The following is a 57,671-nucleotide window of genomic DNA, read 5'->3' as shown; positions in this document are numbered from 1 at the left end:
GAAGGCAGAGTACAAATGTGTCTTCATGAAGTTTGGCAGGCTGAATTTGCTGTTGGGTGTCCGGACAAACATTGGCCGACCCTCGGGCATTTTGGTGATGTTTTCACCTGAGAGGTACGCATAACTCAGCAGGTCACCAGCGTTGGCATCGGCACGAGTCGTGCTATTAAACAGCGCCCCGTACAAGTCGTTTGGCTTGAGGTCAACGCCGATCTCCTTAGCAAATTCACCGAACAAGCCAACCCAGGCATTAATGTCTGATGAACAGTTGTTGGTGTGCACCATGGCAACTGGTGCGCCATCTGGTGTGGTGACCATGTCAATATCGCGGTGAACGTTAGCCATCGGCTGGTCCAAGACCACCATGGAGAAGGCTGACGTTCCAGCAGAGATGTTCCCGGTTCGTTTACGAACAGCATTCGTAGAAACCATCCCGGTCCCGGCATCACCCTCAGGTGGTGCCATCAGAGAACCGGATTGCAAATCACCGGATGGATCCAATAACTTGGCCCCATCAGCAGTCAACGTCCCAGCCGTTTCGCCAGCCAACTTAATTTCTGGCAAAATGGCTTTCAGGTTCCACAGATATTGGCGAACGCCGCGTTGCTGATTGAACTGGTCAATCATCTTGGTGTCGTAATCCTGCGTCGCATCATCGATTGGGAAGACGCCTGATGCATCACCGATACCCAAGACTTTTTCGCCCGATAGCTTCCAATGGACGTACCCGGCCAAGGTGGTGATATAGTCGATATCCTTCACGTGGTCTTCCTGATTGAGAATGGCCTGGTAAAGGTGCGCCACGCTCCACCGTTGCGGAATGTTGAAATCGAACAGTTTGGTCAGTTCATCGGCCGCCTGCTCAGTAATGTTGTTGCGCCATGTTCGGAATGGTACCAACAGGTTGCCTTCCTTATCAAATGGCATGTAGCCGTGCATCATGGCACTGACGCCGATTGATCCGATCTTGGTCAGTTTAACGCCGTAAGTGTCCTGCACATCCCTTGCCATTTGTGCGTAACTGGTATGGATACCTTCCCAGATGTGATCCACTGAGTAGGTCCAAATGTTGTTGACTAATTCGTTTTCCCAGGTATAGTCGCCGGAAGCCACGGTGTTGAAATCGTCTGTGACCAGCACAGCCTTTACCCGGGTGGATCCAAGTTCAATCCCCAACGAAATTTGTCCGTTTAAAATTTTTTCTTTAATCTGGCTCGTTTCCATGTCTGATTCCTCCAGATAACAGCTCGTGGGTTAAATTTATTAATACATTAATCGCTTACAACTTGAATTTTATTATATTTATACTAATAAATCAACACATTTCGTATTTATACGGACACTCAGTTGTACCCAATTGATTTGAAACCTTGGTGTACTGGTGTTTCAGCCTCGCTGAATCGCAAATTAAATTTTGCTAAACAAAAAGCCTCGCGACAGCAACTGTCCCAAGGCTCAAGAGTATCTCATTATTAATTGATTTTTTTAACGGAATTGCGCACGATCATCTCGGGATCATAAACGATGGACTTGGCTGGTTTCTTACTGATTAAATTGATCAGCAGTTGCGCAGCATCATGACCCATCCGTTCCTTTTCGTGGCTCATTGTGGTGATGGCTGGGTCAATGTAGCGGACCACATTATAGTCATCGAAACCGGTAATCGAAATATCATCCGGAATGCTAAGATTCAGCGATTTAACCATATCAATGACGCGGATAGCTAATTGGTCGTTGTAGCAGACGATGGCGGTCGGTCGAGAATTGGATTTCACAGCGTGTTCGATCTTAGCGAGGATCTGTTTGATTGGGTCCATTGACTGATACATGATGATGTTGGACTTAAGTGCAATCGCAGCGTGTTCTTGGTACGCCTTGATAAATCCATTCATCCGGTTGACTCCCTGTACGTCGTCTACTTGGAACACCCCGAGAATCCGTTCGTGGCCCTGGTCAATCAGGTAATTGGTCAGTTTAGCCATGGCCCCTTCATCGTTGGTCGTGACAGAGGGCGCACTCAGTTCCGGCAGATCGTAAGTGGCATTGATAAACACCACAGGCAGTCCCAGCTCGGCTATTTTATCGTAGAGGTCCCGATTAGACGTTGGAATCGTACTTTGCGTCGGTTCAATGATCAGGCCAGCCACGTTGCTCTGGAGCATCGTGGTCAGTGACCGCCGTTCGAGCTTTGGGTCGTTGTGAGTGTTGGCTAATAAAATTGAAAACCCGTTATCGGAAATAATCTGATCCGCTCCGCTAATAATACTTGGAAAAATATAGTTAGCAATGTGGGTCGCAATCACGCCAATCATCCGGTTTGAGTTGTTTTTATTAGCTTGGGCTGTTTGCCAGTCGTTGACGTACATCCCGCCCCCTTGTATCCGGTAAACGAAATCCTCATTTTCCAGATCGCCAATGGCACGGCGGACAGTATAGCGACTGACGTTATACTCATTCATCAATTCTGTTTCAGTCGGCAGTTTATCTCCGATAGCGTAGGTACCTGCAAGGATTTTTTCCTTAACACCGTCCTCCACGATTTCATATTTTGCTTGCATTCTCTTAACTCCAGTTGCGTCCGGCGGTCCCCTAAGTCTGTTGCCGAATGCGATTTTATAGTTGTAGGTCGATTAACGTATGGTTTCAAGTATAGCAAATTTATTTGGTCTAAGCCCAATAAATTTAAAATTTGTGAATTTATTTTTCAAAGCTGATTGGCAAAAAAGAGCGCCTCTTTCTGGATGCACCAAGAAAAAGACACTCTTAGATTGATCAACTTGATTCACTGACGTTTATTTTTCACTAAATAGTTGTAATTAAAACTAGTTTTTTGCTGGCTTACGGTGCAGAATCAAATCATCGACAACGGTGACTGCACCTAAAATGACCATTGCGATATTCAGCCAGAAATAGATGTTAGTCGCGTGTTCGCTGACCATACTGCCAGCACCGACGATCAGAACAGCTAAGCCTAACCAAAACTGGATGTCTTTGTAGAAGTCACGATTAAATTTAAGTTGTTTGTTCATGGTTGGATTCCCTTCATCTTAAACAGTGTCACTCACTGTTAATTGTTTGTCTCATTGTGACGCATTTTTTATACGGATGCAAGCGGTTACCAACCTGATACCAGGCCAATTATAATGAAAAATCGCCGTGTATCAACCTTTATCGGTGAAAAAGTTATTCGATAAATTATTTTTAACCCTTGTCAAATGAACCAAAATCGGCAATAATGACAATTCAGACCCACATTTCTAAATTGCGACAATCTTAAAAATCTGCTTGCTTTCTTCGTGTGACTAGCATAAAGTTAGGAATGGTAGCGCTATCATTTATCAAAAAGGGAGGCCTCACAATGCCCGAAAAACTCTGGTGTGCCACAATTGAACGAACGGATGGGCAAATCATCGCTTACCGCCTCTCAGGCGATTTACAACACGCTTTGAACCTTGATGTTGCAGGTCAGCGGCATTTATTGCACGGTCTCATTGTGATCCCGCTCGCACCATACATATTTGCCAAACCTAAAGGCACCAAAGACGATACCTTACCACCCTATGGCGTCGGTTACGTGACCAAAATCTATCAGCAAGACGAAGATGAGGCCATCGTCTTAACGCCCACCCGCAGTCAGTTTATTGACCACGGCTACTGGCCAAACGACACGCGAGAAAATGTGCGGACCTACTTGCAACATGATTACTCGTGGCTCAATAAGCAACAGATTGATGCCGACATTGGCTATTGGCAGCAGATAGAAACACACAAACCCTGTCGTGCAAATAAATTCTGGCACGTGGTGTCCGAATACCGGATTCAGCGCCATTTGCGGCGGATCAAAGCTTATCATCGCGCACATTCTTAATTTTAAGTGTTGAAAAGCGCGCACCACAAAGCGTTTTAAGGCCTTAGTAAAAACGTTTTTCAGCCTTGGGAAGTTCATTGTCGCTCGGTTCGCGTGCGTGAATTTTACTCCTTGATTAATCGTAGGAACCAAGGCTGGATTACAAGCTCCTGCATCCAATAATAATATCAAGAATGTCATTTTAGTGCATATTTGTTATCCAGACTTAACCGTTCAAAAAGGCTGCTTCATGGCCATATTAACGCCCCTAGCTAAATATCCTGAATTGGATTGTTAGCTAGGGGCGTTTATATTTTGGGAACAGAGTCGCCATTTGTGCTGTTCGTTGTTTGATTGAGCAAAACGACAATCCAACTGCTGAACCATTTCAGATACAGACTCATAAAGCCAACCATAATCAACGCTAAGCTTTCATCAGATAAATCGCCAACAAGCAAGCATCCTAACTGTGACGTTAAAACGCAGCTGGTAAATCCAGCAGATTAAAAGCATCCGCGGTAATTCGTTGTTAATCAATAATAGTGCTGCCAAGTGTGCGTGCTGGTCGGAGAACGAACAGCGACAAACAATCGTCGCTTACCCTGAAATCGTTATTTTTTAATTGCAGCAGCAACTTCCCTGATATCATCAGGCGTCGTCCGACAGCAACCGCCGATCATTGAAGCCCCAGCAGCCTGCCACTTAGGAACAAGTTCACTGAATGACTTCGCATGCGGATTTGTTTGCCAAGTTTTCGATTTTGGATCGTAGGTATCACCATTGTTTGGATAAACGACGATTGGCTTGTCGGTTACACTGTTGATGACCTTGACCAATCCCTCGATGTTATCCATTGAGGTACAGTTCACACCAACGGCCACGATATTTGCGTACTGGTTAAAGTAGTCGACCGCTTCCGTCAGTGGTGTGCCGTCGCACAGTTCAGCTTTGTCGCTGACACTAAATGAGAGCCAGGCAGGAATACCGGCAAACTCGCTGCTTAAAAGATTGGCCAGCGCTTTTGTCTCTTCAAATTTTGGTTGCGTTTCAAAGGCAAACAGATCAATGCCGGCTTCTTCCAAGAGTTGCATCCGAGCACGGTGGAAAGATTTATACTCATCAGCACTCAGATCATAGTCGCCTGTGTACTCACTCCCATCGGCCAAATAAGCGCCATAGGGCCCGATACTGCCGGCAATGAGCAGTGGCGTTGCCTGACGGACAGAGTCTTCCAGTGTCTCGGCATAGGCATCACGAGCCTTTTGCGCCAGTTTAACGGAATCAAAAATCATCTTACCGCTTTGTTCGGCCGTCAGCCCAGCCTTTAGAAACGCTGGCACATTGGCCTGGTAACTGTCAGTGATGGCAATGTTCGCCCCGGCTTCAAAGTAACTGCGGTGAACGTCGACGATTGATTCTGGGCTGTGCACTAGTGCCATTGCCGACCACAAGTCATTATCCGTATCCACACCACGTTTTTCAAGTTCGGTCGCCATGGCGCCATCGAGCACCAGACTGGCCTGTTTTTCGAGCCAATTTTTTAGTAAGTCGTTATTCATAATAAAAATACCCCTCATTATATGTAACACTTGCAATTCATTGTTTTTTAATGATATTCTAATTCAAGTTGTTCTTCAATTGAACGGAGGAAAAAGATTTTGGAAAAAAGCGACACCAAGCTGGAACGGAAAATGACGTCCCGGCATTTATTTATGATCTCACTGGGTGGGGTGATCGGTACCGGGCTGTTTTTGAGCTCCGGTTACACGATTCATCAAGCTGGCCCCGTTGGCACTATTTTAGCATACGGAATCGGTGCTGTCGTTGTTTATCTTGTGATGTTGTGTTTAGGTGAACTGTCGGTGGCGATGCCAGAAACCGGCTCATTCCACGTTTATGCTGACCGCTACATCGGTCACGGAACCGGGTTTACGGTGGCTATTTTGTACTGGCTGACCTGGACGGTTGCCTTGGGCTCGGAGTTTACGGCCGCTGGCTTGATTATGACAAAGTGGTTTCCCCATTCACCGACGTGGATCTGGAGTGCACTGTTTATGATCGTCATCTTTGTCTCCAACGCAGCCTCAGTAAAATTTTTTGCTAATACGGAATTTTGGTTTTCCAGTATAAAAGTCATCGCGATTATCGTATTCATTATCCTGGGTGCCTGCGCGATGTTTGGCGTCATCCATATGAAGGGTTATCAGCACGCACCGATGTTCAATAACCTGTTCAAGGACGGGCTATTTCCCAACGGCTTCAAAGCGGTGTTTACCACCATGCTGACCGTCAATTTTGCCTTCTCTGGCACCGAACTCATTGGGGTCACGGCGGGCGAAACCAAAAATCCTGAAACGACATTACCGCGTGCCATCCACACTACCTTGGCGCGGCTGATCATTTTCTTTATCGGCAGCATCACGGTCATGGCATCGCTGATTCCTTGGCAAAAAGCGGGTGTCAGTGAAAGTCCGTTCGTGCTGGTATTCAACAGTATCGGCCTGCCATTTGCGGGTGACCTGATGAACTTTGTGGTCCTGACCGCGATTTTGTCGGCAGCAAACTCTGGTTTGTACGCGTCGACACGAATGCTGTGGTCGTTGGCCAATGAGGGCACCATCCCGTTAAAGGTCGCCAAAACAAATCGCCATGGCATCCCAATGCTAGCCCTGTGTCTCAGCATGGTCGGCGGCATTTTAGCTCTGGCTTCAAGCGTGGTCGCCGCCTCCACGGTGTACCTCGTGCTCGTTTCTATTTCCGGATTAGCCGTGGTCATTGTCTGGATGGCCATTGCCCTGTCGGAGATCAATTTCCGTAAGCAGTGGCTAAAGGACGGTCATACCGTTTCCGAGTTGAAGTTTAAAACGCCTTGGTATCCGGTTATTCCCTGGGCTGCCTTTATTATGAGCTTACTGTCATGCGTCCTGATTGTGTTTGATCCGACTCAACGGCCAGCCCTGTTCTATATGATTCCGTTTATTGCCCTGTGCTACGCCGTTTTCTATGGGAAGCGGGCGTGGGACAAGCGGCGCGGACGAATTGAGAACAAAAATGAAGATTAACGCCACTCAATATAAATCAAATATTTAATTCAATTGTCACATCAATAAGTGTTGATTCTAACGATCCATCATAGAATTAACACTGTTTTTGCGATCATTTTGTCCAGTCAACAACTGTTGAATGTAGCACTTCTTCATTGATTCAACAACTGATTGATACGAAATTGCGCTAAATACAAGACAAAAAACTTCCAAAAAATAATTTATCGAATAACTATTCAATTCTCTTTCTTTTTCACAATCTGTTGTGAAAACGCAATCACTAAGTATTTGGCAATGTATCCGCTTGCAAAACAATATTTTTGCAATAATAGTTCAGTGATAGCGATACCATTTTTATCTCATAAATAAAACGCTCCCTTGATTTATACGTATGAATATTGTAGAGTACTGTATACGCTGTTAATGATTTAAAACCTAAATCGTAGCAATTCATTTTTTTAATCATCGTTGGTAGCGCTCACAATATAATGAAAACGTTTTTTAGGAGGCTTTATTTTGACTCAGGGAAAGAGAATTCCGAGTTGGTTCGTGTACTTTTTTGGATCATTCGGTGGTATTTTATTTGGGTACGATATTGGCGTCATGACTGGTGCGTTGCCATTTTTGGAAACGGATTGGCATCTGACTAACGCAACGGTTACCGGACTGATCACTTCTGCAGTCATGTTTGGTGCCATCTTCGGTGGCGCGCTTGCAGGTCAGTTATCAGACCGATTAGGCCGTCGGAAGTTAATACTCTACTCAGCAATCATCTTCGCTGCCGGTTCACTATTATCCGCTGCAGCACCGAATGACGGCTCAATTTTCTTGATTATTGTCCGCATTTTTCTTGGTTTAGGCGTTGGTGCTGCCTCTGCGCTAGTCCCCGCCTACATGTCAGAAATGGCACCGGCTCATCTGCGGGGGCGTTTATCCGGCTTGAACCAGACAATGATCGTTTCAGGGATGCTGCTGTCTTACATCATGGATTACGTCCTAAAAGGCTTGCCAAACCAAATGGCATGGCGCGTCATGTTAGGGTTAGCCGCCGTGCCCGCAGTCATCCTCTTCTTAGGGGTTTTACGGCTGCCTGAATCTCCCCGGTTTTTGATTAAAACCGGCCATCCTGACCAAGCGAGACAAGTCCTTTCAAGTCTTCGAAGCGGGCAGAATGTTGATGCTGAAATGGATACCATTCAATCCACTGCCAAACAAGAAGCATCCGCTACAAAGTCGACTTCAATGAGTACATTGATCAGTAAAAAGTACCGCTACCTCGTCATTGCGGGTGTCGGCATTGCCGCCTTTCAGCAATTTCAAGGTGCAAACGCTATCTTCTACTACATCCCACTGATCGTTGAAAAAGCAACCGGCACTTCAGCTAGTTCAGCATTGATGTGGCCAATCATTCAGGGAGTCATTTTATTCATTGGCTCCCTCGTCTTCTTGGTCATCGCTGATAAGATCAACCGGCGCACACTGCTGATCATCGGTGGGATTACAATGGGCTTCTCATTCATCTTACCAGCCATTGTCAACTGGTTGCTGCCGAACACAAACCCAATGCTAATTGTCGTCTTCCTCTGCATCTACGTTGCTGGCTACTCTTGCACATGGGCACCACTCACCTGGGTCATTACCGGTGAAATGTTCCCGTTGGCCATTCGTGGTCGTGCATCCGGCGTGGCCTCTTCATTCAACTGGATCGGTTCATGGGCAGTCGGTTTGCTCTTCCCGATCATGACCGCTTCCATGTCACAACAAGCCGTCTTCGCCATTTTCGGAGTTATCTGCCTGTTAGGCGTTCTGTTTGTTCGTTTCCGGGTACCCGAAACACGTGGGCATACTTTGGAAGAAATCGAAGCACAAGGAACGAATCATGAATCTCAATCAGCTTTGGAAAGTGTTAATGACGAATCAAAGTAAATCTGAATTCTAAAAAAGGACGTGTTGACAGTTCAAAGCTGCCGACACACCCTTTTTTAATTTGCAGAATAATCCCGACCATTAAATCCGGTCCGATCTTCAACGGTTATTTTCCGTAAAATCTGGCATGGGTTCCCGGCAGCAATCACACCGCTTGGAATATCATGAGTGACAACACTCCCCGCACCAATGATTGTGTTGCGGCCAATCGTCACACCTGGCAGGACTGTCACATTGGCAGCAAGCCATACATCATCACCAACGCTGATGGGTTTGGCAATACAACCACCCGTCCGACGCTCAATTGGGTCAAAAAGATGGTTACTGGTGTAAAGGCCTACTTTTGGACCGAATAGTACGTGATTGCCAATGCTGATGGGTGCACCATCGAGCATCACACAATCGTAGTTCGCGTAAAAATGGTCTCCGATGCTGATATTGCGACCAAATTCGCAACGGAAATTTGGCGCCACTATTGGATCAGCACCCGCAGACCCGACAAATTTTGAAAACAAAGTTGCCCGTTCTTGCGTGGTCGCAGCATTGTTAAGTTGTTGTGTTGTTTGCGTTGCCGTTTCTCTTAAGTCAACAAGTGTTGTATCCAAATCATCATACGGTTGACCGGTTGCCATGTAATCAAATTTTTCGTTTAAGTTCATCAGGCAAATACCCCCAAAATTTAAAGTCGAGTGGCGAATCCTTTGTGTCATAGTTCTAAAGAAACGTTATCTACTCGTCACAGCCATGCCTTAAACCAGCGCGCTTTCCTCAGTCGGCCCCCAGAAGCCATTGTCAATGAAGCCTTCTGGTAGTAGTTCAGGCTGATTAAACGTTGATTTAAGCGCATATGTGTTCCCTGTCTGAACACTTTTGTACATTCCATGAATCAGTTCAAAAACATGGTAGGCCATTTCCATGCTTGCCCGCTGTGGCCGGTTTTTGATAATCGACCAAGCCATCTCGGCAGCGCCAACACCGCGTGAATTTTGCTGAAATCCGTGCGTAAATGGAAATTGTGTTGCTTCTGACATTGGCTTTTCCAAGTAGACTGGTGACCCGAATTCGTTGGGATCACCCAGAGTTAGAATCCCGTCACTACCATAAATTTCCAGATGTTTACGCTCGTTAATGATGGATTCGGAATTAAAATGAACCGTGCACAACACTCCGTTGGCGTACTCGATAATGGCGGTCAAAATGTTGTCATCTTCTACCTGAACTGTTTTCCCAAACCACGGCTTATCGACCCGAGGGCTTACGCGGTCGGCGCGATAACGTTTACCAAAAGCGCTGACCCGCGTGGCTGGGCCTAACAGGCTCGCTAATGCTTGAAGATAATAACAACCAGTATCAAATGGCATGGTGCCGCCTTTTTGGTTTAAGTGTGGGAAAATATCGCCAAAAATATTAAAATTACGCTCAAGGGAGACCACTACTGACTGGGGCGTACCAATTAAATGATTTTTGAGGATGTACCCAGCCGTCTGAATACTGCCGCCTAAAAAAGTATCAGGGGCAACCCCTAACCGAACATGGTGTTCAGTAGCGAGATTACACAGCGCCTGACCGTCTGCCAAATCAACGGCAATCATTTTTTCAGAAAAAACATGTTTGCCATGTTCGAGCGCTGCCTTGATGACTTCATAGTGCGACTTAGGATTTGTCAGATTAATGATCATTTGAATCGTTGAATCAGCCAAAATATCATCAAACGACATTGGTTTAATGTGATACTTTTCTGCTTTTTCTGTCATTTTATTTTGATTATGGTCGTTACATGCGACCACTTTAACGGCCTTGAATTTTTGAGTTAAATTGGTCAGGTAGATATCGCTGATAGAACCGCAGCCGATAACAGCCGCCTGAATAGGGGTAATCGTCATGATGTTTTCTCCTTTGATATAGGTTAGAAATATGACTCATTGCTATTAGCTTACTGCAAACCAAGGATAACAACTAGATATTTTATTGAATAGGATGCAACGAATCCCTATTCTTTGACATACGCATGATGAATCGGCTTTTTAAATAGATCCGCATATGATCTCATTGCGCCATAATCACGGAGAACACGGTATTTTTTACCGGCAATAGTGCGATAGGTAAGGCGCCAACCACGATCCGTTTGGTACCCATACCGTGCTAGTGCATTAAACGTATACGCTTTTGTCCCGCGAATTCTGGCGACAGCTAATTTCCGATAGCCCGACCAACTACTCTTAAACATCGTAGTGTGATGGCCCTTAAAAGTTTGCGTAACAGAATATTTGTTAATGTAAGTCTTCGTGTACTGGCCATCTACATAAGCATACCAAGTTCCTCGATAGCGCTTCGGTGTGTAGTTATGAATTTGTCCAACGTTATAATAGGACGCCTCGACAGTTTGCGGTGCAAAAAGTAATCCCACCCCAATTACGGTGCTTGTTATAAGTGCAATCTTTACTTGATATGTTTTCATTCAAAACAACCCCATTATAAAATAATTGGCCAGCATTCTAGGCAAAATACTGGTCCTATCCAATTGTACACTGAATGTTGTCACCATAGGAGGCTAATTCGAACCCCAAAAATAGTGAACGGACTTAACGCATGTTTTGAACGATATTTTCTTGGAAATTTAACCCGTTTTCCCATATAATAAACAGTGTAAGAAAAAACTGAAGCACCAAACCCAATCGTTTTGGACTTGTTTTTCCCACAGAAGATGTGAATTGTAGTTTATTACTCATAAATGAAGATGTCTCCGGTTCTAGTGAAAGTCAAGGTGTTGCCCATCGTTTACGGGCAATGCTGGTGCTTCGAACCTGGAGGCTTTTTAGTATGCAAAAAACGGCAGCGGTTTCGACCAAAACCAAATTATCGATTATCGGCACAGCGGGACTCGCGTTTTGTGGGGTTTTAGTAGAAACGTCGCTCAACGTGACGTTTCCAACGTTAATGAAACAGTTTCACCAGTCGCTCAACAACGTTCAGTGGGTGACAACCGCCTATCTGCTGGCTGTGGCCGCAACGATGACGGTGACGGCCTTTGCGCAACGCCGCTTTAAAGCACGTAACCTTTTGCTGACGGCAGGGATTTTATTTGTAATCGGCGTCTGCATCTGCGGCTCGGCATCATCACTAACCGCGCTTTTGATTGGACGCATCATCCAAGGCTTCAGTACAGGGCTTGCCATGCCAATGTTGTTTGCCATCATCATGCAACAGGTACCGCTTAATCTGCAAGGCCGCTACATGGGGACTGGCGGAATGGCGATCGCTCTGGCGCCCTCGTTGGGACCGACCTATGGTGGCATTGTGACACAGGCTTTGGGGTGGCAGCTGATTTTCTGGATCATATTACCACTTGGTATCCTCAGTTGCCTCTTAGCTGTGGTGACAGTCGAACAGGCACATCCAACCCAGCAAGTTGGTTTCCCATTGGGTCAATTTTTACTGGTCCTATTCGGATTAATTGGCTTAACCCTTGGCGTAAACAACGCCGGCAGCGTCGGGTTAACATCGCCAGCATGTTATGGGTATCTAGTATTAGGCATCGTTTGCTTAGCAGTGTTTGCTTGGTTGGCTAGCCGTGCACCGCATCCGCTGATTGACGTGCACATTTTCAAATCCGGACTATTCACCAGAGCGTTACTGATTTATTTTGCGATTCAGTTCGTGCAAATTGGGTTTACATTTATTATCCCTAATTTTGCCCAGTTGGCGCTTCATCAAAACACAACGGTGGCGGGACTGCTATTACTGACGGGAAGCCTGCTGTCAGCGGTTGTGCAGCCGTTTACTGGTAAGTTATTGGATAACACGTCAGCCAAACTGCCCTTCAGCATCGGCAGCGTTTTTCTCCTACTTGGGACGGGGCTCATGTTTGGGTTCGCCACCCACTTGACCGTTTGGATGCTGGTGGTGTTCTACGCCATTTACATGTTCGGCTTTAGTTTCATCTTCAACACCTCGATGACCTTTGGCTTACAACAATTGGCTGGCCCGAAAATTGCGGACGGCAACGCAACGTTTAACACGTTACAGCAATACGCCGGATCATTAGGGACCGCAATTGCGTCGACCATTTTAGCTATGACAACCACCAACCACCCGCATTTGGGTACAGTGGCACAAACGACCATGGGGAGCCGAGAGGTCTTTGGCTTCTTTCTGGTTGTCTGTGTTTTGGTAACGGGCATCGTGGTGTCATTGCCGAAACTAAAAAACCAATCCTCTCGACAATAGCTTGATCAAAAGAAATCATCCGTCAGTAAATAACATCAAAATTGGACCGCCTCTGAGTCTGATTAATTTAGTCAAAACATGTAACAGACGGCTACTGTGTACCGTTTCAGGCACTCCGGGCAAAAATCAATTCAGTCTATTAGTCTGGGGGTCTGGTTTTTGGGGGGCAATACCCTTAATCCCACGCTCCTGCCTACGATTAGTCAAACATTTGAATGTCAAAAATCTGTTTAGGCACCCGAGTAGGTACACGCGAAACAAGCACCACAAACTAAAGACTGGAGCAGAAACGGACTCTGCCACAAAATCCCAACATGGATTTTAGGTAATAGTCCATTTCTGCTCCAATTTTTTAATCAGTTTGTTGTACGCACTTAATACTTTTGGAATAACTCGTTGTCCCGTTTAAGAATCTGACGTCGAAAGAAATACTGGCATGCATCAGCAACTGCCTTAACTTCTTGGGTATGTTCGCCCAAAATTCGGATTGCCAGTCCAGGTATCGCTAATTGTGAAACACCTACTGCCGTCTCTGGAAAGCGTTCGCTGAGCAGCTGCGCCAAAGTTTCTTCCGTTTCGGTCTTAATACGTGGGTCAATCAGGTACACGCCAGCATAGTGAGTGTGCGTTTCGAGCATGCCCATCGACTGAACTGCTAATTCGGCTGGATTCAACACCAGGTTGTCAATGACGCGAATGTGTCCGTTTATTGAAATCTGTGTTTTAAGTGTCACCGAGTTGTATTGAAATCCTTTGCCATCTCTGGACCACCCGGGAGTTACCATATCAGTAATAAACAGCGAACTGCTCGGCGTCAGATCGATTGTTTGTTCCTGAAAATAAGTTGCATTTTCAAACGCAATCACTGGATCAGCCGTGAATTCTAAAATTCCATTTTCACCCACAGTTAGCTTGTTTACCTGCCGGACGCAATCATCAGGTGTCTTATAAATCTTTGTGGCTGACTGTGCGGTCAAGTAAAGGTCCGCATTCGCACCGACAGTAACTTCCAAGTGGTATCGATCACCATCAAGGTATCCACCGCCAGGGTTAAGAAGGCAGTACATCACTTGCCCAGTACTGTCCAAATATTGCGGTCGCATCAACTTAAAAGCGCCTTGAAAAAAAACATTGTCAGGCACTGTTTGGTGGTCGCGACGCACAACTGACAACTTTAACGTTCCAGTTGTTTTAGGTGTCGATTTTATCATTGGCAATTACACCTCGAGAAAAGCGGCCTTTTTGATCCAATCTAAAACGACATCCAAGCCTTCACCCGTTTTGAGGTTAGTAAAAGCCGTTGGCTTGACACTCCCACGGAACTTCTTTGTGTCAGATAACATCACGTCAAGGTTGGCACCAACATACGGTGCGAGGTCGGTTTTATTAATGATGAAGAAATCACTCTTGATCATACCTTGACCACCCTTGCGCGGAATTTTTTCACCTTGAGCAACATCGATGATGTAAATCGACAAATCAACCAATTCGGGGCTAAAAGTGGCAGCTAAATTATCACCACCGCTTTCAACAAAAACGAGTTGCAGGTCGGGAAACTTCTCTTTGTAGTCATCGATTGCAGCTGCGTTCATGGAAATATCCTCTCGAATAGCAGTATGTGGACAGCCACCGGTTTCGATGCCGATAATACGATCATCAGGCAATACACCAGTGCTCTTGAGGTAGCGTTCATCTTCCTTTGTGTAGATATCATTCGTCACGACGGCCATGCTGACTTCATCAGCCATTTGTTCAGCAATGCGTTGCAGCAGCGTTTTACCAGAACCAACCGGGCCGCCAATACCAATTTTAATTGTATCTGTCATAGAATTGCTTCCCTTCAATTAAGACATAAAACTACGTGAATATAAGAAATGGTGCTTCATCTGAGCAATTTCTAAACCGGGCGAAGTACGGCCAAAATCGGTCGCATTCAAACTCAGTGTTGTGGCCATTGCGTCGCTAATTGTCCCGTGCAGACTCAAAATTAACTTTTGCCCGCTGGTCTGTCCGATAGGAATTCCACGAACGGCATTTTGAACAAGATTATATAGTGACATGTAGTAGTAGTTTCGCAGCATGTCCGCCACCGAAAAATCGAGAGCTTTGCAGGTCAGGCCAAACACAATGGCCGGATGCGGCAGTATCGTTTTATCCTGGACAAGGGATCGATACGTCTGTAAACCCGCGTCAGGCACTAACTGGCAGACAAGTTTCAAGAACTGCTTGCCCATTTGACTGTTCCCGTAACGAATCTCTTCCGGAACAATTTGCGCGTATAGGGCATCCGACCAGCTGATCAATGTAGATTCAAACTTCTCTTCTGGCGCCTCGTAAATCAAACGGCTGGCCAACCCTTCGCAATAAACAAGCTGCTGATTCAGGTAGACCTTGAGCCATTTGCCAAAGTCTGCTGCCGTTTTAATTTTGTCATTATTCACATCATATTCGAATCCAAACGACTGACTAAAAGCCCCGGTTGGAAACTGTGTGTCACAAAGCTGGTGTAAGAACAGTTGCCGATCAATAGTCATGATGATGACCAACGTGCAGGAATGGTTTGCTCAACTTAAGTGCCGTGTGTTTGTATAGCAAGTGCCGGTTTTGCAACAATTGTTCGACCAAGTAGTCATACTGAACGATCATTTCAGTATCCGTAAATTGCGCCGGCAAGTGCCGATTTCCTAGTTCGTGAGCAATAATACCCATGTTTTTAATGGTACCCGGTTCAATAATCAGCACATCTTCGGGTAAAACATCAACCACAATGGTGCGCTGGTCGTCTTGATACAACACATCGCCGACATGAAGGTGCTGTCCCTCCGGTAAGTGCACAGCCACTTCTGTTGCATCCTTCGTTTGCAAATGGTGCAGACGTTTGGCCAGATCTTCATTGGCAACCATGACCGTTTCAACTTTGCCATCATCCGCGGCAGGCAAATCAATATGATCAATTATTTTTTCAACTAACATCGTAACGCTCCTTTAAAAGAGAAAGTATTTTTGGGCTAGTGGCAGTTCCTCGGCAGCTTCACAAGTAACCGGCGTGCCGTCAACAGTTACCACATACGTCTGTGGGTCCACTTCAATATGTGGTGTCAAATCATTAAATTGCATATCCTTTTTAGTTAATTTTCGAATGTTTTTGACTGGTAGCAGGTCCTTTTTCAACCCATACCTGGCTTGAATCCCGTTATCAAGGGCACTTTGAGAAACAAATGACACTGAAGTCCGTTGCAGAGCGCTACCAATCGAGCCGAACATATGGCGGTACCGAACAGGTTCAGGTAACGGAATTGACGCGTTGGCATCACCCATGAGACTCAGTCCAATAATGCCGCCTTTCACGACCTTGTCAGGTTTCACTCCGAAGAAGGCCGGGTCCCATAAAACGAGATCCGCAATTTTACCCACTTCGACGGAACCAACATAATCGCTGATACCATGCGTCCTAGCCGGATTAATCGTGTATTTGGACACATACCGTTTGACTCGGAAATTATCGTTATCGTGGCCCTCGTCTTCTGGAAGAGCGCCCTTTTGCAATTTCATTTTGCTAGCAGTTTGCCAAGTCCGCATAATGACCTCACCGACGCGACCCATCGCTTGAGAATCCGAACTCATCATACTGATAATGCCCATATCCTGCAGAACGTCTTCCGCCGCAATCGTTTCTTCACGAATCCGAGAATCAGCAAAGGCAACATCTTCCGGCACTGCTGGATTCAGATGGTGGGTCGCCATCAGCATATCCAAATGTTCGTCCAGTGTATCCGCGGTAAACGGCATGGTCGGACTTGTTGATGAAGGCAAAATGTTTGGCTCGCCTGCAACTCGAATGATATCGGGTGCATGACCGCCACCAGCACCTTCAGTATGGTAGGTATGAATGGTCCGGCCACCGATTGCATCGATGGTATGCTCAACGAAACCACCCTCATTAAGGGTATCGGTATGCAAGGCCACTTGGACATCGTACTCATCGGCAACCTTTAACGCGTTATCGATAGCAGTATAGGTGGCACCCCAGTCTTCGTGGACTTTTAAGCCAATTGCCCCGGCCTCAATTTGTTCGGCCATAGTCGCAAGGTTTGCGCCCTGCCCCTTGCCAAGAAAGCCAAGATTCATTGGCAATCCTTCAGCGGCCTGCAACATCCGCTCAATATTCCACGCGCCTGGTGTATCAGTCGTTGCGTTAGTCCCTTCTGCGGGTCCAGTTCCACCACCAAGCATGGTGGTCACGCCGCTCTCGGCTGCGGTTCTAATCTGTGCCGGTGTAATAAAGTGCACATGACTGTCAATACCCCCAGCAGTAACGATTTTCCCTTCCGCCGAAATGATTTCAGTGGAGATACCGATTGGAAAAGTGACTCCCGCCATCACAAGGTCATTACCAGCCTTGCCGATGGCGAAAATTTTACCATCCCGTACACCGATATCCCCGTACACCGATATCGGCCTTATAAATACCGGTACTATCAAGAATCAAGGCATTGGTTAGCACCAGATCCGGGACGCCTTCGTCTCGAGTCAGCAAGGGATTCATTCCCATGCCTTCACGAATGACCTTGCCACCGCCAAATACGGCTTCGTCACCGTAACTGGTGTAGTCTTTTTCCACTTCAATAATGAGCGATGTATCAGCAAGACGCACGCGGTCACCAGTGGTTGGCCCGTACAGGCTCGCGTATTTGTTATGCGAAATTTTCATATCTAAGCCTCACTTATCCAGCTTTCCGTTAGTTTTCCCATTCATGCCGTACACTTCACGCTTGCCGCTAATAGCAACGAGTTCGACTGTCTTTTCGTCTTGCGGCTCGAACCGGACGGCCATGCCAGCCGGGACGTTTAGGTGATACCCAAACGCCTTTTGCCGATCAAACTTGAGTGCTGCGTTCACCTCGTAAAAATGGTAGTGGGAACCGATTTGGACGGGACGATCGCCCGTATTAACTACGGCCAGTTGAATCGTTTTTCTGCCCTTATTCAGTTCGATATCCCCTGATGCGGGCAATACTTCACCAATCTTCATATATTGTTCCTCCTAGTGGATTGGGTTGTGAATCGTCACCAATTTTGTGCCATCCACAAATGTCCCTTCGACTTGGATCACAGGTATCATGTCTGCGACACCGTCCATCACGTCGTTTACCGTTAAAATTTCCGTACCAAACTGCATCACCTCAGCAACGGATTTGCCATCCCGGATCTTTTCAAGAACTTCATACGTAATGTACGCAATTGATTCTGGGTAATTCAGTTTTAATCCTCGATCTCGTCTGCGGTGCGCGAGGTCACTTGCTACGACCACCGTTAATTTTTCGATTTCTTTAGTGGTAAGATTCATTGGCAAATTTGTCACCTTCTCTAATTCATTTTTAATAATGTGATATTTAAGTTATATAACATCACATGGTCAATTTCAAGTTGTGTTTCGTTAATATTTTGACATGAGTAAGGATTATTTAACCGTTTTATAGGAAATATCCGAAGCTTAATGTGAGGTAAGTTTAATAATTTTCGGAATTTACTGGAAAAATATCGGCAGCTATGTTATAAAAGGTGACAAGTATTATTAAAATCAGATTAAAATATCATACTTTGGAAGTGGTGTATGTGAGGAAAAGGTACAAAATTTTATTAAATTCGCTCGTTGTTTTATCTTTAGGGCTGCTATCGGGTTGCAGCAATGCCGTTTCGGAAGTGTTACACCCGCAGAGTACCGCCACGGCTAGCAGTGGCAAGACAATCAAAGTTGGTATCTTGCATTCGTTAAGCGGTACCATGGCTAACAGTGAAATTCCGGTCGAAAAAGCTGAACTTCTGGCTATCAAGCAGATCAACAAAAAGGGTGGTGTATTGGGCAAAAAAATCGTTCCGGTCATTGAGGATGGTGCTTCTGACAACGCCACGTTTGCTGAAAAAGCTGACCAACTCGTGAATGAATATCACGTGGCTACCGTCTTCGGGTGTTGGACATCCGCAAGTCGTAAAGCAGTATTACCCATTTTTGAAAACTCAAATAACTTGCTGTGGTATCCGCTGCAATATGAAGGTATGGAATCGTCGCCAAACATTATGTACATGGGCGCGGCGCCTAACCAACAAATTGTCCCAGCCGTCAATTATATGCATAAGAAGTTTGGCAACAAGGTGTTCTTGGTCGGCTCCGATTACGTCTTTCCCAGAACGGCCAACGCAATCATCGACCGACAGGCCAAACATTTGGGTATGACAGTGGTTGGTGAAAAATATGTCTCGATGGGCAGTACCGATTTTTCCACCATCGTCACCGAAATCAAAAAAGCCAAACCAGATTTCATAGTGAACACACTGAACGGCGGGTCAAACGATGCGTTCTTCAAACAATTGGAAGAAGCCGGTATTTCATCTAAAGATATCCCCGTAATCTCAGCCTCAGTTGCGGAACAGGAAGTCAAGGGTATCGGGAGTGCATACACAACAGGTGAATACACGTCATGGAACTATTATGGCACCCAGAAAAACAAGCAGAACAAAGCCTTTATCAAGGCCTTTAAGGCAGCCTATGGTCAGAGCAGCGTCACAGATGATCCAATCGAAGCTGGCTATGATGCCGTTCATCTCTGGGCAAAAGCTGTTGAGAAAGCCGGCACAACTGATGTTGACAAAGTCAAAAAGGCTGCAGCCGGTCTGTCATACAATGCGCCCGAAGGTAAGGTCACTATTGATGGTAAGAATCAGCATCTGTATAAAACTGTCCGGATTGGGAAAATTGCCAGTGATGGCAGTATCAACACAGTTTGGAAATCGAAGAAACAAGTCAAACCAGATCCATATCTGAAAGGATACGCTTGGGCCAAGGGTCTTGCTAAATAAGGAGGAAACCATATGGGAACAATCATTATGCAACTATTTAACGGTGTGAGTGTGGCATCTATTTTAATGCTGGCTGCAATTGGATTAACCATCACGTTTGGCTTGATGGGCATCATCAATATGGCCCACGGCGAATTTATCATGATTGGCGCGTACACCACCTATGTCATTCAAAATTTATTTCAAACTTACTTGCCTCATTTTTTTAGCAGTTATGTATTTGTTGCATTGATTGCATCATTTGTTGTCGCCGCGTTGTTGGGTTACCTCATGGAACGCACGATTATTCGTTTCCTTTACGACCGGCCGGAAGACAGTCTTTTAGTGACGTGGGGTATCAGTCTTGTATTACAACAGCTGGCACAAAACATCTTCGGTGCCCCGGACGTGAGCGTCACCACGCCAAAATACTTGCAGGGCAGTATCCAAGTAACGAAAACCGTTTCCTTTGCAACTGACCGCGTTGTTATTCTAATCATTGCACTCGCAGCCATTTCTGCCGTAGCTTACATGCTATTCAAAACGCGGTTTGGGCGCAATATTACGGCGACAATGCAAAACCGGAAAATGGCGGCTTCAATGGGTATTAATACGAAAAGAATCGATTCAATGACTTTCGCACTCGGTACTGGTTTGGCTGGCTTAGCCGGCTGCACGATTACTTGGATCGGGTCAATTGATCCAAGCATTGGTCAAGATTATATTGTTAATGCCTTTATCACAGTGGTCGTTGGTGGTGCTGGGACCTTACTCGGGACACTATTTGGCTCCGCCTTTATGGGCGTTGGCGATACGTCGCTCGAATTTTTAACGAACCCAACAATTGGGCAAGCGCTTATCCTCATCTTGGTTATCGTAGTTTTGCAGTTCAAACCAAAGGGAATGTTTAGTTCAAAATCACGTAAGTTGAATGACTAATTCAAAATTGTTCAGCAGTATGAAACGAGGCTTTCTATGATTGATAAAAAATTTTCAAAACGAGGCGCCATCATTTTATTCGCGTTTCTGGCCATTTTCCCGTTCGCATTCTCGTTATTTCAAGTCGGTTTGTTTACAAAATTTATGTCCTTTGCGTTAGTCGCTATCGCGTTGGACCTGTTGTGGGGCTACACCGGGATCCTCAGTCTTGGCTAGGGTGTCTACTTTGGGTTAGGGGCATACTGTATGGCGATGTATCTTAAATTACATGCCAGTGGTGCATCACTTCCAGATTTTATGACGGCAGCTGGGAGCAATCTAAAATCACTCCCCCTGATTTGGCTACCATTCAAAAATCCCATTATTGCACTGCTGCTTGTTGTTCTGGTGCCAGTAGTCGTGTCCATCGTGATTGGTGCCCTGACGTTCATCAATCGTATCCGCGGCGTCTATTTCTCAATTCTGTCTGAAGCACTGGCAGTAATTTTTTCCGTCATCCTAGTTGGCAGCCAGTCATACACCGGTGGGTCAAACGGTCTGACTGGGTTTAAGAATTTCATGGGCGTTGACCTGTATCAACCAGCCGGTAAACTCACACTGTTCTACGTTGCACTTATCGTGTTAACTCTCGCCTATGTCATTTCTTACCAAATGATTAACCATAAAATAGGACGGATCTTAGTTGCAATTCGGGATAGCGAAAATCGGTTGCGGTTCACGGGATATAATACGTCAATCTACAAAATATTCATCTATGCGTTTGCCGCTGCACTATCCGGTATTGCTGGTGCTCTGTACGTTTGCCAGGTCGGCATCATCACACCAACAGACGTCAATGTCATGTTTTCAATTGAAATGATTATTTGGGTAGCGATAGGCGGTCGGGCAACGCTGCTTGGTCCAGTTATTGGTGCCTTGGTCGTGAATGAATTTAAAACGATCATCAGCAACTATTTTCCATCATTGTGGTACTACTTTATCGGTGGATTGTTCATCTTAGTGATTTTATTGTTTCCAAGCGGGTTTAGCGGTTTGAAGGATCTACCGCATTACTTGCGCACCAGAAAAACGTTGCGTCAATTAGGATCCGCATCAGATACCAGCAGTCAGGAGGTCGTTTCGAATGAGCCAAACACTATCGCCAAACCAAGCCAAAACTTCTCCAAAGACATTGAAAAATAAGCCGCTTCTTGAAATTAGTCATGTCAGTATTACATTTGACGGCTTTCACGCCATTAGCGATGTTTCAACAACTGTTCAACCAAACGAAATACGGTTCTTCATCGGTCCGAATGGAGCCGGTAAAACCACAATCCTTGATGCAATTTGTGGTAAAAATAAAATATCAAGCGGCAGCATCACCTTTAATCCTGATCAGCACCATTACCGGTTAGACAAACTTGTGGACTACAAAATATTTCGGGATGGTGTTTCCAGAAAATTCCAAACACCTAGTCTTTTCCCAGGACTAACCATCTACGACAACCTCGTACTTGCCGTCACGCGAAATCGATCGGTTTTTAATGCGCTTTATGCGAAGTTGTCGGGAGAACAGCGTGACACCATTGATGAAATACTTGATTTTATCGGTCTCCAGGACGTGCGAAACGAACTCCCCTTTGTTCTCTCACATGGGCAAAAACAGTGGTTGGAAATCGGTCTGCTGATGGTGTCGCGGCCAAAGCTCATTTTATTAGACGAACCCTGTGCAGGCATGGGCCGAAAAGAAACTGATAAAACCGAGGTCTTATTGCACCAGCTCAAGCAGCGTTGTGCTGTTATCTGTGTCGAACATGATATGGCCTTTTGCGAACATGTGTCGGATTCGGTTACTGTTTTTCACGAAGGCCGTATTATTGATGAAGGTTCATTTCAAAAAGTGCAAAGCAACCCAGAAGTCATCAGCGTCTATCTAGGAAGAAGTGAAGAATAATGTTAACGATTGAAGATTTGTCAGCTGGTTATGGTGAAGGCACGGTTGTTAACAACCTGAATCTCATCGCTAATCAGGGTCAAGTTACCTGTTTGATTGGCCGAAACGGTGCTGGGAAAACGACTACGCTGCGTGGTATCATGGGCTTAATAAAATCATCTGCTGATACACTGAGGTTAGATGAAACCGATCTCTCAAAAATGCCGACCTATAGGCGAGCCCAATCCGGTATCGGTTACGTTCCGCAGGGTCGAGAAATTTTCCCAAATATGACCGTGCGCGATAATCTTAGAATTGGACTGGAAGCCAATGAAAACAGTCAACAGGTGCCGGATTATCTATTTACATTGTTCCCAATCCTAAAGCAGTTTCTTGACCGCAAAGGCGGTGATCTATCTGGTGGGCAACAACAACAATTAGCCATCGCCCGTGCATTAGTAACTGATCCAAAAGTCTTGATTCTTGATGAACCGACAGAGGGTATTCAGCCCTCTGTCATTCAAGAAATAGGTGAGGTCATCACCGAACTCAAATCTAAAATGGCCATCTTAATTGTTGAGCAGTACCTCGAATTCGTGATGCAGATTTCTGATTATTGTTACCTATTAGAAAACGGCAATATTACATTAGAGGGCCTGCGCAATGAAATCGACCTTGAACAGGTCAAACATACCCTTGCACTTTAAGGAAGTGACGTCTTGATTCGTAAACAATCCGTGTTTGGGTACTACCTTGTTATTGTAGGCCTGCATCTCCTTGGATTAAGCCTCATAGTGTTCACCCACTCAACGACACTACTTGGAACGGGACTATTAGCTTATACCCTGGGGTTGCGACACGCTTTTGATGCTGACCACATTAGCGCTATCGATAACACTGTCCGCAAATTAACACAGGAACATCGACGAGCAAAGGCCGTTGGGTTCTACTTTTCGTTAGGACATTCAACAATCGTTTTTGTGATGGCAACCCTCGTCATCTTCTCCGTCAGTTGGTTAAATCAGCATCTCTCAAATTTCCAGTCTTTTGGCAGCGTTTTGGGCACCGGTATTTCGGGGACATTTTTACTGCTTATTGCAGGTATCAACGGCATAATGTTGTTCAAACTCATTCATCAGCCGACTGACAACCACTCAGTTTGGGGACCGATGTTCTCACTTTTTAAATCACGGTTTGCCCTTATCACTCGTGAATGGCAACTTTATCCAGTAGGGCTGCTCTTTGGTTTGGGATTCGATACAGCCAGTGAGATTTCACTGCTTGCAATGACTGCCCAGTCAACACAACAACACCTTTCTTCATTAACATTGATTGCGTTTCCTATCCTTTTTACGGCAGGAATGAATTTAATGGATACTACCGACTCCGTCATGATGTCCAGCGCGTATCGTTGGGCGTTTGGGACGCCGTTGCGAAAACGATATTATAACATCACAGTCACTTTGATTTCCGTGATCATCGCCCTTTTCATTGGTAGTTTTGAATTGCTGAAACTGATTGCGCAAGCGTTCAAGTTTAAAAATGGTGTTTGGCATTTCATTGAAGTGCTGCAGATCAACTGGCTCGGATTCGGTTTAGTTTTCTTGTTAGGCGTAGTCTGGTGCGGTTGTTTTATTTGGCAGAAACTGCATTCACTGACCAATGAATTGAACTGACTAGTGATTCTGTATATGCACAAGCCATTTTAAAAAGATTAATGACACGCACCGTTCCAACTTTAGGAACGATGCGTTTTTATCGACTTTAATAATTAAGCGTTTACAATCGCGTCATATCGGTGCTAAGCTAAAATTGTAAGCAGACTAACAAAGGAGTGATCATGATGAGCGCATTAACTAGTAAAGTTGCTGTTATCACTGGTGGGTCATCGGGTATCGGCCTGGCAACTGCCTGGGCCTTCATTGCTGAAGGCGCGGTTGCCGTGTCCGCAGACGTCAACTCCCCCGAAGATGAGCAGATTGATTTTGTGAAAACGGATGTCACTGACCCGGCTTCATTGAAGCATATGGTTGATACAGTTGTGGCTAAGTATGGCCACATTGACGCTTTAGTTGCAAACGCTGGCGTCGCTGAAGAAAAGGCTGACGTGGCTGACCTAAATGAAGCCAACTGGCAAAAGGTCATCGATATTGACCTGACGGGTGTCGTTTTGACAAACAAATACGTTGTTCAGCAAATGGCCAAACAAGATTCTGGCGGCAGTGTCGTGAATATGTCCTCCATTTTAGGCGTTGTCGGCGGTCCAAAGTCGCAGGCCTATTCAGCTGCTAAAGCAGGAGTGGCCAACTATACGAAGTCACAGGCGGTCACCTACGCCACTCGTGGAATTCGTTTTAACGCCGTTGCCCCTGGTTACGTCAACACCCCGCTGTTGAAGACGCTGCCCAAAGAAACCACCGATGCCATGGTCGGCAAGATGCCGATCGGCCGGTTAGCTGAACCCGAGGAGATTGCAAACGTGATCGTCTTCCTGTCTAGCGTGAAAGCATCGTTTGTGACTGGTGCCGTTGTGAGCGTTGATGGCGGGTATACTGCGCTATAACTATAGATATTAATCGTGTTTTACGGGTCGTTCAGGAATGGACGACCCTTTTTTGTGCAATGTGGGAGAACCGGCAAAATCTTTGACATTATTACTAATTTGATTGATAGTATTTATCTATCACAGTCAGCGACATTTGTTGACATTTTAAAGTAAAAAAGCGGTTCCAATTAGCGTTTCATTTGTCATTTACCATTGGCAGGAGAATCGATATTTCAGCTATCACCCCATCGATTTTATCGTTAACTTAAGCTTGCTTTAAGCTCCCCAGCCTAGTTTAATTGAAGTGGAATTTAATTAGTCTATTTCTATCACCATTTTTTAATCAAAGGTATTCAAATTAAGGAGCTTATCTATGGAAGCAAAAAAAAGCAAGCGATTTAGAATTTCGCTGAGCTGGCAAATTATGATTGGCCTGGTCTTGGGCATCGGCATGGGGATGGTTTTCTATAAGAACACCACCGCCATTACCGCCATGAACAATATCGGGACAATGTTCATCGATTTAATTCAAATGATCATGATTCCAATCGTTATTTCATGTCTAACAGTCGGAATTGCCAGCATGGGAAACATTAAAAAGCTTGGCCGGGTCGGTATTAAGACCCTGATCTACTTCGAAGTCATTACCACCATTGCCATTATCTTAGGCTTGATCATCGCCAACGTCTTCCATCCCGGAACCTTCGTTGACATCAAGTCTTTGACCGCTGGCGACATTAGTTCATACTTGAAGAGTGCTAAAACCTATAACTCGGATGGTGGGGTTTGGGGAACGATTATGAGTATCGTCCCAACTAACATTTTCGCCTCACTTAGTGCCGGTGATATGATGCCAATCATTCTCTTCTGTATCCTCTTTGGTTTAGGAACTGCCAGTCTTGGTGAAAAGGGTCAGATCATTATCGACTTCTTAAACGCCATGTCACAAGTGATGTTCAAAGTCACCAACTGGATCATGAAATTAGCGCCAATTGGTGTTTGTGCCTTAATTGGTGCCACCATCGCGCAAATGGGAATATCGGCGTTGCTGCCACTGGGGTACTTCGTCGGTCTCTGTTACCTCGGGTTCATCATCTTTATCGTTGGTGTTCTGGGCATCACCGCCCGGATCTTCAAGGTCAACTTATTCCACCTGTTAAACTACATCAAGAACGAAATCATTTTGACCTTCTCGACCGCAAGTTCAGAAGCCGTTATGCCGCAACTGATGGAACGTCTTACCGATTACGGTGCAAGCAAGTCCATCGTTTCACTGGTAATCCCAACTGGGTACTCATTTAACTTGGATGGCGCTGCTTTATACGAATCATTGGCCGCCCTATTCTTAGCCCAGGCATACAACATCAACCTTTCCATCACCCAACAAATCACGTTGGTTCTTGTGTTGATGCTGACGTCTAAGGGGACTGCCGGTGTCTCAGGTGCCTGCTTCGTCGTTCTGTTGGCCACCATGTCAACAATTGGTGTTCCAGCTTCAGGCTTGGCCTTCATCGCCGGGATCGACCGGATCGTTGATATGGCTCGGGCCGCTGTTAACATTGCTGGTAACGGACTATCTGCCGTTGTCATTGCCAAATCTGAAGGTGAATTTACACCTAAGGATGATAAGGCTTTGGTTGGCGGATCGGTGGTTACTGGTCGGTAAACACTTTTTAAAAACAACAAAACCGTATTCGGGATCAGCCGAATACGGTTTTTTATTATTTAGGTTTAAATTTATTATCTTTATCAAGTATCCTTTAAACAACTTATATTTCTCTTCATACAGACAATTACCGAGCGACTTTAGACCCCTTATTGGTGTCGGAATACACAGCTACTTTCTCAATTTTGTCACCGGCAAACTGCCGATAAGGTACGTGAAGAAAGCCCTGAGATTGGAACCGATACCAACTCTCGTCAGCAAATAAAGACTAGCGAATGAAAATTGCCTTCAGTGCAAATTCAAATGTTCTAAGATTAGATGATACAGGGAATAAAAGTTTCATTCCGCATGTACTTTGTTATCTAGTCTAAACATGTGACAAACGACTAGAGGCAAAATTACCTTTCGTCCTACACGCTCTTGTAATCAAGATGCCTCAATTAATTTTAAGAATGTTTTCATTTGCGTTGGAGAAGCACCAAACATAATTGATGCACGAAATGGCATGTTCTTCAAAATTTCACTACTATTACCAGTAACCACTTGATCAAGAATGTCCTTTAATCCCGATTGCTGAAGTGCCTCTTGTAGTTCAGGTCGGTTGATGATTTCGCTCAAGTAAGTATCCGGCCCAATTTTACTCGTTAGCGGGCTGCCCAACCGCACCGCAACGACTTTTTCTAACCGAATATCTCGTGATGAACTACCGACCATGATGCAGTAGTCGCCATTATCAACCTGCCACTTTGCATCATTATCATTGTACCAGGCGAAGCATCGGCGGTTTAAAGACAGTTTGATTTGCCGACTTTCGCCAGGGTTCAATGCCACCTTTACAAATCGTCTAAGCTCTTGTTCAGGTACTTCAACCCGACTTGCTAGATTTTGGACATAAATTTGAGCCGTCTCTTTACCAGCAACTTCACCAGTATTTGAAATGATAAATGACATTTGTACTTGAGTTTCATCGGACGTTACTGATAAGTCATGATAGGTAAATTGCGTATAACTCAATCCGTACCCAAAAGGAAAGTTCACCCGTTTATGTTTCAAATCATAGTAACGGTATCCAACATAAATACCTTCATGATAATTTTCAGCCTCTGGACTTGCATTAAATGTTCCAAAGGTTGGATTATCCTCAATTCTAACGGGAAACGTCTCCGCTAATTTGCCTGATGGATTAACAACGCCTGTCAAAATATGCCAAGTGGCCTCACCAACAGCCTCACCTGCAAGATAAGTCTCAACAATTGCCTCCACTTGATTCTTCCAAGGCATTGAAACGGCTGAACCGTTCTGTAAAACAATGATGAGATTTGTATTTGCTTCGCTCAATTTTGAAATGAGACTTGTTTGATTAGCTGGCAGATCAAAGGTCGTCTTGTCAAAACCTTCCGATTCCATGGCCTCTGGTACGCCGGCAAACATGATTACTTTATCAACATTATGAGCAAGATTTACTGCCTCAGCGACAAGTTTATCATCCGCATTAGCTTCTGCCAGTCGATAGCCTTGGGCGTAAGTCACAACTTGTGTTCCGGCCTTTGCTGCATCAAGTGGCGATACTAGTTGATGTGCGTTGACATGAGAACTGCCACCACCCTGATATCTGGGTTTGTCTGCTAATTCACCTATAATTGCGATGGAATCCTTAGTTTTAATGGGTAGAACAGCCCCTTTATTCTTCAAAAGAACGATACTGTCTTCGGCTGCACGTTTCGCAAATTCATGTTGCTGTTCCTTATCATAATCATGAACTGCTGTAGCGTTAACATGGTAAGTTTCAACCAGTTTCAATACTCGTAATGCAGCCGTATCTAACCGCGCTTCATCCAAATCTCCAGTCGATACCGCTTCAACAATTCGTTTCGATGAATAATTACCATTCCCCGGCATTTCCAGATCCAAACCGGCTTTTAAAGCAGCAATATTATCAGCAACCGCACCCCAATCTGACATAACAAGTCCTTCAAATCCCCACTCATTACGTAAAATCTGAGTCAGTAGGCGATAGTTCTGAGAATTCAATACACCGTTGATTGCGTTATACGAACACATCAAGGTTGCCGGATGTGCCTGCTTAACAATTTTTTCAAATGCAGCCAAATAAATTTCACGTAGTGCACGTTCATCAACGTTAGAACTTGACGTAAACCGCTGATTCTCACGATTATTAGCTGCAAAATGTTTTACGCTGACGCCAACTCCTTGAGACTGAACGCCTTTCACGTACGCACTACCTAATTCACCCGCAAGGTAGGGGTCTTCAGAAAAATACTCAAAATTTCGACCGGCCAACGGCGTACGTTTCATGTTCACACCTGGCCCCAATAAGACATCCACATCTTCTACTCTAGCAGCCGTACCGAGATTTTCGCCTAATTCGTAAAGCATATCCACGTTAAACGAACTAGCGGTTAAAGCAGCACTTGGGAAGCATACAGCCTCCACACTTTGATTTAGGCCAAGCGCGTCCGCACTGCTGGCCTGCTTGCGTAATCCAGATGGCCCATCAGTCATCATCAATTTGGGAATCTGTTGCCCCTTATTTTCAGCGGTGAACCAAAAATTCTTACCACTAACCAACTCGGCTTTTTCAGCCACTGTCAGTCCTTGGACAAATGTTAAATCGAATCGTATCGTCATTGTCATTCTCCTGCTATGAATTAATTGCCCTGTCCTTCACCACGCGCAGCAAGATCCTGTGAGATCTGCTTATTCTTTTTATCCAAATCGTAGAAAATCATCAAGATAATCATGAAGACCGACACAGCGACTGGTACCCAGGTAAAGGCGTTTAAAATGCTCGTCAGTGTATAACCTGATTGATGCGCTAACTGACCGTTGTAATGTGATAGCGCTAATACCCACGCGACCATTGCACTGGACAAGCCCATCCCGATTTTCATACCAAAGCTGTTTGCCGAAAAAACAAGTCCGTCAGACCGAAAACCGTATTTCCACTCTCCAAAATCAATCACGTCCGTCAACATTGGGTTTGAAGCAGCTGAAACGGGAACGAGTCCCACTGCCCGGAGGAGGATACTAGTGACAATCACTGTTTCGCTATAAGGATTAATTAAAATAACCAGACTGGCTAAGATGATAATGACTAAGCCGCCAATTGCAGCGTTTCGTTTACCGACCTTTTGAATAATAGCTCCCGAAAACGGTAACCCAATCACAACTGGGAGCACTGTGGCAACACCCAGAATGGACATCAAGTTTGAGTCGTTAAGCACATATTTTGCAATGTAGGCGTTCATCCCATTTGCAATACCTTGGTAAATCCAGTTTGCTAATCCAAAAATCGTTGTGATCCACCAGTATTTATTCTTAAACAATGACCCAAACTGACGCTTTAAACTAATAACTTCTTTGGGTGTATCGTCATTTTCTGCGACTGGCGTGACCCGTTCTTTAGTGAACTTATAAGTGAAGTAGTAACCGAAAGGAATCAGAACTCCGATAAAACCAAAGAGCAAGCCCCAGCCCATTGGTGATTTTGCCGGGAAGAGATTAATGAATGGCATTGCAATCAATGAAAGCAGAACTGAACCCACGTTAGCAATCAACATCCGATACACATTTAATGTTGTGCGCTGGTTAATGTTGCTTGTAATCAACGAATTCAGCGATCCATAAGGAATATTAACTGCTGAATAGAAAAAGTTAACGACAAAGTAAATCCCAAAGGCGTAGACAACGGCCATCGGAGAATTTGACCCAGCAAACGGATTGGTGAACAGCAAAATGAAACTGATGCCAAACAAAATGCCAGCTTTGAGGACCCAGGGCCGTGCTTTGCCTTCTTTGGACTTGGTACGATCGACTAAAACACCGACAATCAAATCCCATACCGCAATGATAAACCGTACAGATAGTAGAATCATCGCCGCCGTTCCGGCTGAAATACCGACAATATCGGTATAAAACATTGTCAGGTATGTTGCCATAGCGTTATAGGCAATACTCGTCCAAAAATCCCCCATTCCAAACGCAAATTTTTCCAAAAAATGAGGTACATAATTACTGTTTGTTTTAAGTTGTTCCGTATCAGTCATTAGCCTACTCCTTTGCAGTCAGCAACAGCGCTTGATACTTGTGTTGCGGCATTTCAAACCACGTGTCACTGTCAATGTCATTTTTAAAAGCCTGCTTCGTCATATCCCACGTGTTGATCAACTGAGCAGAGTACTTTTTCCCGTCTGGTAAGAAAGGTAATCTTTCAAATCTTGGCTGACTCGTACCAAAGTATACGATTACATTGTTATCATCTCGAGTAGCGCCGGCATAAAGCTCCCAGTTAGCCGTTTGGATCCCAATTGGTTTAAGATCTGTCAGACCATTGTCAGTAATTAATTGTGCGAGGTAATTAATACGTTTGTAACTTTCACCGTAGAGCTTGCCACCGTGCGCCCACCAAATTGGTCGTGCCGTATGTGGTTTATCAATTAACGTTTCACCATGACTGGCATACGCGCCATGACACATTGCTTTCCAGAAATTATCGGCTTCTTCTTCAGCCGAAAGATCTCCCCATCCCATCTCAATGTTTCCTTCGTAACGACATTCATCAAAAATAACTGGCTTTTGATAACCATGTTGCCATTCAGCACTCCGATACATTGAAAAATTTTGAATACTCAAATGCGTGATCCACGGTTTGGAATAGTCGTACCAGTTATTAGTCGTAAACCCATGGCGCGGCAAATCATAGAAGTTGTGAATCGACAATAAATGGTCTGATGGGTCTTCCAAGGATACCGTTTGGCAAAGATCGTCCCATTCGCCCAAATGGATTTGGCCGGCGATGTCCATCAAATCGTATTCATTGGCAAGTGACCACCAAACATTTTTAAAACTGGCTAACCGAGCTACGATATATTGCAAATATAGATGGTTAAAGTGCTTACCCATCCTGGCAAAGCCCCAGTGGTCATACGGATGAAATAGGATCAAATCTGCTTGAATGCCTAGGGCATCCAAATCTTTAATTCTTTGTTCTAAATGCTGAAAATACTGCGGATTAAATCGTGAAAAATCAAATCGAATGTCTTCTTGCTTAACTGCCCAATCATCATTGGTAAAAGGATGTGTGCTTTGCGGCATGTCGCCAACGTAAGGATATTGTTGCGGTTCCTTAGTGTTGTAATCATAGTATTTAGGAAACACCGTCATCCGAATTTTATTGAAGTTATTTGCACGCAAAGTATTTAACGTCTGTTGCTGAGTGGCTTCGTCCTGTACTGCCCATGCGTAAGCAGTTGTTCCAACTGGCGCGTATGGCGTACCATCGGCATATGCAAAGCTCGTCCGATTTGAAACGACTACCGGGCCGTGATTATCTGCGGTTGCAGCAGAAACGGTAAAGTCGCCCTCAGTTTTATCTAAAGCGGTTACATTTGATTGTGTAACATAGTGCCACTCGCCAATACGATTAGGCATGAAGCGCACTTTATAAACCCCTTCTCCATCATAAAAGCCGCGAATTTTAATCTTTTTGTTAGCGTTTTCAAAAATTGCAAATAACGTCGTTTCCGTAAATGGGTTACCTGTTGAAGGTCCCGAAAGGATCAATTCAAATGTTTGCCATTGTTCTGTTGTCGTCATATTGTGTCCTCCTGTTGGTTTGAGTAACCGGTTACTCATTTAGTATGTGTATAATATATAACGCTTAAAACTCTGTGTCAACTTTAATTAATTAATTAAGTAACCGGTTACCCAAATTTACGTTGTGGTATGATTTAGATACAATAAAGAAAACGGGAGGAAGCAATATGACCACAATTAGGGATATTGCAAAAATGGCTGGCGTCTCAGTTGCGAGTGTGTCGCGCGTAATCAACAATACTGGGCGTGTTGGCGAAGCAACCCGAAAACGTATTCAAGAAATCATTAAACAAACTAACTATGTGCCAAACCAGACAGCCAGAACGCTGTATCAAAAAAGTTCCAAACTGATTGGGCTGATTATTCCTGACTTAAACAACCCGTTTTATTCTCAAATTGTAACAAGTGTTGAAAATAAACTGCGACCATTAAAGTATCAATTGATTATGATTTTCGACACTGGTGGCGACGATGCTCGATATAAAGAATCAGTTGATACCCTAATTCAAAATAATATCGATGGTATTATTTCTTCAGCCTTTGAAGCTGATTTATCTGCATATACTGAGACGCCAATCGTGTTGTTTGACAGTGGTCACGTCAACGACAGTTTGACCCGAATAGCCTCCGATAATTATCGCGGTGGTGAGTTAGCTGCAATGGCACTTGTTTCAAGCGGCGCAAAAAAAATCATTATCCAACATGGCCCACTTTCATTGCCTCCGATTCGAGAACGTTTAGAGGGCATATTGCATTACTTAAATCAAAGCCAAGTTGTTTATGAATTGCAATCTGTGCGTGATTTTACACTGGTTACCGCTAAGGAAGAAACACCTAAACTTTTTAAAGATTTTTCTGATTTTGATGGTGTACTTGCTGCTAATGATATGTATGCATTAGAGATAATGCGCAAAGCACAGCAGGCCCACCTAAGCGTTCCCGGTGATTTACAAATCATAGGCTATGACAACAGTATTTTCAGCCAGATGTCCCAGCCCACAATTACCACCATTGATCAACAAGCTGATTTGATTGGAAAATCAGCCGCGGAAACGCTTTTAAAAAAGATCAATAAAGAATCGATAAAGACTGACGACAAAGGAAATATTACCTTACCTGTAAAATTGATTAAAAATGAATCAACTCGATAATAAGAACAAAAAGAAACGCCGTGATTATTTCTCACTAGCGTTTTTTTAATTTCTAGATTTAAATTTCTACTGCGGATAAGTCTGATACCCGATGCTTCCAGAGGACACAATAGTGACGCTTGAGCGCTCTTCTTGACTTAAAAAAGAGCTATTGTCTTCTCTCATCTACAAGCCGAAAAGCAAAAAACGTTAAGCAAACCAGTAGCACCGTCACCCAAAGGAAGGAAACATGCGCACCTGCTACGTACCTAACAGCGCCACTGCTGCTTTGACTCGCGTGTTGGCCAACAATCAAAAAAGTTGTCGCCACCGAAACAGATAACGCACCAAAAACCTGTTGCAGGGTGTTCATAATGGTACTGCCATCGTTTGAATCCTTATCACCCAGATCGCCCAGGCCATAACTTTGGGCGGGTGAGAGCAAAAGCCCAGAGCCAGCCATTAAGATGATATCGACACCGATGATATACCATAGTGAAGTGCCAGCTTGCACGCGTAATAACAGCAAAATGCCAATCAGTGCAAGTATGGCACCGATTTGGACAAGTCCTTTGGCACCAAATGAATCGTATAAGCGTCCGGCCATCAACGCAACAAAGGCGTTAACAACCCCTGCCGGTAGCAGAATCAATCCGGCCTCGCTCACAGAAAATTGAAGCCCGCTCTGCAACATCTGTGGCAGAATGTACATTGCTGCCATCACCATCGCAAAATTTAGGCTTGCAATAATGGTTGCCAGCGCATATTTCTTTGAATGGAAGATTTTAAAATTTAAGATCGGCGCCGGTAATTTAAGCTGCCGCCGAACATAAATCACCACGAAAAGAATGGCGACTGCCAATAAGGCATATAACCCAATATTTTTGAACCCGTAGTCACTGAACATCCCAACGGCAGTGATTAGTAATCCGAACCCTAAAACAGAATATAAAACCGATAAAAAATGGACCTCTGGTTTAGTTTGTTTAATCACATCTGGCACTGTCAGCAGAATTAATATCAGTGCAACCACAGCAATCGGAATAAAGATAATGAAAATCCAGCGCCATGAAAGACAATTGACGATGATACCGGAAAGCGACGGTCCAAGTGCCGGTGCAAAATTCATGACCACGGCAATGATACCCATTGCTGACCCCAATTTATTTGCCGGATAAACTAATAACGTGACAGCAAACAATAACGGGATGAACAGTCCAGTACTAATCCCCTGAATCGTCCGGCCAATAAATAACCAGGCAAACGTTGGTGCCAACACAGCAATAAGTGAACCCAAAATAAACACGATGGCAGCAAACGCTAAAATAATTTTTGGCTTTACCCACCGTGAAATCAGAGTTGTCAGTGGCAAAACGATACCCACCACCATCGTGTACCCAAGGACCAGCCACTGAGTCTGTCCGGAGCTAACTTGAAAACTTTTACCAATCTGTGGCAGCGCAATATTCAGCGCGGTTTCCGAAAATAATCCTAAAAAATTTATGACTAAAACACCCAAAACAACCATAAATGGGCTTTTAATCTGTCTGTTCATATAGCATCCTCCCTTATCGAGAGTACTCAAAAAGCGCTCCTTACCTAATGTTAGCACTTTGGAAAATTTAGAGCATGGCTAACGCAGGTGGGGCGCGTTATTATTATCTCAATAAAATTTACAGTATTTCTTCAAGTCTAATTACGATTTCACGTGAATTTACCGACACAGTCGATTCGACATTTATCGGCTATCGACCACTGACGGGATGTTGCGTCGTGACAACCGCCTTCTTAGTTCTATGTTGGACGATAACTACTGTCAGCACAGTAACAATGATGGCACCTACAATGAATGTCGGCACAGCCATCATCATGTGGTTGAGTCCAGCCACACCTGGAATTGCAAACACGGTAGCAATGGTCAGGCCATAGTCATTCATCACAACAGGAAAATGTCCAGAAAGGCGACAGGAAAGCAGTAGCCAAAATCCAATGGCGATACCTGGCATAAAAATTGAAAAAACGGTGCCCATAATCATGCCATATATGGTGCCAAACAAGCATTCCATCAATAGCGAATAGTTCATCCCCTGTGGCATTGCAATAGCAACGTACAGACTTAACATAACAACAGGTAACCAACCGGTGACATTCCCGAAAAGAATCTCAGGTAATTTAATCAAACTAATAATACAAAAAACAATGACAATTGCGATACAACATACTCTAAATAAGGCAAGACCGTGCAGTTGTTTTTTCATCATAAGTTTCTCCATTCTTAAGAGTGTTCCGTTTCGTCAACAATCTTAAAAGCAAAAAACGTCAACCCAACCATCAGAATCGTGACCCATAAAAAGGACATGTGTGCGCCAGACATATATCGAATCCAACTGTGATTACTGTCACTCACATGTTGACCAATAATCAAAAACGTTGTCGCAATCGAGACCGACAACGCGCCAAACACTTGTTGCAGTGTGTTCATAATCGTACTGCCGTCGTTTGAATCAGTTCCGCTCAGATCACCGAGTCCATAACTTTGTGCTGGTGACAGCAATAGTCCCGACCCGGCCATTAAAATAATATCCACCCCGATGACGTACCAAAGTGATGAATTTGAGTGCACACGCAACAATAGCAAAATACCGATCAACGCAAGTAATGCGCCGATTCGAACCAGTTTTTTTGCTCCAAACGAGTCATATAAGTGACCCGCCATGAGCGATACAAAGGCGTTGACCAGTCCCGCTGGCAGCAAAATCAATCCCGCCTCGCTGACCGAAAACCGAAGTCCGCTCTGCAACATTTGAGGAATGATGTACATTGCAGCCATGATCATCGCAAAATTCAATGTTGCAATAATCGCCGCAATTGTGTACTTTCGTGATTTAAAAATTTTAAAATTCAGAACTGGGTTCACCAATTTGAGCTGTCGGCGAACGTAAACCACAACAAAAATTATGGCAACCGCCAATAAAACATATACACCGACTGAGCTAAACCCAACGGTACTGAACAACCCAACTGCAGTGATCAACAAGCCAAACCCCAGTATTGAATCTAAAACCGAAAGCAGATCAACTTTTGGCTTAGTCTGCTCGATAACATCCGGCACCGTCAGCAAAATAAGTATCAGCGCAACGATTGAAATCGGCACAAAGATAATGAATATCCACCGCCACGACAAATAGTTTACAATAACACCGGAAAGCGAGGGGCCAATTGCCGGTGCAAAGTTCATTACCACCGCAATGATGCCCATGGCCGTGCCTAATTTGTTACTGGGATACACCAGTAACGTTACCGAAAACAGGAGTGGCATGAATAGTCCAGTGCTGATGCCTTGAATCGTCCGACCAACGAACAACCAGGTAAAGTTGGGTGCCAACGCAGCAACCACCGCCCCGAAGATAAACACGATTGCCGCAAAAGCCAAAATCGTTTTAGCTTTCACCCACCGCGAAATCAATGTCGTTAACGGCAAAACAATGCCAATGACCATGGTATATCCCAAAACGAGCCATTGTGTTTGCCCGGAACTTGCTTGGAAGGTCTTCCCGATTTGAGGCAACGCAATATTCAATGCCGTTTCTGAAAACAATCCTAAAAAATTAATGACTAAAACACCCAAGACGACCAAAAACGGGCTTTTAATCTGTTTCGTCATATAAAATCCTCCTCATCTGCATCCATCAAAAAGTGAACCCCCGTTGTGACACGTGTTTTGATAACTGACACGTGGCCATTTTTGGGGGTTACACTTGGTTATTCAATTAAATAATTTTCATTGCTGCCATGTAACCACTTCGGACAGCATCTGCCACCTTCCCCGCGTGATCTGCATCACCAATGACCCAGGTCTTTGCATCAGCTGCGTCACGTTTTAGATTGTCTACGGTGTCACTATTTGACGCCATCCCCATCGAAAAACAGGTAGAATCTGCCTTCAATAGTTGCTGCTGTCCCTCTTTTTCAATCAAAACACCATCATCCGTAAACGCAATACATTTGGCTTTAAGAACTTGTTTCATGTGTCGATGATCCATCTCATTTAACAACGCGTTGCGATAATAACCGAAAGTCTCTTCCGCCATCATATCCTGCATTTCAACAACTGTGACATCTTTGCCATGACGGGCTAAATGAAGGCCAACTTCACAACCAACCAGACCGCCACCAACAATAACAATGTGCTTGCCAAGATGATTCATTTCAGCGTAAGCGTCTAAGGCATTCGTGGCTTTTTCAATGCCAGGAATATTGGGCACAACTGAGTGGGCACCCACAGCGATGATGACATCATCCGGGTTTTCTTTTTTGATAAGATCTGCATTAGCCTCAGTATTAAGTCGAATATCCGCACCACTCTTCTCAGCATCACGAATAATTACATTTTTGGCGTTACGCAAATCAATTTTGTCTTCATCTTCGTTCGTGAAATTAACTGTCCCGCCTAAATGGTCTGATTGTTCAACCAACACAACGTCATGGCCACGCTTCTTAGCTGTAATAGCCGCCTGCAAACCACCAACACCGCCGCCAATTACCAGGACTTTATGTGCTGACTGTGGCGTCGGCAGAGAATCAGGATAAAACCCGAAGCCGCTTTCGGGGTTAATAGCACACTGCCCCATCGACAACGGCGAGTATATTTTGGCAGCCTTTTCAGGGCCAATTTTCTTATCCAATGGAATATCAGTTGGATGTTCGCAAAATCCTGGATAACAGTTGAAGCAGCGCACACAGCGGCGAATACTATCTTCCTCGCCATCAAGTGCCTTATTTGGCATGTTCGGATCTGCAAAACATTGACGACCAAATTCAACAAAATCTGCTTTACCTTCTGCAATCACTTTTTCGGCCAACTCGGGACCGTTAAAACCGCCAATTGTAGCAACATACGATTTTTTGACCGCCGCTTTGATTTTTGCAGCATATTCTACATTTAACCCGTGAGGTTCCAAGAATGATGAGAACGTCTTCGTTTGATTACCCAACCATTTTAGACCGTTGGAAATGTGTAAAATGTCGGCCATGCCGTCAATTTCTTTGCAGAATTCTACCGTGTCATCAATGGTCATGCCTCCAGGTACACCGTCTTCCGCGGAGAACCGTAATTCAAGAATACCGTCCTCACCGATTCCTTTTCGACAGGCCTCCAAAATCATTTTTGGAAAGCGAGAGCGATTGGCCATACTGCCACCATATTGATCAGTTCGGTGGTTTGTCCATGGTGAGATAAATTGTTGAAGCAGGAAGCCATGGCCACCATGAAGCATTACACCATCAAAACCGCATTTTTTCGCAAATCGAGAAATCTGGTAAAAGTCGTTGCAGACTTTGGCCATCATTGCCTCATCCATGCCTTTAACCTTGACACCGTCGTCACGCGTCATGTCTTCAGGACCCCAAGGTACCTTTGCTTCAGCTGCTTGGCTGCCTTCATGTGAGAATTCCATGTAGGACAGTGCACCTTTGGCACGAATGCGGTCCGCGTATGCTTTGGCGATTTCAAAATCAGGACCGACATATTTTGTAAAATCAATCTTGCGCTCTTGGAATAGTGTCCGCGCTTCTTCAAAATTCAGTGGCATTTCACCGGTCGAAACACAACCAAATCCACCGGCAGCACGTTGTTCAACCATCCGATAGATATTCTCTCGCATTTTAGGAATGAAATAACTCGCATGCATAAACATCGTTGGTGCTGCAATCATCCGGTTTTTATATCGTTTACCGCGAATCGTCACCGGACTAAATAGATGAGGATACTTGACCATACCCGGATGTTCAATAATAGGTGCTTGACTCATAAAAATCGCTCCTTCAAAAATCAACACTTTTCAATCCATCTTGCTTTACGTGCTACTATGCCCCAACCGGCGTTTTCGCAGACCCGGTCGCCTTTAAGTAGGCTGCAAGACCATCCGCTGCCATCCGTCCGGAATTTACAGCGAATCCCATGGAATTGCCCGGCAACGTAAAGTTATAGCTGTCGCCATAGATGGTATTAGCATCCTGACCGGCACTATACAAACCCGGGACGATTTCATCGGCACCCGCGTAAACTTCGCCAAGCTTGTTGGTCCGAATACCGCCCAACGTTGAATAAGCACCGGTGAAGTACTTGCCAACAATATAGCGGCCATTCCCGCGAATTGGTTTCAAAAACTTCGCTGGTTTGTGAAAATCCGTATCGAGATTCTGTACACAAAGCTGGTTGTAGTGATCGATTGTGTCTTGCAGCTTAGCCTCATCAATACACAGTTTGTCAGCCAGTTCTGACAAAGTGTCCGCCACAATAATACCTTCGTAGTCGTTTGCGATGGCCTTCTTGATCTCATCTTCAGCATCAACAAAGCAACTGGCTGGGTGTACGATGTCCGCAATGGCCGGACCATTTGACTTGTAGTCGTCCAACATTGCTTGATCCATAATGCAGTACGCATAGTTACCTGGTTGCAATCGCAAAGCATTTCCAGTGAACGTTGTATTCCCCATGTCACCCTCGTTCATGAACCGGTCACCGCGCTGATTAATCAGAAGGTTCGGCTGTCTGAACGCTGCGTCAGCGTTAAAATACTGAAAATTATCGGGGAGCAAATAAATCGTTTCGACGTTTTCTGACGCGGTGTCTTTCTTGGCACCTGCCTGCCACATCATCCGTAAGCCGTCGCCTTCAATTCCTGGAACGTTGAACGTGAAGAAATCTTCGTTTAAATTCAAGCCGAGTTCGTCGTGCAGCATTTTCTTATTGGATCCGAACCCACCAGTCGCAACCAATACAGCTTGTGTAGTCACATTGTAACGTTGACCGTTAGTGGCCTGAGCTGTAACCCCAGTGATCTGGCCGTTGTTTCGAGTAATTGCGGTGGCTGGTGTTTCAAGATAAAAAGTGGCACCAAGGGCTTCTGCTCGCGCTTTCAGATGTTTGTTCATGTCCGCAGCTGCCCCTGGCCCTGGTTGACTGCCATCATCCGGCTGAACAACATGCCAAGTGGCGTTTGATTCCTTGAAGTACTTGAAAGCACCAGCAAACTTAACCCCCATGTCTTCCAACCATTGGATAGTATTTGCAGAAAGATTGAAATAGGTTTGAACGAGGTCTTCATCAACTCTGTAATGAGTGTAAGTCATGTGCTCTTCAAGGGCTTCGGGGACGGAAATGTCATTGAAGCCCTTGCGTTGAATGTCCGTATCGATGCCCAGCGGTCCCATCCCCATATTGGCAGTTCCCCCGGCCACACCATTCTTTTCGAAAACGGCAGCTTTGAGACCGTGTTCGCCAGCTGTGACTGCGGCAGCTAACCCTGCTGGACCGGCACCGATGATGACCAGATCGGCAGATAAATGTTTGACAGGCTGGTCGTCGGCAGACGTTTGTGTAACGTGAGCACTAAAGGCTTCTCCCACATCTGCTTGGACTAAGGCAGCTTTGACCGCGCCAGAAATGCCCTGTGATGTTTTGGTGGCACCTGAAACAACATCAACGTTGTAGGATTGACCGTCAACTATTCTTTTGGGAATTTCCGTTAAGGCTTTTTCTGAAACACCTGGGGTCTCATGATTGTCGACCACTTCAACATCTGCTAGTTTGCCGTCCGTAACTGTGACTTTGACCGTTAACTCACCGTCTTGTCCCTGACCAGTTGCTGTATACATACCATCTTTCATGATATTTCCTCCTATCACGATACAAAAATACATTGTGTTTTATTTCACTTTTAACTATAAAATGTATACGCTTTATTTTCATTGTGTTATGCCACAAAAATAGCGGTAAAATAATGACAAAGAAACAGTATTTAAAAGGAGAATCAATCAATAATGCATGTAAATGACTTGCTTACGATATTGGGTAATCCCACAACGCACGTTAACAATAGTACGCTAATAAACGCTTCAATTTATGAAGCAACACTTAATTCTCAGCAAAATTGTTTATTTCTTCACACAATTAACAATGTGCAACTCTATGCTTTAAGGGTGCAATCAGAAAAGCCCCTAACACGAAACGATATCCTGGTAGACTTGCCGCTCTCGCTCGACCAATTGAATGATCAGGTACTGGCCGCGTTGCGGTGGGACTATGTCGCCAGCCAGACTTTCGAACACATTCAAGCCGGCCTAGCCGCGCAATTACCAATTCAAGCCTACCTAGACACGTTTGCAAAACAGTTGGATCAATCCCTGATTCTGTTTGACCATCACGATCAATTATTGATTTCATCAACGTACGGTTCTCTGGGCCACCTCTCAACAGAATCCATGGTTCACCGGTTATTGCCCACCCTGGCAGACGTTAGCGGAAGCCTGATTTTTAGTGATACGATGCAGACGCAATTAGCAGCAATTTCAATCAAACCCGGCTTCACCTTTGCCACACCGTTGACCGACCGTCATCAGGCTGCCTACATCTTTGGACTGCTACGCCGAATCGGTGATGTTCTAGTTCATCAAATCGAAACCATGGCTGCTCCGACAGATCAACTGGCTAGCAGTTTGCCATCAGCCTATTTTTCCAACACATTATTGGATCTGATTCACAGTCAAACGGTCAATACCGCTGAGTTACACGATTGGCATTTGGATTCAAAGCAATCCACGTACATCATGCGAATCACTTTCGCCACAGCGCTGGAATCCGTGATGATCAATGATTTCTTGCGGGTATTGACACCGTTGCTGGGAAATTTGCGTTACTGCATCGAAAATACCAGTCTGGTAATCATTTGCAGCACGGACCAGCCTTTGAACACCATGAAATCAACGTTGCTAACCCTATATCAATATGCAGAAAAATACGATTTTTTAATTACACTCAGTGCCCCATTTCACGCCATTGAACGTGCCAGCGCGGCTTATCAACAGTGTGTCTCTGTGCAGGCTTATGCGGTAACGGTACCACTGCCAGATCGGATTCTGTTCTTCCAGGACGTGGCGTTGCTGGAACTAATCGACCACGTCAAGGGACGGGTCAATCTGAGTGATTACGTGCATCCCGACCTGCAGTATTTGATGGCCTATGACGCCCATCACAATACCGATTATCTGACAACCGTGCACCTGTACCTCTACGATGATCAGAATACGAAACAGGCAGCGGCAGATTTGCATATCCATCCCAATACACTCTTGTACCGAATCGGCAAAATCAAAAAACTGCTTGATTATGATTTTAGTTTTGGCAAACAAAATTTAGATTATCGGATGGGATTTTTGATTCTGTACAGTCAAAACAAAGTGCCTCTGCCCCACTCACGGCGAACACCAAGAGAGGATCAGAGTAGGAAAGATTCATGATTGTGTAATTCATGATTGTGTAATTCATAACTTGACAAATGTCAGGTTTTAATGTGTATTATGGAACTATACAGGTTCAAGAGAACCATTGACATTGTCTACTAAATTATCGATTGTGGGGTGCGCATTATGGCTGCTGAAAAGAAAATTATCACCGCTTTCTTAGCCCTGTTGGAAGAAGAAGGCTACGATAAAATTAACGTGTCCCAGCTCATGAACCGGGTGCACTTGACGCGAACTTATTTCTACCAGCTCTACACGGATAAAAGTGAGCTGGCGCGTGAAGCATTTTTCTCGCTGGTCAAAACGTACCTGATTGGCGTATCCCAGGCAATCACCGCAAATGGTACTGCCAATCAAGAATCAGTGCGGCAGGGCATGCAATTTATCAATGATCACCGGGATGACATGCAGTTGCTGATGCGCGTTCAAAATGGGCAATTCAACCTGCTGACAGAGTTCCAGGGACGCATCAAGGCCATCATCAAGGATGAAGTCGGCAAGACACGATTGACGCCAGAACAGACACTGGACTACTTTGCCGACCTCTTTTCCGCCTCGACCATCACAACATTAAACTGGTTTTTGACTCATGACGACATGCCTACCGATGACATGATTCGCTTGGCAGGTGACTCGTTGTCTCAAGGCATCACATCGATTCTATAACAGGAAGTGTCTACTTGAAATTTAAGTAGACACTTCTATTTTTCTGTCTACGCCAGCCCTTTTGAAATCGGTTACACTTGTCTCGAATGATAATTATTGAGCAATTCAAATCAGCTCAATCACAAAATTTGGAGGTCTTTACCATGACAAAAAATAACGTTGCGTTAATTACGGGAGCTGCTCAAGGAATTGGTCTGGCAGTCAGCGAGGCTTTTGCAAAGGCTGGCAATGATGTTGTCCTGACTGACTACAATCCGAAGGTCACCGATGCTGCTAAGGAACTGGACAGTAAATATGAGGGAACCATCACCGGGTTGGTCATGGACGTGACCGATACCGATAGTATCAATAGCGGCTTGGACAAGGTCATAGCGCAGTTCGGTCGTTTGGATTACGCGGTGAATAACGCTGGTGGTGGCGTATTAAAACCATTTGCTGAATTAACAGACGACGATTTCGACAAGACCATTAATTTGGATTTGCGCGGTACGTTCCTGTGCATGCGAGCCGAAATCAAATTATTTGAAAAACAGGGCTTCGGATCCATCGTCAACTCCGGCGCACTTGGCAGTATCTACAACCCAGGTGGTATGGGTGCTTACAACGCCGCTAAAAACGGCATCATGGGGATGACTCAAGCCGCTGCTGTTGATTACGCGGACAAGAACATCCGTGTCAACTGCATCGCACCAGGTTTAACTGAAAGTCCACTGACACAGGGCGATTTCTTGAAGGCTGTCTTGCCGACGGTGCCGATGAAACGGTTTGAAACGACCGCAGAGCTTGCTAAGATTTACGTCTTTGTGGCAATCGAAGCCACCTTCATGACCGGGCAAACGATCTTGAGTGATGGTGGTGCATCCGTTGGGCTGAAGGGCTAGATAGGAGGTCTCTCATATGTTTCCGAAAAAAACTGATTATGATTTAGTGATTGTTGGCGGCGGCCTGAGTGGGTTAGCAGCTGCCGTAGCGGCCGGCGAAAAGAAACTGGCCACACTGGTACTGGAAAAAGGCCGCACTCTGGGCGGCGATGGCAACTATGTTGAAGGCGCCATGGGCGTTGACAGCACGATGCAGAAAGACGCTGGGATTTCAATCGATAAAACTGAATTGTTGCAAGATGAACTCACCTATTCCCATTACGAAGCCAGTGCACCACACCTTAAGAAACTAATTGATGCCAGCGGTGCCACGATCGATTGGTTACAGTCACTTGGCGTCACGTTTACAAAAGTTGGTCCTCAAGGCAAGAGTTGGCCGACTATTCACACCTTTGAAGGCGGAGGCCACGCCGCAATTGAAAAATTGAAGGCCAAAGCTGATGAATACGGGGTTGAGTTTGCAACTAGTGTCAGCGCACAGAAATTGCTGCAGGCCAATGGTCATATTTCCGGACTTGCGGTGAAAAACGAAGCTACGGGCCAATACAGAGATTTGAGGGCACAGAATGTGCTCTTAGCAACTGGCGGTTATGTCGATAATCCCGAACTGATCAAGGAACGGACACCGTTTGTGGGTCGCTTGCTGACAGTGAGTGACGGCAAGTCTACCGGTGACGGCATGCAATTAGCTTGGGCAGCAGGTGCACAGCATTACTCAATGGGCGCCATCCAGTACGGCGGCGGTGCCATCTACGACCGGCAAACCCCACCGTTTGTGCACATGATGTCACAATTGGGTGTTGTTGCGACGCAGGAAGCTATTTTATGGGTCAACGAGCGCGGTGAAAGGTTCGTCAATGAAGATGTGAATGACAACATGTGTCACGCAGGTGGTGCCATATTGACGCAGTCGCGAGTGTTCTCAATTTTTGACCAGGCGGCGGTGGATCATTTAGCGAACGTCGGCCTGTTTAAGGAAGTCGGTAACTCCCCCGTTTCGCCGGATAAATTGGATAAACTACCAGGTGAGATTGAAACCGATTTAGGCAAGCACGCCAGTTACCTGACTAAGGCTGACAGTTTGGAAGAATTGGCCACGAAACTTGGACTGGCAAAACTTCCAGACACGGTTACGCGGTACAACGCGCTGGTTGATACTGGTGCGGATACCGACTTTGGGAAAGATAAAACTTACCTGACCGCGGTGTCTGATGGTCCGTTCTATGCTGTTGAACTCGGCGTTGGGATGGCTTGTGCCCTGGGTGGCATTCGAGTCAGCGACGACAATGAAGTGTTGAATGATTACGGGTATCCCGTTCCGGGCCTCTATGCGGCTGGGAATGACGCTGCTGGGATGCTGGTTGGTGACACTTACGCGGTGACGTTGCCAGGGAGCACTGCAGGCTACGCGGCATTTTCTGGACGGAATGCTGTTGCAAATATGTAAAAAATTAAAAAACGGTAACCAGCGCTTTCAGGCGTCGGTCACCGTTTTTATCTGTCATAAAAATGGTTACTTAATATACCAATTTTCCTTGCTGGAAAGTTGATACTTGTTATAAATTGGATTGGCTTTTCCACCATAGTTATAGTACCAAGGCTGTGACTTATTGAATTTATTCTTGGCCTTTAACATGACATAACTGGTATTGGTCGGCTTAGCAAATGAAACAATCTTGCTGCCCAATCGCCAAGCATTATAGCGATAGACGCCAGCGTCTTTCGTGTTCATGTAGTAAGCCTTGCCCTTATACTTGAGTTTGTAAACTCGTGAATAACCTTTCACCTTCTCGGCGTAGTAAGTCTTGTTACGGCCAAAATCGCTAAAGTTGCTGTGGTAATGCGTAGAATCTTGAGAATTAGCCGCCTTCGCAGTTGTGTATAGCGACACAAATTGATCGTTTCGACCACCGTACAAGTAAGCGCGATGGTAGCTTGATGTAGAAAAACTATTCGAGGATGTGACGTGGTAGTGCCAAGTCTTGGCTTGTGCCGTCACGGCAGTTACTCCGAGCGATAGTACAGCAACCCCCGCTGCAGCTATGGTCTGTAATTTCATTCTTTTCAACCCCTATATGGTCAGCTTTTTATGTCGTCAGGATTTGGACACTCCTCCAATAACGAATGCCAATAAGTTAGAATCTGTTGTGAAAATCGGCTGGCACGTTGAAACTTCGACATTCACATAATCTTTTCCCGAAATATACTTCTCTTCTCTATTTAATGATACTTGAACGATTCCTTGATTACAAAGCCTATAATCGACTCGTTATTACGAATTAAGGCGAATTACTGACCAGTTACTGTGCCATAAATGATCGACTGATGATGTAAAAAGTTTCTTGGCTTGGTTGCCATTTTTTCTCCAATGGTTCAAACGTCTGATCAAATTCATCCGCAACGGCGGGGTCAACGTCCATAATGGGACTGCTATGAAAATGCCACGCGTGTCCGGCCAAACAATGTGGTTGCAGTTCTTTGAGGAGTAACGCAGTCATATATTGATGCCGCCCAATTGAAACATCATACCGCATCGCGCTCTTAAATCCGGCACCAACATAATTTTGCGGGTCACCCATAAGTACAACCGTGTCAAAACCCAGATGTTTAGCCCGTTCAAGTGAATGGGCAATTAGTTTTTTCCCCAACCCCATGTGCTGATAATCAGGATGAATGGCAATTGGTCCGAGGGTCAAAACCTGTTTGATCTCATCGTTTTCATCGGTCAGTTTTGCTTTCGTAAACATGACATCTCCAACAATTGCGCCGTCAACAGTCAGGACAAAAGCTAATTCGGGCACAAAATCGGGATGGTCGCGCATGGTGTGCACAAGATAATGTTCGTAACACCCTGGAATGTACACGTTCCAAAACGCCTTTCGGGTGAGTTCCTCCACCGTTCGATAATCAGAGGGTTGTTCGTTACGAATTTCAATGTTGCCAGTAATTTGCTGCATCATGAGTTCTCCTTTAGGTGACTATTGAATGCGACCAATACCGGTCACAAATTGCGTCTGCAAGTTGGTCAGCTGTTTCCCCGGTCGCCGAATGATGCCGTATCGAAATGCTTGGTCATCCTTAAAATCAAACATATCGAGATTGTGTTCGACCATCGCTTGTTTTTCAAAATCATACAGCCGATTATGCAGCTGCGAGTTGCGGATGATGGATACGGCCTGAAACTTCTTCATCGTTTCAAGCACAATGCGGAATGAAGTTGACTGCATAATAATGTTCAAGGCGCCATATCTTTGTTCGATCTTACCCACATATTCCGAGATGTAGTCGTCGATGAATAAGGCAAACTCCTGCTCGCGGATAAGTGAGATGGGGATCGGGTCCGGATGGTCCGCTAAGTAGTGATTAGGCGTCATGTACAATTTGAACTGTCCTTGCCCGACTTCAGTAAAATCGAGTTCTTCCAGTAGTGCAAAATGAGCCTTGTTAATGGCAATCAATCCGGCATCGTAATCACCGGTTTTTACACCTTTAATAATCTGAATGCTGCTCGCTTCTTGGAGGTACGCTTTAAATTGAGAATGTTGATCCTGAAACTGCAGCAACCAGTTTAACAGCGAATTGGGTACCTCGTTCATCACCCCAAACCGTAACGGCGGATCTACGACCGTTCGCTGTTGAGTTGAATACTGGCGAATCAGGCCAAGTTGATTTTCGATTGCCTTGGCGTGCGCGACGACCTGCTTACCAGCCTCAGTAATCGTTATCCCACTGCGGGTCCGGTTAAACAATCGCAAGCCGAGTTCTTCCTCCAACTTATCTAGGGACTGACTCAGACCGGCTTGTGAGATATTCAAATTCTTAGCGGCCTGAGAGATGGTTTTTGTTTTCCCAAGCTCCGTGAGGTAAAGCATTTGATTCAGATTCATATGGTATCCTCCCACCTTTGTAGTTCCATTATAAAAAGCAGATGTGGAAAATAATCATTCTTAATCCATTAAATCGTTACAAGCTCGGCCTTAAAAATTGAATATTTTTATTTATACATAATTATTTTTCACCTTACGTTAAGGCCATAACTTATTGTATTGTAGATTAATAAGTATAGAAGGTGGCTAATGATTTTGACTACATTAAAAAAACTTGAATTATCAACATCCGAGCTACAGAGCTGCGATTTAATTCCGGAGACTATTTATGCCGGAATCAACTTAAAAAATAGCGACGTGCTTCACGCATTAACAACAACAAAAATGTCGAAGAATTTCATTTCCGAGAATAAACTTGACAGGAAAAAAAACAATTTACACACTTCAACTGGCACTAACGGTGGCTTTAGAATGGTTAACCTAGCGCCCCAATCAAAGCGAAGCAACAGCACGGAACACGCATTTCTAGTCATTACATCCGCAGAAAAAGCTAAAGCAAATATTTGGTCAGACGACTTTGACTCTGGAAATCATTTGTTAACTTATCATGGTGATAACAAAGCTTCCCAAAATATTTTTAATACCCCCAAAAAGGGTAATTTCTATTTGGACGAAATATTTTCTGAAAATTTTGCACAGTCAACCCAAGCATTTCCAATTTTATATTTTAAGTTGTTTGCAGATAATCGTGTTGAATACATGGGACTCGCTTACCCAATACCCAATGGTTTGAAATCCATTAGAGAAAAAAACAATATACCAAATTATGAGGCAAAATTTTACATTGATCAAACTACCTCAATTAAAAAAGAATGGCTTACCCATCTAAAAGAGGGAAAATCTGCCAAAAACAGCATCGTTCCGCAAAGTTGGTCAAATTTCATTCATTTAAAACCTATTAGTTCTAATAAAAAAATTATGAATAAGATTTTTTCGTTGTCCGGTGGTCAAAATGAAGCCACAGTCAAAGCAAAAGAACGCATAACTCAAAGCCAATTTCGACATACTCTTTTGCAAAAACAGCATAGGTGCCTTGTTTGTGGACTCGATTGTTCTAAATTGTTGATTGCAAGTCATATTAAACCTTGGGCTAACTCTAATGACCAAGAAAAAATCGATTCTAATAATGGGCTCTTGCTCTGCGCAATTCATGATAAACTTTTTGATAAAGGTCTAATTTCGTTCGACACTCATAATCATCTTTGTGTGTCCAATTTATTAACAAAAAAAGACTTAAAAATATTACATTTAGATACTTCACGCACTTTCGCGCAACTTAAAGGCCACCAAACATACCTTCAATACCACAGACAATACGTTGCAAAAGATATCCTATCTTCATCAAATGATTTCTAAATCCGGACTTTTTATATTTTCATGGATATGATATTTTTCAACTCGATTAATTGTATCGTTCTTATGTCGTTACCACGATACAACGTATACGTTGCATGTAGATTGTTAATAGTTGGCTTTACACTTTCAATAATTATATGTTTTTTTTGTAAATCCTGTTTATCTTTATCTTTCAGTTCAAACATTACAAGATAATCAATTTCATTCCAATTTTTATTATTAGCTGATAGATTCTTTAAAAAGCTTGCTATTCTTTGCTTAAATTCAATAACTTTGTCTCCATCTTGAAAAGCAAAATATAAATCATAGATATTTGCATAGCCATGTTCATATACTGCAACTCCCGGAAATTTTCCTTTACCTAGCTGTTCAAAGAAGATACCAGTAACCGATTCTTCTTGCCTTGGCTTTATTATAAAATCAGTATTCTCAGCATACATCATCTTTGGACACTCACGGAGCTTATTAAATGTAACATCCTTGGTTTCGTTCTGCGGTACTCTTGCTCTTTCATCCTTCACCCAAGGCATTACATTATCCAAATACTTTCTATATTCATCGCTTGCTACCTCTTTATATCGTTTTAGAGTGGGACCTGACGAAATAGTTTTTCTTCCGATATCAAAGTTTACACCTGCATCTTCAATAAGCATAAACATCCTGCGAGCGTAACCAAGTGCACCTTTGAGTTGATCTGTACTAATTTCTATTCCAGTAGGCATTCCTTTTACACTCAAAGTAACGCCGTTTTGAATTTTTACATAATTAGGTTCAACCTTCACTATTGTACGGTCTTTTGAATTTATTAAATCTGCCTGTTCTGATTGTTTTTCATTACTATCAGCTGAAGAAGCAAAATAGACAACATACGCAACCTTTTTATTGTTAATTGTCAAACGGCCTTTATCCGTTACGTACCGATTTTTTAAATAGGCCATTTTTTCATAGTCTCGTTGGTTAGTTCCTTCTTTTTTGAAAATTCTTTTAAAATTCTCCAAACTGACAATCAAATTAGGATTGGGCTCTTTAATATCGTCTAACCAGTAATATTCAAATTTAATTTCTTTTGAAATTGCATTTTTGACCTGATAACTATTGATATAGGTCAATTCTACATGTACATTGGGGAGGTTTCCTTTTGGTCCCATCATTCTTTTCGTATCACCAATTGAAGTTCTAGTACGAATTAAAAATTACAACTACTTAAAGGTTAAATTAAATAAATCCCCTGCCATTAATTGCCCTAAAATAACCGTGGTCCCACGCTTTTTAATTTCAGTGTCTGTATCGATTGGTAAGTCTAATGATTCATCAGTAGTACTTTTTGACCATTTTCTTGCATTCTTCACAACAAGCCTGGATTTTTCTGTCCCGTCAAAACTATCTATTTCAGCAAAATCACTCTGAAATATTGAGAATGTTAGTCCAACTCCCTTCTCCCCAACTGAATTATCGTCTTCCTTTTTACCAGTTTCAAAAAGCTGGACTGCATCGGAAAGTAGTTCACTATTCATTCCTACCCCATTATCGGTAACTTTAATTTCTTCATTATCAGAATTAAACTGAATTAATATTTTGGGTTGATACCCTTTCTTTTTTCTTCCAATCTCAGTTTAACTGAATCAACCGCATTCTGTAAAATTTCAGCCAAAACATCATAATCATTATGGTAACTAGCAACTATTTGTGCCAATTGCCGTCGCATATTTACAATTTTATTATGATCAGTCATTTTAGGTGGAATTACTACCAAGATTAGCCCTCCAGTAAGCGTTTTCTTTTTTAGTATGCAATTATTCTTTGTTTTCAGTACAATTTGCAATCTAAAAAAAAGTTAAGTCAATAATATTGTTCGGTCTTTTTGTATATTTTATTGGATTTGATCTAATTGTTTTTAACAATTCAACACTTCCGAATATTTTCTCTTCTATGCACTAAAAATCAAGACAGAAACCGATTTTAAATGGTAGAGATGTTTTTAAATCATAAGATACATTTTTTGAGTATGATTTAAGTATGTGTATCTAAAAAAGATTATAAACCAACACAATTTTTGTCGCGATTTTCTTATTTTTAACTAATACCTGTCCAAAAAGACGTATATTAATGAATCTGAACCAAATCTCTAACAATATCACGAATAAATTTGTTATTCAAAAAGAAGCATTGATTGGTCATATACTGTGATGAAAACTGTCTCGGTTTGTCCTTTTCGTCGCCCAACCACCTAGAAGGCACAGGTAATTCATTAGCGTACCCATTATCGATATAACTAGCATAACCTGCATGAGGTCTAACGTGAATAACACGTTGATCACCCGCGTTAACAAAATTATTTCGAATTCCGCGGCCGTCACGCCAAAGCTTCACGCCTTCGTTTAATGTGTCAATAGTATCTTGCCAGACACAGTAAATTTCATTATTAATAATGGCCTGAGGCATTTTATAGAATTTGATTCCCTTAAACACATTATCTGACTCTTCATTATCTACGGAACTATGCTGGAATATCGCAAAAACAAATGTACTTTCAGACATTAGAATATTCAATTTAGCAGATGGATTATTATCTTCATCTTTCCACTGTTCTTGAACTAAATCCTTAAACTTAAATGACGGAAAAGACATGCTCTCACTGTTTGTACCTGCATAATCAAATTGAACAGTTTTAATCAAGTAGGAAGCCTTATTTAACTCAGAAATGTTATCAAGCCCAGATTTTTTGCTAGTGTCAAAACCAAGCATGGCGCGAATTAATAAACTATTATAATTTTTAATACCGGGCCTAATTTTAACGCCTAACTCTGTGCATATATCAATCGAGTTTTGACCAAAGTATGGTGACAATTTTTCAATTAGAACATCTGCCAAGGATTTGTCTGCAGCCTCTCGTGAGTTCTTTAAGATAAAATCGGATTTTTTGTCTCCAAGAATATATTCTCTGAGTAATTGGGTCATATAACTTGTCTTCAAAGAAAAGGCACGTTGCTTAGCCTTAACATCCGAATAAGGTTGAGTCCTTAAACTTTGTGCGTTAGCACCCTTAGTACAAGCCGCCAGGTAATCAGTCAAACTTTCCGTTAGATTCTCGGCATGCCCCTCCTTAACGTATCTTTGAATCTTATCCCAATCGTTTCGAATGATTGCGTAATCTGTAGGGTTTTTCGCCATTTCAAACAAAGCCACTTCACTAAAAGTCCATTCAGATCGTGGTTTATCCTTAATATATTCATAAAATGCCAATTCAATAACTTTGTTTTTATGGTAAAAATGACTCGTCTCAAATTCCTCATCAGCTAGGTTCTGATAATTGATGATATTGAGAACGAGTCTTTCTTTAGCGCTATACTGCCCACCCTTACGTTTAATATATGGTGTTGCTTTCAATTCAGACACCCCTAAATCAGGTTCGCTAGCGGAATCTCTGGCTTTACCGAACCATGACTCAAAGAGATCTCCAACACTGTTCTTGGTCTTTTTTGAGTTGACATCTTTTGCTAATTCACCAAAAGGAATACCCAAGATTTCCTCAGCTCGTTTGTGAACTTTTTCTTTACTATCATAATCTGATTTCAATGCAATACCCCCTGCGTTATTGTCATTATACTTAACTTAGCAGGTACATTTCAATTGTTTATAGCATTATCTAACTATACTAATGTGCAAAAAAACTGTAATATTCAATAATCAGCAAAATCGAATATCACAGTTTTTATATATAATTTAGTGGGCCACATGATTTGCACTAAGTGTCTCATTTAGAGTAAGGTCGTCAGGCTCATTTGCAAATATTTTATCCAAACTACGACCAATTTCTGTTATGACGCCGGTTACCAGAGCGTTTCCCATCATGAAGTACCTTGAACTTTTTGGCATTCCTTCTGTCCAATTATCTGGAAACATTTGTAATCGTTCGGCTTCAATTGGATCTAAAAGTCTAAGTTTGTTATTCTCTTTATCACGAACGACGTGGGTGCTTCTATTCACTGAATGTTCTGAAGTTAACATTGTCCGTCCAGGTCGATCCAGCGGGTCAGGAAAGGACATACCGCCCTCGGTATAGTAATATGAAAAGCCTGTGCTCGAAGTTCGTTCTTCTTTTTTAGCACCTTTAAGATACTCAAACTTCTTAGTTTTAGCATCGTCCAGATACAGTTTTTCATCGTCAGCATGGTCTAAAACAATGTCATTTAACACCGTATAATTGCCATCGTACTTAGGCTCATAGTGTGCACTGAAAATATCATCTCCACGTGTGATTCCGGTATTTTCAAAGTGGAAGGAAAAATTATCTGAGAAATCTACTATATCAATAAAACCGTCAAGCCTTGCTTCCTTATTACGGGTGAGGTTAGGATCAATGTTCAGTGTGTTGTTAATAATACCATCTTTTACTAAGGCCTCGTTTAAGCACCGTTTATCACTAATAGATTTAGCATAGTTAGTATCATTTCGGTATGCAACAATAAAGACCCGTCTTCTTCTTTGAGGGAATCCATATTCAGCAGCATTCACCATCTGCCACTGCGCGTCATATCCTAGCTGGTGAAGCGTGTACAAAATCATACCAAAATCGCGTCCACGCTGTTTTTTCCCTGGAGATGACAATAATCGATCAACATTTTCGAGTAATACAAAAGGTGGATTTTTTGCTTCAATCGTGTCACGAATATCCCACCATAAAACACCCTTTTTCCCTTCGATACCCTTAGCTCCAGAATGTGCAACCGAATAGTCTTGGCAAGGAAATCCCCCAACCAATAAGTCTATGTCAGGAATTGTTGTTTTATCAACTTTATTGATATCTACATTTGTATTATTTTCACTTTTACCATAATGCTTTACATAATTATCAAAAGCATATTGGGCTTTTCTACCTGGTTCCCACTGATTAGCATATACAAAATTCCAACCAGTATCGAGTTTATCCATACCAACTCGAAAACCGCCCACACCAGCGAATAACTCAGCTACTCTTTTTTTCACTTACTTTCTCTCCTCGCCAAATACTTACTTTTGCCATTATACTAGAAAAATGAAAATTGATCAACTTTTACTTTGATATAGTTTAGACGAATGTATGTTCGAATTATACCATATTGAATTTTGCATCTCTAGTTCAACGATTTTCCGACCTTACATAGTAATCTACGAGAGAAACACAATAATCAGTATTTTTCAAAACTTTTTTTTCCCAAAAATGAATTGGTTGCCATCCCTTTTCAATCAATAACGCATCGTCTCTTTGATCCCGAGCCATGTTTTCTTCTATTTTTTTGATCCAATAGTCTCTATTTCTTTTTAATCGTTTTTTCCGATTTTCCCAGTCATACCCATGCCAAAACTCACCATCAACAAAAATGGCAAGATGATATTTCAAAACTGCAATATCTGGAGAACCCGGCAATGACTTGTCGTTCTTACGATATCGGTATCCGTTTTGCCATAGTGCTTTAGCTAAGATTTGTTCCCCCTTGCCTCCCTTAAGATGTACGTTAGACATTCGCTGTCTAGTTGAATTGTCAGAGTCATAACTTTTTGGATGTTTCATAATAACTACTCCTTAGTCACAACGAGCATGCAATTCTTTTCTCAACTCATCATCTACCGCATAAATGTATAGCCCATGCACGCCCCTAGTCATCAATACATTCAACTGGTTCAATAATAGTTCATTGCTGACGTCTTTGTATTCACCCGACTTTAACATTCTTCTATCAGTCGCATGACTGTCTTGGCTATTCTTGGAAATGATTTGAACTTTACCCTTCCGATATGTAACTGATGGTCCCAGTATAACCCCACAATAATTAAGATCAAATCCCTGGATAGTAAACGTTGATCCGATTTCATCAATTGTTTCTGGTCGTTCAGCCCAAGGAAGTTGCCCTTTTGTGCTGTTCCAAGGTAACGTTAGGTTTCCTGCGTTTACCACCCATCTACCATCAGCTCTGTTATTATTCTTTTTCCCATCAGTATATGCCCAATCAAAAGTTGCTACCAATCTGGATAGGCCGCTATTCTCAAAATCTGTATTTTGATTTTTAATTGCTTGATGCATTGCTTCAGCATCATCAAATATTTTCAAACTGTAAATTTCGTCTTTTTTGAATGGCCTTACTTCTCCTTTATAGACAAAATTTGTTATCCAGTCAACAGTCTCTTTAGATGCTTGAATACGCATTTGCTTTTTTAGAGTAATATAATTATTTTGTCGCTTAGATTCTTCTCTAGCATTTTCAAAATCCTCTGATTCAATATAGCCTTTATTACTCAAAACTTGTTGCGGATCAAATATCGCTAATGTAATCTTCGAATGTTTCCGAATATCTGCCAGCTCGTTTTCGCCGCTATACCCCTGAGTCCCTTGTGTCCATAGTAGATGGGCTTCGTCTACAAGTGCAACGTCCACTAATGCTTGTTACTTCGCTTCACCTTTTTTTTCAAAATTATGAATAAAAGTGGCTGGCTTCATCACAGCCTCTCCCTTTTTCTTTTCAATTCCGAGTTTTTGAGCAATGTCATTGTAAACCTTTAACTGTTCATTTTGATTGACTAAAAGACTAGTTGAGACTGATTCAGTCTGGTTGTGACTATTATTCTTTTTAATTTGACTCACAGCATAGAAAATGGTGCTCAAGAGCACAGTTTTACCAGTACCTGCAGCTCCTTCGATCAGAATTAACTGGTTTTCAGTCTCATTCTGCATAGCTTTATGAATGCAGTTTATTATTTTCCCCTGAGCCTGAAATTGTTCATCTGTTAGCTTATGAAATGGAGATGCCTTAAAAATTGCAGAATCTCTAATAACTGATTCAACCGGAAATAAGGTGCTGTTGTCCTGCTGAAGTTTCGCCCAAATTTTTGAAAATATAAGTGAGGCTTCTTTTTCTGGAAAATAATGATTTTGCTCGTTTTCTCTTCGATTATCTACTTTTATAACATTGGGTACACTACTTAAATAAAGCATTAAACGATTCTCAACATCCATGGTTAGCGACTTATTAAAGTGATCATGACCAATAATGTAAAGATTGCTATTCGAGTTTTTAAGAAATTTGTCCCAAGAATTATTTGGTTTCACATCCGTATTTAAATGCTGATCCGTTCTTTGATTAATATCGTTTGTCTCTCCAACATACACTTCATATTTGGCGGCTGTTGTTCCAGCTTTAGTCGTATTCTGGCTCACGATATATACAGTTGGAAAATTCAGGATGTATGTTTCGACGGCCTGATTGTTCTTCTCGTTGATTTTTTTAAGACAATCTTTCCCATACGGTATTTTTTTAATTATTGGTTGATTTATGCTTGTCATTCTGATTTGCCACCTGTCCACGTTACTATTAAGAGAAGAGTCTCGTTAGATTATCCATTATCATTCTTTATCGAATTTCCAATGTCTCTTTTTATTAATTTCCAGCTTTTCGGTCACGACATCGTTGGGTTCCACTCCTAATTTTTCACACATATAGTATGCATAGGTTAAAGTGTCAGCCAACTCCATCTTTAAATTTTGTACGAGTTGTTGATTTTGTAATAGTTCTTCGTCAGGCCTTTTATCTTGCCATAAAAACAATTGATTGACCTCTGTCGCTTCGACTGATAAAGCGCGCGCCAATGCAGGAAATGTGTGATATTCTTGCCACTGCTTTTTGTTTCTAAAATCAACTAACGCTTGAATAACTTCTTCATATTCCATCTTTAAAACCTCACCTATTATTACTTTTTTAATGTAAAAAGTATTGCAGGCACCCTGCATTTCTTGTTCTATCTTTAGTGTATGGTACAGATAAAATCATCATTTTTCTTTTTCATTAATTATATCATTATCTGAAACTTGAAAGTATGAAGACAGACTGATCCCTTGGTATCACAGGGCATATTTT

At 43.4% G+C, this 57,671-nt stretch carries 49 protein-coding genes and 3 pseudogenes (1 of these 52 running past the window's edge); 19 read left to right on the top strand and 33 right to left on the bottom strand.

The annotated features are described in order from the left end of the window. From FC82_RS05155 to FC82_RS05145, 3 genes are all read right to left on the bottom strand, one after another. Positions 1-1,224 carry the 5' portion of a xylulokinase gene (locus FC82_RS05155; RefSeq protein ID WP_056996393.1) on the bottom strand. 390 nt of this gene lie to the left of the window's left edge, so 1,224 of the gene's 1,614 nt are visible here — the first part of the coding sequence; it begins with the start codon at positions 1,222-1,224; its stop codon lies beyond the left edge, outside the window. Positions 1,225-1,472: 248 nt separating this feature from the next. Continuing rightward, complete coding sequence (locus tag FC82_RS05150; RefSeq protein WP_054759497.1) at positions 1,473-2,558, bottom strand: GntR family transcriptional regulator; 1,086 nt, start codon at positions 2,556-2,558, stop codon at positions 1,473-1,475. Positions 2,559-2,822: 264 nt separating this feature from the next. Continuing rightward, positions 2,823-3,029, bottom strand: a complete 207-nt coding sequence (locus FC82_RS05145; protein ID WP_056996392.1) for a hypothetical protein — start codon at positions 3,027-3,029, stop codon at positions 2,823-2,825. 329 nt (positions 3,030-3,358) lie between these two features. On the opposite strand from FC82_RS05145, the gene FC82_RS05140 reads away from it, so the two are divergent. Further along, positions 3,359-3,868 (top strand): DUF7679 family protein, encoded by a 510-nt coding sequence (locus FC82_RS05140; protein WP_054759492.1) that lies wholly within the window; start codon positions 3,359-3,361, stop codon positions 3,866-3,868. A gap of 590 nt (positions 3,869-4,458) precedes the next feature. On the opposite strand, the gene mmuM is transcribed toward FC82_RS05140, so the two are convergent. After that, positions 4,459-5,406, bottom strand: coding sequence for a homocysteine S-methyltransferase (gene mmuM / locus FC82_RS05135; RefSeq protein ID WP_056996391.1), 948 nt, complete (start codon positions 5,404-5,406; stop codon positions 4,459-4,461). Positions 5,407-5,538: 132 nt separating this feature from the next. Here mmuM and FC82_RS05130 point away from each other — a divergent pair, with 132 nt between their 5' ends. Then, positions 5,539-6,909, top strand: a complete 1,371-nt coding sequence (locus FC82_RS05130; protein ID WP_056996397.1) for an amino acid permease — start codon at positions 5,539-5,541, stop codon at positions 6,907-6,909. A 498-nt stretch (positions 6,910-7,407) separates the two neighbouring features. Beyond that, positions 7,408-8,817, top strand: a complete 1,410-nt coding sequence (locus FC82_RS05125; protein ID WP_056996390.1) for a sugar porter family MFS transporter — start codon at positions 7,408-7,410, stop codon at positions 8,815-8,817. A 56-nt stretch (positions 8,818-8,873) separates the two neighbouring features. Here FC82_RS05125 and FC82_RS05120 read toward each other — a convergent pair whose 3' ends face one another. The 3 genes from FC82_RS05120 to FC82_RS05110 form a co-directional block, all read right to left on the bottom strand. Further along, complete coding sequence (locus tag FC82_RS05120) at positions 8,874-9,476, bottom strand: sugar O-acetyltransferase (protein ID WP_054759490.1); 603 nt, start codon at positions 9,474-9,476, stop codon at positions 8,874-8,876. A 90-nt stretch (positions 9,477-9,566) separates the two neighbouring features. After that, the gene (locus tag FC82_RS05115) at positions 9,567-10,700 is read right to left on the bottom strand and encodes a Gfo/Idh/MocA family protein (RefSeq protein WP_054759488.1); all 1,134 of its coding nucleotides are present in this window, start codon (positions 10,698-10,700) and stop codon (positions 9,567-9,569) included. A 107-nt stretch (positions 10,701-10,807) separates the two neighbouring features. Beyond that, positions 10,808-11,224: a hypothetical protein gene (locus FC82_RS05110; protein ID WP_054759549.1), complete on the bottom strand. Its 417-nt coding sequence runs from the start codon at positions 11,222-11,224 to the stop codon at positions 10,808-10,810. A 413-nt stretch (positions 11,225-11,637) separates the two neighbouring features. Here FC82_RS05110 and FC82_RS05105 point away from each other — a divergent pair, with 413 nt between their 5' ends. Beyond that, positions 11,638-13,044, top strand: coding sequence for a DHA2 family efflux MFS transporter permease subunit (locus tag FC82_RS05105; protein WP_056996389.1), 1,407 nt, complete (start codon positions 11,638-11,640; stop codon positions 13,042-13,044). 374 nt (positions 13,045-13,418) lie between these two features. Here FC82_RS05105 and FC82_RS05100 read toward each other — a convergent pair whose 3' ends face one another. The 7 genes and pseudogenes from FC82_RS05100 to FC82_RS05070 all read right to left on the bottom strand — a co-directional run bounded on the left by FC82_RS05100 (position 13,419) and on the right by FC82_RS05070 (position 18,391). After that, entirely contained in the window at positions 13,419-14,255 is an 837-nt protein-coding gene (locus FC82_RS05100; RefSeq protein WP_056996388.1) for an urease accessory protein UreD, read from the bottom strand. 6 nt (positions 14,256-14,261) lie between these two features. After that, a complete protein-coding gene (gene ureG, locus FC82_RS05095) occupies positions 14,262-14,870 on the bottom strand; it encodes an urease accessory protein UreG (RefSeq protein ID WP_056996387.1) in 609 nt (202 codons plus the stop codon). Positions 14,871-14,888: 18 nt separating this feature from the next. Further along, the gene (locus tag FC82_RS05090; RefSeq protein ID WP_054759484.1) at positions 14,889-15,578 is read right to left on the bottom strand and encodes an urease accessory protein UreF; all 690 of its coding nucleotides are present in this window, start codon (positions 15,576-15,578) and stop codon (positions 14,889-14,891) included. Further along, on the bottom strand, positions 15,568-16,017 hold the full coding sequence (locus FC82_RS05085) for an urease accessory protein UreE (RefSeq protein ID WP_056996386.1): 450 nt from the start codon (positions 16,015-16,017) through the stop codon (positions 15,568-15,570). Before FC82_RS05085 ends, FC82_RS05090 begins: the two co-directional genes overlap by 11 nt. Positions 16,018-16,029: 12 nt before the next feature. Continuing rightward, a pseudogene (gene ureC / locus FC82_RS05080) lies at positions 16,030-17,755 on the bottom strand (urease subunit alpha). Positions 17,756-17,764: 9 nt separating this feature from the next. Further along, the gene (locus FC82_RS05075; protein WP_054759482.1) at positions 17,765-18,076 is read right to left on the bottom strand and encodes an urease subunit beta; all 312 of its coding nucleotides are present in this window, start codon (positions 18,074-18,076) and stop codon (positions 17,765-17,767) included. Positions 18,077-18,088: 12 nt separating this feature from the next. After that, positions 18,089-18,391, bottom strand: coding sequence for an urease subunit gamma (locus FC82_RS05070; RefSeq protein ID WP_056996396.1), 303 nt, complete (start codon positions 18,389-18,391; stop codon positions 18,089-18,091). Positions 18,392-18,660: 269 nt separating this feature from the next. On the opposite strand from FC82_RS05070, the gene urtA reads away from it, so the two are divergent. The 9 genes and pseudogenes from urtA to FC82_RS05030 all read left to right on the top strand — a co-directional run bounded on the left by urtA (position 18,661) and on the right by FC82_RS05030 (position 26,943). Beyond that, the gene (urtA, locus tag FC82_RS05065) at positions 18,661-19,902 is read left to right on the top strand and encodes an urea ABC transporter substrate-binding protein (RefSeq protein WP_056996385.1); all 1,242 of its coding nucleotides are present in this window, start codon (positions 18,661-18,663) and stop codon (positions 19,900-19,902) included. Positions 19,903-19,914: 12 nt separating this feature from the next. Beyond that, positions 19,915-20,820 (top strand): urea ABC transporter permease subunit UrtB, encoded by a 906-nt coding sequence (urtB, locus tag FC82_RS05060; protein ID WP_054759480.1) that lies wholly within the window; start codon positions 19,915-19,917, stop codon positions 20,818-20,820. A 36-nt stretch (positions 20,821-20,856) separates the two neighbouring features. After that, complete coding sequence (locus FC82_RS16700; RefSeq protein WP_065101527.1) at positions 20,857-21,036, top strand: hypothetical protein; 180 nt, start codon at positions 20,857-20,859, stop codon at positions 21,034-21,036. A 12-nt stretch (positions 21,037-21,048) separates the two neighbouring features. Beyond that, positions 21,049-22,002 (top strand): annotated as a pseudogene (urtC, locus tag FC82_RS05055) (urea ABC transporter permease subunit UrtC); the annotation flags it as partial. After that, positions 21,944-22,753: an ABC transporter ATP-binding protein gene (locus tag FC82_RS05050; RefSeq protein ID WP_082620205.1), complete on the top strand. Its 810-nt coding sequence runs from the start codon at positions 21,944-21,946 to the stop codon at positions 22,751-22,753. The pseudogene urtC and the gene FC82_RS05050, both read left to right, overlap by 59 nt. Then, positions 22,753-23,439, top strand: a complete 687-nt coding sequence (gene urtE / locus FC82_RS05045; RefSeq protein ID WP_054759478.1) for an urea ABC transporter ATP-binding subunit UrtE — start codon at positions 22,753-22,755, stop codon at positions 23,437-23,439. Before FC82_RS05050 ends, urtE begins: the two co-directional genes overlap by 1 nt. 12 nt (positions 23,440-23,451) lie before the next feature. Further along, complete coding sequence (locus FC82_RS05040) at positions 23,452-24,408, top strand: HoxN/HupN/NixA family nickel/cobalt transporter (protein ID WP_054759476.1); 957 nt, start codon at positions 23,452-23,454, stop codon at positions 24,406-24,408. A gap of 167 nt (positions 24,409-24,575) precedes the next feature. Further along, positions 24,576-25,295 (top strand): SDR family NAD(P)-dependent oxidoreductase, encoded by a 720-nt coding sequence (locus FC82_RS05035; RefSeq protein WP_054759474.1) that lies wholly within the window; start codon positions 24,576-24,578, stop codon positions 25,293-25,295. A 355-nt stretch (positions 25,296-25,650) separates the two neighbouring features. Next, entirely contained in the window at positions 25,651-26,943 is a 1,293-nt protein-coding gene (locus FC82_RS05030; protein WP_054759472.1) for a cation:dicarboxylate symporter family transporter, read from the top strand. 426 nt (positions 26,944-27,369) lie between these two features. On the opposite strand, the gene FC82_RS05025 is transcribed toward FC82_RS05030, so the two are convergent. From FC82_RS05025 to FC82_RS05015, 3 genes are read right to left on the bottom strand one after another with little or no spacing between them, the layout of a single operon-like run. Beyond that, on the bottom strand, positions 27,370-29,592 hold the full coding sequence (locus FC82_RS05025; protein ID WP_056996384.1) for a glycoside hydrolase family 3 C-terminal domain-containing protein: 2,223 nt from the start codon (positions 29,590-29,592) through the stop codon (positions 27,370-27,372). A gap of 20 nt (positions 29,593-29,612) precedes the next feature. Further along, complete coding sequence (locus FC82_RS05020) at positions 29,613-31,010, bottom strand: MFS transporter (RefSeq protein ID WP_056996383.1); 1,398 nt, start codon at positions 31,008-31,010, stop codon at positions 29,613-29,615. Positions 31,011-31,014: 4 nt separating this feature from the next. Next, the gene (locus FC82_RS05015) at positions 31,015-32,559 is read right to left on the bottom strand and encodes a DUF5060 domain-containing protein (RefSeq protein ID WP_056996382.1); all 1,545 of its coding nucleotides are present in this window, start codon (positions 32,557-32,559) and stop codon (positions 31,015-31,017) included. Positions 32,560-32,726: 167 nt separating this feature from the next. Between FC82_RS05015 and FC82_RS05010 the strand changes: the two genes are divergently transcribed. Beyond that, on the top strand, positions 32,727-33,710 hold the full coding sequence (locus tag FC82_RS05010; protein ID WP_056996381.1) for a LacI family DNA-binding transcriptional regulator: 984 nt from the start codon (positions 32,727-32,729) through the stop codon (positions 33,708-33,710). A gap of 148 nt (positions 33,711-33,858) precedes the next feature. Here the strand turns inward: FC82_RS05010 and FC82_RS05005 are convergent, their stop codons facing one another. From FC82_RS05005 to FC82_RS04985, 5 genes are all read right to left on the bottom strand, one after another. Next, positions 33,859-35,244, bottom strand: coding sequence for an MFS transporter (locus tag FC82_RS05005; protein WP_056996380.1), 1,386 nt, complete (start codon positions 35,242-35,244; stop codon positions 33,859-33,861). Between the two features lie 190 nt (positions 35,245-35,434). Then, positions 35,435-35,947, bottom strand: coding sequence for a hypothetical protein (locus FC82_RS05000; RefSeq protein WP_056996379.1), 513 nt, complete (start codon positions 35,945-35,947; stop codon positions 35,435-35,437). A 17-nt stretch (positions 35,948-35,964) separates the two neighbouring features. After that, on the bottom strand, positions 35,965-37,353 hold the full coding sequence (locus FC82_RS04995) for a DHA2 family efflux MFS transporter permease subunit (protein WP_056996378.1): 1,389 nt from the start codon (positions 37,351-37,353) through the stop codon (positions 35,965-35,967). Positions 37,354-37,459: 106 nt separating this feature from the next. Further along, on the bottom strand, positions 37,460-39,499 hold the full coding sequence (locus FC82_RS04990; protein ID WP_202813727.1) for an FAD-dependent oxidoreductase: 2,040 nt from the start codon (positions 39,497-39,499) through the stop codon (positions 37,460-37,462). A 55-nt stretch (positions 39,500-39,554) separates the two neighbouring features. Beyond that, positions 39,555-41,360 carry an FAD-dependent oxidoreductase gene (locus FC82_RS04985; RefSeq protein WP_235809176.1) on the bottom strand — a complete coding sequence of 602 codons (1,806 nt, stop codon included), beginning with the start codon at positions 41,358-41,360 and terminating at the stop codon, positions 39,555-39,557. 312 nt (positions 41,361-41,672) lie between these two features. Between FC82_RS04985 and FC82_RS04980 the strand changes: the two genes are divergently transcribed. The 4 genes from FC82_RS04980 (at position 41,673) to FC82_RS04965 (ending at position 45,986) form a co-directional block, all read left to right on the top strand. Next, positions 41,673-42,989 (top strand): PucR family transcriptional regulator, encoded by a 1,317-nt coding sequence (locus FC82_RS04980; RefSeq protein ID WP_161939782.1) that lies wholly within the window; start codon positions 41,673-41,675, stop codon positions 42,987-42,989. Positions 42,990-43,118: 129 nt separating this feature from the next. After that, positions 43,119-43,658: a TetR/AcrR family transcriptional regulator gene (locus tag FC82_RS04975; RefSeq protein WP_056996376.1), complete on the top strand. Its 540-nt coding sequence runs from the start codon at positions 43,119-43,121 to the stop codon at positions 43,656-43,658. A gap of 143 nt (positions 43,659-43,801) precedes the next feature. Next, on the top strand, positions 43,802-44,539 hold the full coding sequence (locus FC82_RS04970; protein WP_054759451.1) for an SDR family NAD(P)-dependent oxidoreductase: 738 nt from the start codon (positions 43,802-43,804) through the stop codon (positions 44,537-44,539). Between the two features lie 16 nt (positions 44,540-44,555). Continuing rightward, complete coding sequence (locus tag FC82_RS04965; protein WP_056996375.1) at positions 44,556-45,986, top strand: vinyl phenol reductase; 1,431 nt, start codon at positions 44,556-44,558, stop codon at positions 45,984-45,986. Positions 45,987-46,052: 66 nt separating this feature from the next. On the opposite strand, the gene FC82_RS04960 is transcribed toward FC82_RS04965, so the two are convergent. From FC82_RS04960 to FC82_RS04950, 3 genes are all read right to left on the bottom strand, one after another. Further along, complete coding sequence (locus FC82_RS04960) at positions 46,053-46,598, bottom strand: hypothetical protein (RefSeq protein ID WP_054759449.1); 546 nt, start codon at positions 46,596-46,598, stop codon at positions 46,053-46,055. A gap of 241 nt (positions 46,599-46,839) precedes the next feature. Next, positions 46,840-47,496, bottom strand: coding sequence for a GNAT family N-acetyltransferase (locus tag FC82_RS04955; RefSeq protein WP_056996374.1), 657 nt, complete (start codon positions 47,494-47,496; stop codon positions 46,840-46,842). A 21-nt stretch (positions 47,497-47,517) separates the two neighbouring features. Continuing rightward, the gene (locus tag FC82_RS04950; RefSeq protein WP_054759447.1) at positions 47,518-48,426 is read right to left on the bottom strand and encodes a LysR family transcriptional regulator; all 909 of its coding nucleotides are present in this window, start codon (positions 48,424-48,426) and stop codon (positions 47,518-47,520) included. A gap of 195 nt (positions 48,427-48,621) precedes the next feature. On the opposite strand from FC82_RS04950, the gene FC82_RS04945 reads away from it, so the two are divergent. Continuing rightward, positions 48,622-49,782, top strand: coding sequence for an HNH endonuclease (locus FC82_RS04945; protein ID WP_162260923.1), 1,161 nt, complete (start codon positions 48,622-48,624; stop codon positions 49,780-49,782). A gap of 11 nt (positions 49,783-49,793) precedes the next feature. On the opposite strand, the gene FC82_RS04940 is transcribed toward FC82_RS04945, so the two are convergent. The 8 genes and pseudogenes from FC82_RS04940 to FC82_RS04900 form a co-directional block, all read right to left on the bottom strand. Further along, complete coding sequence (locus FC82_RS04940; RefSeq protein WP_162260922.1) at positions 49,794-50,930, bottom strand: hypothetical protein; 1,137 nt, start codon at positions 50,928-50,930, stop codon at positions 49,794-49,796. Positions 50,931-50,981: 51 nt separating this feature from the next. After that, a complete protein-coding gene (locus tag FC82_RS04935) occupies positions 50,982-51,323 on the bottom strand; it encodes an ATP-binding protein (RefSeq protein ID WP_235809177.1) in 342 nt (113 codons plus the stop codon). A 26-nt stretch (positions 51,324-51,349) separates the two neighbouring features. After that, a complete protein-coding gene (locus tag FC82_RS04930; protein WP_056996370.1) occupies positions 51,350-51,535 on the bottom strand; it encodes a hypothetical protein in 186 nt (61 codons plus the stop codon). Positions 51,536-51,885: 350 nt separating this feature from the next. Next, a complete protein-coding gene (locus tag FC82_RS04925; RefSeq protein WP_056996369.1) occupies positions 51,886-53,358 on the bottom strand; it encodes a Sau3AI family type II restriction endonuclease in 1,473 nt (490 codons plus the stop codon). A 147-nt stretch (positions 53,359-53,505) separates the two neighbouring features. Further along, a complete protein-coding gene (dcm, locus tag FC82_RS04920) occupies positions 53,506-54,768 on the bottom strand; it encodes a DNA (cytosine-5-)-methyltransferase (RefSeq protein ID WP_054759432.1) in 1,263 nt (420 codons plus the stop codon). A gap of 133 nt (positions 54,769-54,901) precedes the next feature. Continuing rightward, positions 54,902-55,333, bottom strand: a complete 432-nt coding sequence (locus FC82_RS04915) for a very short patch repair endonuclease (RefSeq protein ID WP_054759431.1) — start codon at positions 55,331-55,333, stop codon at positions 54,902-54,904. A gap of 12 nt (positions 55,334-55,345) precedes the next feature. Then, positions 55,346-56,752: pseudogene (locus FC82_RS16440) on the bottom strand (DUF2075 domain-containing protein). Positions 56,753-57,160: 408 nt separating this feature from the next. Continuing rightward, positions 57,161-57,484 carry a MazG-like family protein gene (locus tag FC82_RS04900; protein ID WP_054759544.1) on the bottom strand — a complete coding sequence of 108 codons (324 nt, stop codon included), beginning with the start codon at positions 57,482-57,484 and terminating at the stop codon, positions 57,161-57,163. Positions 57,485-57,671 lie beyond the last annotated feature (187 nt).

Source organism: Secundilactobacillus collinoides DSM 20515 = JCM 1123 (assembly GCF_001435975.1).
Classification (GTDB): domain Bacteria; phylum Bacillota; class Bacilli; order Lactobacillales; family Lactobacillaceae; genus Secundilactobacillus; species Secundilactobacillus collinoides.
Note: the sequence above shows the minus strand (reverse complement) of the source record. Positions and strands in the feature narration are given on the sequence as shown.

Coding starts and splice junctions, on each gene's coding strand:
- FC82_RS05150 (WP_054759497.1), bottom strand. CDS start 2,558: ATGCAAGCAAAATATGAAATCGTGGAGGACGGTGTTAAGGAAAAAATC.
- FC82_RS05145 (WP_056996392.1), bottom strand. CDS start 3,029: ATGAACAAACAACTTAAATTTAATCGTGACTTCTACAAAGACATCCAG.
- FC82_RS05140 (WP_054759492.1), top strand. CDS start 3,359: ATGCCCGAAAAACTCTGGTGTGCCACAATTGAACGAACGGATGGGCAA.
- mmuM (WP_056996391.1), bottom strand. CDS start 5,406: ATGAATAACGACTTACTAAAAAATTGGCTCGAAAAACAGGCCAGTCTG.
- FC82_RS05130 (WP_056996397.1), top strand. CDS start 5,539: ATGACGTCCCGGCATTTATTTATGATCTCACTGGGTGGGGTGATCGGT.
- FC82_RS05120 (WP_054759490.1), bottom strand. CDS start 9,476: ATGAACTTAAACGAAAAATTTGATTACATGGCAACCGGTCAACCGTAT.
- FC82_RS05115 (WP_054759488.1), bottom strand. CDS start 10,700: ATGACGATTACCCCTATTCAGGCGGCTGTTATCGGCTGCGGTTCTATC.
- FC82_RS05105 (WP_056996389.1), top strand. CDS start 11,638: ATGCAAAAAACGGCAGCGGTTTCGACCAAAACCAAATTATCGATTATC.
- FC82_RS05100 (WP_056996388.1), bottom strand. CDS start 14,255: ATGATAAAATCGACACCTAAAACAACTGGAACGTTAAAGTTGTCAGTT.
- ureG (WP_056996387.1), bottom strand. CDS start 14,870: ATGACAGATACAATTAAAATTGGTATTGGCGGCCCGGTTGGTTCTGGT.
- FC82_RS05090 (WP_054759484.1), bottom strand. CDS start 15,578: ATGACTATTGATCGGCAACTGTTCTTACACCAGCTTTGTGACACACAG.
- FC82_RS05085 (WP_056996386.1), bottom strand. CDS start 16,017: ATGTTAGTTGAAAAAATAATTGATCATATTGATTTGCCTGCCGCGGAT.
- FC82_RS05075 (WP_054759482.1), bottom strand. CDS start 18,076: ATGAAGATTGGTGAAGTATTGCCCGCATCAGGGGATATCGAACTGAAT.
- FC82_RS05070 (WP_056996396.1), bottom strand. CDS start 18,391: ATGAATCTTACCACTAAAGAAATCGAAAAATTAACGGTGGTCGTAGCA.
- urtB (WP_054759480.1), top strand. CDS start 19,915: ATGGGAACAATCATTATGCAACTATTTAACGGTGTGAGTGTGGCATCT.
- FC82_RS16700 (WP_065101527.1), top strand. CDS start 20,857: ATGATTGATAAAAAATTTTCAAAACGAGGCGCCATCATTTTATTCGCG.
- FC82_RS05050 (WP_082620205.1), top strand. CDS start 21,944: ATGAGCCAAACACTATCGCCAAACCAAGCCAAAACTTCTCCAAAGACA.
- urtE (WP_054759478.1), top strand. CDS start 22,753: ATGTTAACGATTGAAGATTTGTCAGCTGGTTATGGTGAAGGCACGGTT.
- FC82_RS05035 (WP_054759474.1), top strand. CDS start 24,576: ATGAGCGCATTAACTAGTAAAGTTGCTGTTATCACTGGTGGGTCATCG.
- FC82_RS05030 (WP_054759472.1), top strand. CDS start 25,651: ATGGAAGCAAAAAAAAGCAAGCGATTTAGAATTTCGCTGAGCTGGCAA.
- FC82_RS05025 (WP_056996384.1), bottom strand. CDS start 29,592: ATGACGATACGATTCGATTTAACATTTGTCCAAGGACTGACAGTGGCT.
- FC82_RS05020 (WP_056996383.1), bottom strand. CDS start 31,010: ATGACTGATACGGAACAACTTAAAACAAACAGTAATTATGTACCTCAT.
- FC82_RS05015 (WP_056996382.1), bottom strand. CDS start 32,559: ATGACGACAACAGAACAATGGCAAACATTTGAATTGATCCTTTCGGGA.
- FC82_RS05010 (WP_056996381.1), top strand. CDS start 32,727: ATGACCACAATTAGGGATATTGCAAAAATGGCTGGCGTCTCAGTTGCG.
- FC82_RS05005 (WP_056996380.1), bottom strand. CDS start 35,244: ATGAACAGACAGATTAAAAGCCCATTTATGGTTGTTTTGGGTGTTTTA.
- FC82_RS05000 (WP_056996379.1), bottom strand. CDS start 35,947: ATGAAAAAACAACTGCACGGTCTTGCCTTATTTAGAGTATGTTGTATC.
- FC82_RS04995 (WP_056996378.1), bottom strand. CDS start 37,353: ATGACGAAACAGATTAAAAGCCCGTTTTTGGTCGTCTTGGGTGTTTTA.
- FC82_RS04990 (WP_202813727.1), bottom strand. CDS start 39,499: ATGAGTCAAGCACCTATTATTGAACATCCGGGTATGGTCAAGTATCCT.
- FC82_RS04985 (WP_235809176.1), bottom strand. CDS start 41,360: ATGAAAGATGGTATGTATACAGCAACTGGTCAGGGACAAGACGGTGAG.
- FC82_RS04975 (WP_056996376.1), top strand. CDS start 43,119: ATGGCTGCTGAAAAGAAAATTATCACCGCTTTCTTAGCCCTGTTGGAA.
- FC82_RS04970 (WP_054759451.1), top strand. CDS start 43,802: ATGACAAAAAATAACGTTGCGTTAATTACGGGAGCTGCTCAAGGAATT.
- FC82_RS04965 (WP_056996375.1), top strand. CDS start 44,556: ATGTTTCCGAAAAAAACTGATTATGATTTAGTGATTGTTGGCGGCGGC.
- FC82_RS04960 (WP_054759449.1), bottom strand. CDS start 46,598: ATGAAATTACAGACCATAGCTGCAGCGGGGGTTGCTGTACTATCGCTC.
- FC82_RS04955 (WP_056996374.1), bottom strand. CDS start 47,496: ATGCAGCAAATTACTGGCAACATTGAAATTCGTAACGAACAACCCTCT.
- FC82_RS04950 (WP_054759447.1), bottom strand. CDS start 48,426: ATGAATCTGAATCAAATGCTTTACCTCACGGAGCTTGGGAAAACAAAA.
- FC82_RS04940 (WP_162260922.1), bottom strand. CDS start 50,930: ATGGGACCAAAAGGAAACCTCCCCAATGTACATGTAGAATTGACCTAT.
- FC82_RS04915 (WP_054759431.1), bottom strand. CDS start 55,333: ATGAAACATCCAAAAAGTTATGACTCTGACAATTCAACTAGACAGCGA.
- FC82_RS04900 (WP_054759544.1), bottom strand. CDS start 57,484: ATGGAATATGAAGAAGTTATTCAAGCGTTAGTTGATTTTAGAAACAAA.